The sequence below is a fragment of the Robbsia andropogonis genome (assembly GCF_034047095.1).
GTDB lineage: Bacteria > Pseudomonadota > Gammaproteobacteria > Burkholderiales > Burkholderiaceae > Robbsia > Robbsia andropogonis.
In genome coordinates this window covers 1-55,535 of the sequence record NZ_CP139165.1, presented here as the reverse complement: position 1 = coordinate 55,535, position 55,535 = coordinate 1, and the positions used below count along the sequence as shown (strand labels likewise).

Sequence of the window (55,535 nt, the reverse complement as noted above, 5' to 3'; positions counted from 1 at the left end):
CGTCGCACGCGACCGGTGTGCCCATGTTGCAGACCATGCTCCATAGCATTGTGGATACGCTCAAAGACGAGGCAGCTAGAATAAAGTTGTACGAATACCTGCCGCCCGCTAGTCCTGTATTCGACGCAAGCGTGTCGAAGCTCGGCTTGCTTGGTCCTGCGCTTGCCCACGAAGTGGCGTTCGTCTACGAACACATTCGCGCGTTCCGGACACTCTTTCGGGACATGACGATTCACTATGAGGACATGTCGCACGCCAGTATGTCCGGGTTATGCGTTCATAGCTTGACCCTAATCGACACGGTGAACTCCCGAGGTGCAAAGCTGATTGCTGACTTGAACAGCTTTGCCAAGGACGGTTACTGGCGCACGCGTCCTTGGCTATCGTCGTTGCGGAAGTTGGGTTGACTCGGGGCACAGATCGGTCGAACGCCAGCGGCGATTAGCTTGATAGGAAAAATGCGGATGAAACTCGTTGCCATGCTCGCGGTTCCCGTGCTGGTCTTTTATGGCGCGGCGGTCGGCCTTTCCTAAGTGGCGCGGGTAAGCCTGATTGGTCGATCGGCAACGCCGCCCACACGACATATATGAATTTTTGCACTCTGGGCCATGTCGACCGTGAAGCAAAATGCTTGCACGGCGACACCTCCGAATGAGTAAGCGCCCCGGCTAAATAGACGAGGTTCTCATGTGTGAAGCTTACCCGAACTCCGTGACGACGTGACAATGCCGACGTACCTGCTGAAGCACGCCGACCCCGATGAGGCCCACAAAGACCCCACGGCGAGCGGGCTGGCGATGGCCGAGGTTTTCCACAAGCGGCATGTGCCGGAGTAGACGAATATGCGCGTAACAAAGATTGATCGGGCGCTGCTGCCGCTACTTTGTCGGCTCAAACTGCTTCGTTGCCTGCGCTGCCGCATTGGCTACGTCGCACAACTGGTGTCGGTATTCCGCCGCGAACTTTTCCATATCGGGGGGGTAATGGGCGCCGGGATCCTTTCCTGACCACTCCGGATAGAGAAATTTCGCGTAGTAGTAGTACGATGCGGCCAGTGCGGGGGTTAAGTCGGGGAAGCTTGCCGCCGTGCCACTGAAGTCGATGTGCGCCGCGTACCTGTCACGGTATTCCTTCATCTCCGTGTGGTATGCATCCCAATCATCTTGAGTCTTCTCCACGGCCGCATACAAACCCGTGCGAAAGGCTTGGTGTTGATTGTCAGGCACAACGTTGGTCCAATGCGTGTCGTCGGTTCGATTTCCGAAAATCTTGCACCACTCGATCACGCCATAGTCAAGCGACGTACCCATCATGATGCGCCAGAGGTCCAGCTGGGTATCCGGCACTACCTCGTGCAGTACCCGCTTGAGCATCGCGAGCCGAACGAAGGACCAGATGGTCTGGATATGTGTTTCAATAGGGTCCATCTGGTGCATGGTTGTCTCCGTTTTCAAAAAAAGATTGGCACCAACATGGTAATTACGACGCCATGTTCCATGTGTTCTATCCCGTTTTGCCACCAATCGATGCCTGAGATGACAAACGCTATCGTATTAGCCTCCGGCATCACTCCACCTGCTCCTGTTGCAGTCGCGGGGGATCAAGCCAGCATACGCTTTAGATGGGCAGCTGTTTGATATCACGCCGCTGGGAGACGAGCGCGTTCGGCCATTCATGCGCTTGGTCCGGCATATGGGCGACGACGGGTCGTTACTCAACGACTCCAGAACCTTTTCATCACCTGTTCCTGATCCGGAGAAGCCGAAAAATGACACGCGACATGGACCTGATCCGCGAGCTTATGCTGAAGCTCGAGGCACTGCCATCTGGCGGCATCGTTCGTATTACCGCGGACGATGCCGCAATACAGATCGAGGGGCATAGTCCAGAGGAGGCCTTCTATCACTTGGGCTTGATCAAGAACGCCTCTTTCATTCACTCGGCAGGTAGTGGCCGGATGGGGTCGATCGAATTCGCTGGCCTGACTTGGGCCGGTCATGACTTCCTGGATTCTGTCCGCAGCCCGGATGTATGGGACAAAACCAAAGCAGTGGTGGATGCTGCCGGTGGGTTCACCGTCGACCTGCTTGTGGCCACCGCAAAAACCTACCTGGAAGCCAAATTCAGGGCGCTGATCGGTGGCTAGCACCGACCTCGCCCTTCCGGTCGGCGCGACGGTGCCCGCGCTGGTCGCATCGGCCGGCGACCGCGCGGGTATCCGCTTCCTCGATCCAACCGCTTCGCTGAAGTCAAAACTGCACCCCTGCTGCCTTTATCATATGCGACTGAAATACGATGGGCATTCTGTTTAATATGAACGATTAATTATTGTTAATGGGTGTGCAGTAGCGTTTTGTGGACGACGATAAAGCGTTTGTTTGCGCTGCTATAATCTATCGCATTAAAAATTCAGCGGCATCTCCTCAGCGCTCAACGTGATGCATGCATGGTGCGCCGCTTGAGCCCGGCGCACCATGAATCTCTCCAACCTCATTTCTGTCCTTCAATCGTCGACCTTTGGCGCATTGAACAGTCCGATCAAGCTTGCCTGGGGCAGGCAGAATGCATTGCTGGCCAATGTCCTGCTGCCCCAGCGTATTGATATCCGGGAAGGGATGTTCGACGGGATCGAAGGCAAAATCACCTGTCTTTCGACCCGGATCGATTTACCGCTGACTGGTTTTCTGGGGGCACCGCTGGGCGTTCAGCTTGTCACGGACAAAGGCGAGCTTCACCAGATCTGCGGCATCGTCACCGACGCGCAGTCGGGTGAGTCCGATGGCTCGCTTGCAACGTATCAGTTGACCTTGCGCGATGCCTTGTCCGTCATGGACCTGCGAACGAATACGCGGGTATTCCGTTCCAATAGCGTGCCTGATATTGTTGAGACGCTATGTAACGAGTGGCGCCGACGCAGCACGACACTGGCTGCGGCGTTCGACGCCGATCTATCGAAGATCGACCGCAGCCGTTATCCGAGCCGCGAATTCACGCAGCAGATCAATGAGTCCGATGCAGCCTTTATCCGGCGTTTATGTCGTCGGGAGGGAATAAGTTGGTTTATCGCCGCCGGCGCGAAGGCGAGTAGCGCATCGTCCGGAACGGGGCCGGTTCATACCCTCGTGCTGTTTGATTTCAACGGCACATTGCCTGACAGTCAAGCGGGTCAGGTGCGTTTTCACCGCGATTCGAGTATCGAAAAAGGCGACGCGGTGACGCGGTGGTCCGCATCACGGCATCTGATACCGGGCACCGTTCGACGCGCGACATGGGACTATAAAGCCGCTCGAATGAGCAGCATCGAGCAACCCACCTCGATCGACCAGGGGCCGGCTGGTAACGACCTGGCGCAGTTGCTCGTCGACAACTTCATCGACGTGCCGCATGTCGCCGACTCGTATGCCGATTTAAAGCAGCAGAGCGACCGCCGCATGGGCGCATTCGAATATGAAGGGCTGAGCTATGCAGGCCATAGCACGGTACGGGATTTTGCCGTCGGCTCTTCGTTCACACTCGTGGGGCATCCGGAGTTCTCGAGCGCCTCTCTTGCCCAGCGGCAGTTCATCACGACGTCGCTCCATCATCGCGGTGAAAACAATCTGCCCAAGGAACTCAATGAGATTGCGCAGACTTTGTTCAGTTCGTCCGGTTGGGCCCTGGCGAGCGTGAGTAACGACGCCTCCAGCACGAAAACGCTGACGGGAGACAATGGCAGCACGGTACAGACGCGCTATGAAAACACGTTCACTTGCGTGCAGCGCGATCAACCGATCAGGCCGTGGTATGACCCTCGTGTGCATTTGCCGAAGGTGTATCCGATGACCGGAATCGTTGTCGGACCCGAGGGTGAGGAAGTGCACTGCGATGCCATGGGCCGTATCAAGGTGCAGTTTCAGGGGATGCGCGGTGAAGACCATGATCACGCGCAAGGCGCGGGCACGAGCGGTACCGACGCCGACAGCGCCTATGTGCGCGTGGCCGGTGCGCTTGCTGGACGGCGATTTGGTTCGAATCTGCTACCGCGCGTGGGTAGCGAGGTCGTCATCGATTGCTTGAATGGCGACCCGGACAAGATGTATATCGCGGGGATTCTCCACAATGGTGTGAATCCACCCGCGGCATTCACGCATACCGGAAGCCTGCCTGGGAATCGCTATGTGTCGGGCACGAAGACCAAAGAGATCAAGGGGCAACGCTACAACCAACTGCGCTTTGATGACACGCCCTCGCAGATCAGTACCCAACTCGCAAGCGAGCATGCGCACTCGCAGTTGAACATGGGGTATCTGACACACCCACGGGACAATGGACAGGGTGATGCGCGCGGTGAGGGCGCGGAGCTACGCAGCGACGCCAGCGTGGCGATACGCAGCGGCCAGGCGATGCTGATATCGGCCTGGCAACGCATTCAGGCGAAAGACGCGCACTTGGCGCGAGACGAATATGTGCAACTGATGCAGGAATGCGTCGACCTGTTCAAAAGCCTGGGGGACTTGGCGGCGCAAAACCAGGGCGTTGCAATGGACACGCAGCCACAGAGCGACTTGGCGGCCACGATCAAATCCTGGCCCACCGGGGCGTCGGCCACGACATCGTCGAGCGATGCCGCCACGATGGCGGCCATTGGGGTGACCGCGCCCGCCGGGATCAGTCTGGCGACACCGAAAACGGTGGCCACCTATGCCGGCGGCAATATCGATACGGTTGCGGCAAACCATCTTCAATATACCAGTGGTCAGCGGATCAATATGCAGGCCGGCCATGGCGTCGCGATGTTTGCGCACCAAGATGGCATCTCGGGGATCGCGAACCAGGGCAAGGTCCTGCTCCAAAGCCAGGCGGACGACACGCGGGTGGAGTCGGCAAAGAACATTTTCCTGACCGCTGCCGACGGCAAGGTGTCCGCCATGGCGCGCGATCAGGTGGTCTTTGTCACCTCGGGCGGCGCGTATCTGAAGTTGCACGGTGGCGATATCGAACTGGGGTGTCCGGGAAGCTTTACCGTCAAGTCGGCGTCGCACACGTGGGGCGATGCCGCCAGTATGAGTACGGACATGCCACATTTCGGCTCGGCTATGTTGGGCCGTGTTCCGACGCTCGTTCGCGCAACGGATGGGCAAGCGGCGACAGGCTTCACCGCGGAAGTCACCAAAGCCAGCGGTGACGTTGTCCAAAACCAGACCAGTGAGACCGGTCAGTTAAGCCCGATCAGTAACAATCAGTTTGAACAGCTTGCGGTGAAGTATTTCAAAAAAAGCACTTGATCACGTAAAAGCACGATGACGTCCGATTCCTTGATGAATGCATCCGATACGAGCGCAGCGTCGTCGCGGCGCCTGGTGGCCAGTGATCATGGGGTCACGCTATTCAATCACGCGCCCCTTGTTAGCGTGGTACAGATGCCGCTGCCGGGTGTAGTGATCTTTGTGCACGGGGTGAACTCGGAGGGCGAATGGTTCGCCGCTGCCGAGGAGGGGCTGTGCAAGGGATTGAATCGACGACTCGGGCGTCTGGATGCACAACTCGCCCATACCGGCATCAAAGCGGGGCAGATGTCGCCGGTGTCCTATATGGAGGCGCTGACCCCGGATGGGTATATCAATCCCAAGCTCGGTTCGACCACCTACGTCAAGCCTGACCCATCGTATTCACCGGTGATTCACTTTCGTTGGGGGTATAAGGCGAATGCTGGGGACTTGAAGCAGTACGGGGCCAATACCTACCTCAATGAGCAGAATTACTGGGGCGGTGGTCCTTTTGCGAACGGTTCGACGAGTTTGCCGGATTTGTGGAATTCGGGCATAGATGATCGGATCTTTGGGTGGCTGACGGTACAAGCGCTGAATCCGACGGACCGTCTGATTTACCGGACGCCACCGCGTCAATACATGGTGGTGGCGGCGCTGCGGCTGGCGAAGCTGATCCGCTCTATCCGGGCCAAGCAGGCCGATGTCGCGATCACGGTGGTGTGCCATAGCCAGGGCAATATGGTGGGTCTGGCGGCGGCCTTCCTCGGTGACCGAATGTCCGATGTCACCGACCCGCTTGGCAAAACCGGAAGCTGCGTGGCCGATACCTATGTGCTCGCCAGTGCGCCTTACAGTTTGGTTGACAAGCTGCTCATGGAGAATTGGTCTGAGCGCAAGATCAAGGACGCGCACGGTAACCGTGGCCGGGAAACGTTCAGCGCACGTGTGGAGACACTCAAGCATTTCTTCGAGATTTTACGCAAACGCGCCGCACTGGAACCGGATGCGTTCAAGATAGATGAGGAGATGGCCAACAAGAACGCCCCGCCGACGGGCGGCAAAGCCTTCACCGCCGCGTCGGACCGAGCGAGCCATGGCTTGAACGGGCATACGTACGGGAGGGTGACGCTGTACTGCTGTCCGCATGATCAGGTGATATCGGCCACGACGGTGCAGGGGTTTGGCTGGCGCGGCCTGAGCGCGGAGGAAATTGCGCTGACGAACGGCGCGGGGGTGTTCACGCAGCGCGTGTTTGCCTCGGGGTACAAGATTGGACAGGCACCCGGGAGCAGTTATCGGTATTGGGAGGACGATTGGCGCGCGAGCGTGAACAAGACCGAGGGGTTTTACTTTCCGTCATCGCCAACGGCAAAGTTTGGTTTTGGTAGGCAAATTCGCGCGAATCCATCGAAGTGGTCGATATTGGCAACGCTCAACTACCTTCCTACGCTATACATTGCGCCCTTGGCGTTCAAGTCGCCGCTCAATGCGCCGCCACCGGATAAGTGGGCGGTGCCGATTAATGCACCGCAACTGGATGAGCCTTTTGCGCCTATCGCGTTGCGCTACGGCAAACCTATCGTCAGTACCGCCGTCGGAAAGGATGCAAACGGCAAGCCGGTGACATTGCATAGCGACTTCAACGAGCCCTATGACCCGCCGGCGGCGGCGCGAAATGTCGAGAAGGGAGGGAATGTGCAGGACGCTAATGATCCCTACAATGCATTCAAAGGTGCCTCGACATCACAGAGTGCGCAGGGCACGGAGGAGAGTGAGGCGTCACAACGCTACCAGGATCACGCGCAGTTACGCCAGGAAGCGCGGCGTGACGAGAATGAAGCCCAGCTTGCAGGCAAGTCGACGGGGTGGGTGGACGCGAAAGGTAACGTAACAGGCGAAGACAAGCCGAGCGCGGCATCGGCGAGTTATGCGAAGTGGCGTGACGGCCAGATCACGGCAATCCTGGACAGCACGAAAGTGAATCCGACGAATCACTCGACGCTGATGATCAATCCCATGCACGCGGAAAAGGCGTTGGCATACGATATCGCGATTGGCGTGTGCGAGCTGTCCGAAAAAGACTGGAACGCGTTCCGGATTGAGGCGGATTGGCGCATGGGTAAAGGGATGAGCGATAACAACCCAAATAAAAAGTATTCAAGCTATTTCTTTACGGGTCTCATGAGTAGCGATGCGCACGTCGCTATAAAAACATCTGGCGTCACGGTGCATGATTGGGTTGAATCAGATCCGGAGGCGCATATGCCGAGCAAGATAAAGGACGAGCGCGAAGGCGGTTTGTTCTTGTCGGTCGTGGGCAATGCATTATGAGCGTGCTCATCGGAACGTGGCCGCGTAGGCTGTTGCTTGCTATTGGTGTTACGGTGGTGACAGCGCTTGTGTTGGTATTTTTAGCAAGCGGCGAGAATACGAACGTGATCGGTGGCGGAGATGTTATGAAGCGAATGTTTATTTTAGCGGGTCTGCTTGGTGCGGCGGTTTTTTTGCTGAGCACGGCATTCGTGGGGCACGCCGCCAAGACGGCTCATCCTACCGAAGAGTCGTCGCAGCATGCCCCAGCGCCCGACCCGACAAAGCCGTTTGTCGCTCAGGTGGTGGGACTAGAGTGGTTGAACCCGCTTCAGCGGCGAGATTATCCAACAGAATGGCAGATTCTGTGGACCATGGGTTTGGTGGGTCCGAATAAGAATGACGATATGGTGAGGACAGACCCTGCATCGTTCACGTCACTTCAATCGGTTCTGGCTATCGCGGATGGCGTTAGAGGCGAGGAAACCTTTTTTGGGTTTTACAAAAAATATATTGACCAGTTATTGTTGTTGTACGCGAATGATTACGTTCTGAACCAGAAGTACTTCTACACGGTAGCAGCGAAAGACCCGACGAAATGGCGCGAGCTCGCGGGAATTCATATCGAATTCGCGGGTCCCGAACGGCTAGATCCGGCCGATGCTAAAAGTTGGTTAAGCAGTGACGTGGCATCCACTTTCAATATCGGGAATCCGGCTTTCAAAGACCTATGGACTAAAGCGACGCCGCCGGACGTCCACATCACAAGCGGTGGTCCGAACGCGGGCTTCACGTCCTTGAACGCTGCGATGACTTATCTGCAAGCAAATCCCGATAAGAGCGTGTGGGTGATGAATTGGGATGCGCCGAGTTTCCCGCCCAAGGACGCGCAACTCAACGAGAACTTGGTCTTGCTGATTCTCGCGGGACCCGAGATGAAAACAGAAAGAGCGCCATTGGCATGGATCGGAAAAGCCGCTACGGCAAACGTAGCCGACTTCGAACCAAAGGCGGGCACCACACGCCTCAACGATGCATGGAAGGCCGCGATCGCCTCCGCAGCGGAAAACGCAAACGTTCCGCTCAGCAAGGTGAATTACGTCATCCATGATGCAGGCAAGGGCAGCGATGCGTCATCGTCTCGCATCGGTGCGCTTGGGCGCACGTTGACCGAAACCTTGCCGGAATTCGATTTCCACAAGCAGACGTTCAACATGCCGGCCCTGCTGGGTGACACCGGTGCAGGTACGGCATTGACGGACGTGGTACTGTCGATTGGCCGAGCGAACCATCTTGGTGAAACTGTGCTGGTAGCCGGTACCACGGATGCAGCACATCCGGTAGCGGTGGTCGTCACACCGCCGGAGAAGGTCGTGCCGATCGATCCCAACGCGGATTGGTTCAGGGCGCGGGGCGAAAACAACGCCTACCTGCCATGGTGGGGTCGTCGCTATGATGAAAAGTACGACGGCGAGCAGGGCTATTCCTGGTAACGTATAGGGCGAAGACAATGCGAGGCGTGATACGGGTAGGAGACGCGACCAGCCATGGCGGCAAGGTGTTGACAGGTGCGGCCGACAGCAAGGTAATGGAGCGTCCGGTTGCCAGGGTCGGCGACGAATGCGAATGTCCGATAGACGGTCACAATCATTGCGTCATCATCGAAGGCGATCCGAATTTCATTGTTGATGGCAAGGCAGTCGCTTTCGACGGTCATAAAACGTCGTGCGGGGCCGTGTTGATATCGAGCCTGTCCACATCGAATAGGGAGTAGAGGCCTGGGGAACAACGGACAAGTCAACTCACCAACTTGTCGCTGCGCCCCACCTTCGCGGGACACAGCGGCGGACACTCCCTACGCTAGATGCTTGAATAAAACGTTACGCCGTGTCTCTTATTCAGGTGGGCGACGCGGCCTAAAATGCGGGTCGTCAGGGTCCTCGTAAAGTATAGGAAAAATAGCGATGTTGATGACTACATCCCGCCATCGTGATTTTCGGGTCGGCGGCACTGTACGGGCTCTGAGATGGCCGATGCTTATGCTTCGAAGAGCGCTATCGAAACGGCTAGTGCTATAACCCGTGCTCACGGATTCGAGTTGCCCAACGATTCAGTAGAGGCCGTTAAAAGCCTGCTTGAACTGTCCAGTATGTTGTTTGTTCCGTCGTACTCTCTGCCAGTAACGGGTTTGCAGATTCGCTACCCTGTTGCTGTACCGGCTTACTAAACCCGCTTACTTTGCGGCATTCCGATTCAATATCGCATTTCCGAGGGCCGTTACAGCCCAATCCGGACAGGCGCGTGAGCTGGCCTTGTCTGGATCATTCAGCCACGAGCGCACCGCTCTAACGGAACATGGTCGCTGAGTCTGTTCGCAGATGAGTGCAGCACTCTCCGCTTGCGTCAGGCCGTGCTCCATCAGTAGTTGCTGATATCGCTCTCTATTGCTCATTGCTTTCATCGCCTGACACGACTACCTTCATCGTTCCCTCGGCAGGAACCTCCAACAATGATCGAATCTGGCGGTTGATTTTCCGTAAGCGGCCGGTCATCCCATCTAGCGTCCGACATTAGCGTGTAAGAGCATACGTTTCCACGATCATGGAAGCGGGCACGTGTACCCTATAGAAGAGCAGTCCCATAAAGGCAGAACCCGTCGTACCTATTCGCGTGAATTTCGCTCCGATCTGGTCGCACAAAGTCAGCAACTCGGCATGTCGTGCTCCGCACTCGCGATCTCGCATGGCATGAATCCCAATGTGCTGCGTCGTTGGATCAAAGAATCTGGGCAGACACCCGCACCGAAGAAGGCAACGCAGCATATTGATACGGTGCCGGCCTTCATCCCGTTGCCAATGGCAGTAACGTCACCTGCGCCCGAGAGCCCCTCGGTGCCGGTGCGCATCGAAGTTCAGCGCAACGGCATCACGATTGCCATTGATTGGCCTGCTGAGCGCCTGAACGACAGTGCCGCCTGGGTGCGGGAGATTTTACGGTGATCCGTATCGACGCCATCTGGCTCGCCATCGAGCCCATGGACATGCGTGCCGGCACCGAGACCGCACTGGCACGTGTGGTCAAGGTCTTCGGCGCCGCACACCCGCACCATGCCTATGTGTTTGCCAATGGCCGAGCCAATCGGATCAAGGTGCTTGTGCATGATGGATTTGGCGTGTGGCTGGCAGCCAGGCGTTTGAACACGGGCCGCTTCGTCTGGCCGCAACGTGGCGTCGGGCAACCATTGCCACTGTCCTCGGAACAACTCGCAGCACTGGTGCTCGGCCTACCTTGGCAACGCCTGGGAGAAGACGCGGTCGTGCGTGTCACCTGAAGGACAATCGGCACGTGCGCCAATAGGCGAGGTCCTCTTGCCCTGGCACAATAGCGCCTATGATCGATCCGACACAACTCCAGTCCATGAGCGCAGAAGAACTGCGTGCACTGGCCGTGCAGTTGATATCGGATGTGCGTCACAAAGAGGCCGTCAACGCGAAGCTCACTCACGAGATCGCGGTACTGCGGCGTTTGCAGTTCGCTGCCAAGAGCGAGAAGTTGCCGCCCGAGCAGCGTAGCTTGCTCGATGAGGCGATCGATGCCGACCTGATCGCCGTCGAACACGAACTCGCGCACATGTCCGGGCAGCCGCCGCGCGAGACCGAGGCGAACAAGCCGCGTCGCGCGGCGCTCCCAGCAGCATTGCCGCGCGTCGTTTTACACCACGAACCCGAGTCAACGCTGTGCCAGTGCGGCTGCCAACTCAAACGCATTGGCGAGGATGTCAGCGAGAAGCTGGACTATACGCCGGGTGTCAAACGAACTAAACATGGAACCTTGATCTGGACTGAAACCCGCGCCAGACAGGCAACTCTCCGGTCTGAGTTCCAATTTTGTGTCAATTTTGATTGACTTAAAGTTGGAACTTCGCATGAAATTGAACTAAAGTTGAAGCATTCTGGACGTTCCAACTTTATGTCATGACCAGCCCGATTCCCTTGCCCATTCGGCGCCTTCCCAGACAGACCCTCCATCATGCCTGGGCACCAAAACTGCGACGTCCGATTCTTTTCTCCTCGGTAATGCAGCTTCGCCTGTGGATCATTCTTGAGGCAAATCCCGGGGTATCGAGCTACTGTGAGCGGCCTGCACTATCCGTCGAGGCCGTGACGGAGCCGTTAGCTGACTTCTGGATCATGCGTGACGGCAGGGAGCGGTGGCTGAGCGTTGATGATAGTGCCGACGCACAGGACGAAGCACACAAACCGCAACCCGCCGCGCTAACCGGCCGGTCCGCGCCAGATGTCGAAATCATTTCCACGAAGGAAATCGAACGTCATCGCATCTGGATCCAAAACTGGATGCTATTGCTTCCCTATCTGGCGACAGGTGCACATTTGATCGAACCTACATTGCTCGCGAACGTCGTCGAGTTTTTTGAACGTTCCGCGACAGTGGATGAAGCGGAACAGGGCTTTCCCCGTATCGACCCGGTGCTTGTCCGAACGGCGGTCATCGCCGGACTGCATGGCGGTCAGCTCATCAGTCCAGATCTGGTCACGCTTGCGTTCAGCCGGCACACACGGGTGAACCGATATCATCGTGAGCAAACGCATGATGCGCAGTGACATTCCCGAACAACTGGCAGATTGCAGCGCGTGGCCCGGGGTCGATCCATCGGCAATTGATCCTGCTCGCCTACTGGTCTACCAGAAACGCGAAGGTGCCATCCAGGCGTACCTGCGTGGCACGCCGCCTGCCGAGCTGAAGCGGCAGTTCGACATCAACCGGAGCACACTGACGCGGCTTCTGAAGCGGTGTCTTGCGCCCCATCCCGATGGCAGGATCCAGGGCTTTCGCGCGCTCATTCCGCATTCCCGAACGAAAAGCTACCGCCGTATTGCGCCAGCGATTCGGCGCTCACAGCGCGGGGGTCTTACTGGCGCCTTGGGGCAGTTGTTCGAACGGCTGCCTCAACTGGCCCAGATTCTGGAGCGCGAAGTCGGTGCTGGTACGCTAGGTATTGCAAAGAACGGAAGGCTCTATGGGCTACGAAATATTCAGTCAAAGCTGATCGCCGCCTGCCGGGAAGCCGGTCTGGGCACACAGGCCTATCCCTTCAGCCAGGATGAGATGGGATACCGGTCATTGGCGCGCTGGGTGAAACGCCGCCTCGAAGCGAGGGTACCGGTACGACGCATGGACAGTCGCGAGTGCGCCTGGGAAACCACCATCCGTCCGTTTTCCGTGGTTGAACTGGATGGCCACAAGCTGGACCTGCGGCTGAGGGTTCGTTTTACTGAACCCTCCGGCATCAGCGTCGATCTTGAAACGGAGCGTTTGTTTGTAGTTACGCTGATCGATGTCTGCACCCGCATCGTGCTAGGCTGGCAGGTCGTGCCCGCGCCCGAATACAACCACCACGATGTACTTGCGGCGATGCAGGACGCACTGCGTCCACGCCGCAAACGTGACCAGCTACTCATTACCGGGCTGACCTATCGTCCGGGGGCCGGTTTCGCGTCGGAAGCCTGCCCGGAAGTCGCCGGCGCATGCTGGGATGTCCTGAAAGTCGATAACGCGGCGGCACACTTGAGCGAGGAAACTTTCCTTCCGGCCTGCAGGTTCATCGGTTGCCGGCTGGAAGCCGGGCCTGTCGGGCAACCAACGACACGACCCTTCATCGAGCGTTTTTTCCTGACGCTGACGGACCGCATGTCCAGACAGGTGGTTGGCACCACCGGTCGCAACTCGGAGGATCCGGCGGGCAAGCGCGGCAGACGCGTAACCGTGGAACAGCTGATCACCCTGCCCGAGCTCGAGGAGTTGCTGGATGTGACCATCGCGAACTATCACGCAACGCCACACGACGGCCTGAACGGACGCACGCCGCTGGAAGCGCTGCAACTGGCCATCGACTATCAGCAGACTGCCGTGCGTACGTTGCCCCAGTTGCTGCGCGCCCGGCTGCACCAATTGCAACCGGTTCATCTGTGCGCGGTACGAGGCAGCGTGGCACGTGGCGTCGCGCCCTATATCAGCCTTTACGGCGCGAGGTACAGCAACGAGGTCCTGCAGCGCACGGCCGGGCTCAGCGGTGAAAAAATTCGCGTCTATCCGAATCCTGCCGACATGCGCGAGGCGTGGGCCTATTTGCCCAACGGTGCCGAGCTCGGCCATCTCAGCGTTCTTGAGGGCTGGCGCTACAGCCGGCATACCATGCGGGTGCGCAAGCATATCCTGCGACAGCGGCGGCTGGGCAAGCTCAAGTTTGCCGGCGAGCAGAATCCGGTACAGGTGTTCTCCGAAGCCCAGCGTAACATCAGAAAACGCGGCCGCAAACAGGCCACTGCCATCATGCAACTTTCGCAGCAGCCCGCAGATGACGGGCCGGATAGCGCGTCGGCGGTTGCGTCCCAGACGCCCACGCGTTGTCGCCAGGCAGATGTCGTGGTAATGCCCGTTGATCTGGGGGATCTGAAGGTACAAAACCGCTGACAGGGAGAACCTGCATGTCCGACGACATTCGCCGTCCCATCGCCTACGACGAACATCCGCTTTTCCGGCGCAAGTATCGGGTTCCCACGCCCTCCATCGCTGCCTTTCGCAAGCTCATCGATGAATGTCTGTTTCTCTACATCACCGGGGCTCTGATTCACGGTCGCCCCCGTATCGGGAAGACTTACGCCATCGAATTCCTGCGCCAGGATCTTGAACGGCGATATCCGAAAACCTCCGTGTATGTGTTGCGCTGCCCGCGCTCACAAACGGCCTCCGAGAACAACTTCTTTTCGGCACTGTTGCATGCCGTCAAGCATCCCGCGCAAAGCGGTGCGTCCCGGGCGGCACTGCGTGGGCGTCTGCTGCACAAGCTGCGACAGGTGGCCGAGAACAAGGGGGACGATCGTGTCATCCTGTTCGCAGACGAAGCGCAGAACCTGCGTGAAATCGAATACGAATGGCTGCGTGACCTGCACGATGAGATGGAGAGCAACGCGTTGCGGCTGTTCACTTTTCTAGTGGGGCAACCGCAGTTGCTCGCACAGAAGTCTGTCTTCCAGGCGCAGGACAAGCAGCAGATTGTAGCGCGATTCATGGTCGAGGAGCTCGCGTTTCGGGGTATTGTCAGTGCAGCCGAATGTGCGGCCGTTCTCGCGACCTATGACAGCGGCGAATGTCCCGCGAACTCGGGCTGGAGCTATGCGCGATTCTTCGTTCCCAGGGCGTACGCAGCGGGGCTGCGTCTGGCAGAATCTGCAACCCGTTTGTGGGATGCATTCGAGGACGCACACATCAAGGCGAATCTGGAAGGCCCGGTGGATGTGCCCATGAAATACTTCACCGCCTCGGTCGAAGCCGCGCTCCTGCTCGGTTCATCCCGCGACAGCGAAACCCTGAAGTTCGACACGCTCTTCTGGAACGAGATGGTCGAACAAAGTCGTTATGTGCTGGGGCAAAAGGCAGGTCGGCCGATACTGTCCGCCATCACACCGCGCTGAGCCTCGCGTCATGACTACCACGGTCGCTATACCGCCCGACTGGAGCGATCACGCCTGGCAACCGCTGGTGTTGCCTACGCATATTGACCAGGCGCGCTATACGACCCGTCCCGACTGGAGCAGCGATGGCGAATCCATGTGGATGCGGGTGTCGAAATTCTCGCTGTTCAACCGGCTGCCGCTGCACGCGCTGGCAAGCCTCGTTGCCGTACGCGCCAGTGAAGCCAGTAGTGGGGGCGTGGATTTTCGGCGTGCCGACCGGTTTGTTCCCTCCCGACTTTGTAGCCTGCTTGAGATTGCGGAGGCGGCCGTGCCGAACGGATTCTGTCTGCCCTCGGCCCACCCGGCACTGACATGGGCGGCCACCGAATTGCGCTATTGTCCCGGGTGTCTTGAACAGGGGTTTCACGCGGCGTGGTTTCAGTGGCGATTCGTCGAACGATGCCCGACACATGGGTCCCGCTTGCGCAGTGGCTGCCACAAATGCGCGGCGGTCATACCGTATGCGCTCGACAGCAGTCTGACAAGGCACCCTTTATCGTGCTCCCACTGCGGCACGTTCTGGGTGCGGCAACTCAATCGTCCCGCCGGCCGCTGCGTACCCGTCAAAGGCCGACTGGCCCGAATCTTCAAACGTTGGCAGATCCATCTCGCCGATGCGATGATGCCGGTCATCGCCACGCCGTTTCCGTCATGTGCTCCCGCCACCGGAAAAGTCGCGCGTCAACGGGCTGCAGGCATCGAGATCCGGATGACAGGACTAGCCCGCTGCATCCAGATGCTGAACCGGCTTTACGATGTACCGCCCCCCTCACTTGTGGAGCTATCCGGGCGGTATCGCGTCGAGCTCGACATGGTTGAAAAAATCCGACCTGCTCCGTCACCAGGCGAAGGCAGCGGAGCGGAAGTGATTGCCTGGGCCAGCGCCGACTGGCCGCATTTTGATAACGATTTTCGGGAATACGAGCGGGTTCTGAAGCATGTCGGTCGCGACCTCTTTGGGGATACCTGCCGGATTGCCCTGACGCGTCTACCCCTGCCAGACCGCTACGGCGCGATGGTCATCCACACCCAGGACGTGAATGCCGATCTGGCCACGGCGCTGGGCTGGTCAATCAGTTGGTACGGCTTCTCGCGCACATTCGCACCAGAACGCGAGCCCCACATGCCGGCCATGGGCCTGACCGGGTGGCTGGCCCATGCACCACACCGTCCCGCTGAATGTCCTCCTGAGCAGTGGAGGGAGCAGATGTCCGCGTGGCTGGCGCACGATCTGGCCAGATCCGCCCGCGCGTGGACGCGCATCGTGCGGTTCATGCGTGCCCGAGAAAAATATCTGTTTCACGCGCTACTCATGCGACCGGCAGAACTGGCGCGCCTGCACTCGCCTTTTCAGGACGGTACACCATCCTGTTACACTCGAAAAAATTTCGAAGAAATCGATGTAGTGAGATAATTCACGTTATCGCGTTATTCATTTTTTGGATGAAAAGTTAACACCATCGAAACGCGTCACCCCCAGGAGCCCGCAGGGCAGGGTTTCCCCGATGTCGACGAGCTCGCCATGCTTCGCGCCTGGTACGCAGGCCTGTCCTCGCGCGCAGCCATGGCCCGCTACCTGGGCGGGCGCAGGGCGGCAGGGGAATCGTCGAGGGGTCTCATAGGCGACATCCGCCGGCAACTGATTGCCTTTGCGCATAGCCGGCATCGCCCCGATCTGGCAGCCGTCTTCGAGCATACGACCACACAACGACACGCTCGGGCGGACACGGTCGAGCGCACGATCAGGATGCTTGGCTCGTTGCCTTTGCCGCAACCGCAAGTGACTGACGACGTCGCGCTGTGGTTTGCGCCGCGCACAGTGCGGGCGCTGCATGCTCACGGCATCCGCACACTCACGGATCTGACGGTACGCATTCCCCGCCGGCGCCAGTGGTGGACCAGGATCAGGGGGCTCGGAGCGAGCAGCGCTCGGGCCATCGAAGCGTTTTTCGCGGCGCGCCCAGCCTTGACTGAGCGTGCCCGCGCATTGATCACGCTTACGCACCCAGCCGGTATCGCGCCGTGGGAGCAGCTACGGCTGCCGCATGAAGTCGACGGTTCGCAGGGCACGTTGCGCGGCGCCCCGCGCGAGACCTGCACGCTCAATGCCACGAACGACTACGAAGCCGTGCAGGCGTGGCTCGCGCTGCACGAGACCGTCACGACGCAGCGCGCCTACCGCAAGGAAGCCGAGCGCCTGATTCTCTGGGCCCTCGTTGAGCGGGGCCGCGCGTTCTCGTCGCTAACAACTGATGACGCGATTGCATACCGGACGTTTGTACGGCGCCCCTCGCCACGTGAGCGGTGGGTTGGTCCGCCGCGCCCGCGCGATTCTGTCGAATGGCGCCCCTTCACGGGCGGCCTGTCGGCGCGCTCGACCGCCTACGCACTCACGGTCCTCTCGGCGCTGTATCGATGGCTCATCGAGCAGCGCTACGTACTGGCCAACCCCTTTGCCGGCATCAAGGTGCGCGGTACAGCCCTGCGCCCCGAGCTCGACACTGCGCGCGGCTTCACCGAAGGCGAGTGGCTGCTGCTGCGGGCCATTGCAGACGGTCTCGAATGGTCGTATGGCTGGTCCGCGCCTGCTGCACGGAGGCTGCGCTTCCTGCTCGACTTCGGCTACGCGACGGGCCTGCGAGCAAGCGAACTCGTCGGTGCCGTGCTGCGCGACATCCGTCCTGACGGGCACGGCGACCCCTGGCTTCACCTCATTGGCAAAGGCAGCAAACCCGGCAGGGTGACGTTACCGCCGCTGGCCACCGATGCGCTTGATCAATATCTGCTTGAACGAAGCCTGCCGGTCTCACGGGAGCGCTGGAACCCGGCCACTCCAATCCTCGCCGGCCTTGGCGAGCATGAGGACGCAGGTATTACGGGCGCGCATCTGTGGCGCGTCATGCGCCGGTTTTTTAGGGAAGCCGCTGGCGTACTTGAGGGAGAGCATCCGCTCCTGGCAGAAAAACTGCGCCGCGCGAGTCCGCACTGGATGCGCCACACGCATGCGACTCACGCACTCGGTCGCGGCGCGGAGCTGACGAGCGTACGTGAGAACCTGCGCCATTCGTCCATCTCAACGACCTCGATGTACCTGCGCGCAGACGACCTCAGGCGCTCCCGGCAGTTCGCTGAGGCCTTCGGGCGTTGCATCGGGAAACCGCGGACACAGTCTGATTTGCAGTGAAACCTGCCCCTTCGATCATCATGTCTTCGATCAATACGGATCATCTTGCTCCCACCGTTACGCCCGCAGGTCATCTTCTTGCTATGCCGCAAACCGATGCGCCCCCCGTGCCGGAAGACATCGCGCTCGACCGCGCTTTCCAGGCCGGAGCAGGCCACGGCCTGCTCCATCTCGGCAGCACAGTAATCGGGCGGGCATTGCCCCCGCCTGGGGCTGGTGGCGGGACTTTGCCATGCGTTACGTCACCGTGTTATGCACGACGCTCACCGACGGGAACATCGCAGTCATCGAACCGAACGCCAAGGACATCGGAAAGATGATCGAGGATGCGCCGCCCATGACGGGCGCCGAATATCTCACGCCGGAAGTGCTCGCGGCACTGTGGCGCGAGATCGGCAACGCCCTGCGCCAGGAGCTGGCCAGCGCGGGTGGCTCGCTTCAGGCATTTCTCAAATCGCGTCACCCCACCTGGAATCTGGTGGGCCGGGTTCACTTCAATCTTGCCGAGAACCGGAAAGACCCGGACGCCCCCTTCGCCTTTCTGGCCACCTATACGACGCGCGTCTCGGCGCATGGCAAGACCCAGCATCAGCCCCTGTCGCGCTCGCTCGAGGAATTCTCCGGCGCGCGCAACAAGGCACAGCTTCTTTCGCTGCTGGGTCCTGTTCAGCAGGCGGCCGAACGCTGCGACTGGGTGCGCGCGTTGCTTGAGTCGCGCGAGATCTATCATCCGTTGCGCTGGACGCCCACCGAGGCCTGGCACCTGCTCCAGGATTTGCCGGCACTCGAGGCCGCCGGCATCATTGTCCGGCTACCCGGTACGTGGACGACGGGTCGTCCCGCGAGGCCGGGCGTCACGGCCAGCGTGGGCACGAAACCGCCGTCGCTCGTCGGCAAGGATGCCTTGCTTGATTTCAACGTCGCGGTCTCGCTCGAGGGCGAACTATTAAGCCCCGCCGAAGTACGGACACTGCTGAAGGGTGCCGACGGTCTACAGTGGATCCGAGGACGCTGGATCGAGGTGGATACCCATAGGCTCGGCCGTCTTCTGCAACGCTTCGAAGATCTCGGGCGGGCCGCACAATCGGGGCTGCCATTCAACGACGCGCTACGCCTGCTGGCCGGCGTATCGGGCGATGAGGCCGATGTGCAGGAAGAGCACGACTGGGCACAAGTCGTCGCCGGATCCTGGCTGGCCGAAACCCTTCAGAACCTGCGTCAGCCGCAAGGCCTGGCGCACGTCGAACCCGGCCCCGGGCTGCGCACGCAGCTTCGGCCTTACCAGCAGGCGGGCGTGCAGTGGCTCTACCTGCTCAGCCGCCTCGAACTGGGCGCGTGTCTGGCAGACGACATGGGGCTCGGCAAAACGATCCAGGTCCTCGCGCTGCTCCTGATCCTGAAGCGCGAACAGCCCGCTCCGCAGCCAAGCCTGCTCGTCGCGCCGGCCTCCCTGCTGGCCAACTGGGCCTGGGAAGCCGAACGGTTTGCGCCCGGTCTGCGTGTCTTAGTCGCCCACCCCTCCGTCACGCCCACCGAGGTCCTGCGCGACCTCGATGAGGCGAAGCTCGCCCAAACCGACCTCGTCATCACCAGTTTCGGCGCGCTGCTTCGCCAGCCTGCGCTCGAGAGGATCCGTTGGCGTCTTGCGATCATCGACGAAGCACAGGCCATCAAGAACCCCGCGGCTAGGCAAACCCGGCAGGTCAAGAAGCTTCAGGCTCAGGCGCGCATCGCCCTGACCGGCACCCCTGTCGAAAACCGCCTCTCGGACTTGTGGTCCATCTTCGATTTCACGCATCCGGGCCTGCTGGGCTCGGCGAAGGATTTTGCCGGATTCAGCAAGCGTCTCGCGAAAGCCGGACACTTCGGTCCGCTTCGCTCGCTTGTGCGACCATACATCCTGCGCCGCCTGAAGACGGACAGGAACGTCATTGCCGATCTCCCTGAAAAAACCGAGCTTAAGGCCTGGTGCCACCTGAGCCCGTTTCAGGCCGCGCTGTACGAGCGCGCGGTCAATGACCTGGCCGCTGCGCTCGACGGGGCAGAAGGCATTGAGCGCAAAGGGCTCGTATTGAGCTACCTGATGCGTTTCAAGCAGATATGCAACCATCCGTCCCAGTGGCTCGGCGATGCGGCATGGAAGCCTGAGGCCAGTGGTAAATTTGCGCGTCTGCGGGAACTGGTCGAGGTGATTGCCGCGAAGCAGGAGAAGGTACTGGTATTCACTCAGTTTCGCGAAACCACCGAGCCCCTGGCCGCATTTTTGGGATCACTGTTTGGCCGCGAAGGTTTGATCCTGCATGGCGGCACCCCTGTCGGCAAGCGGCGCGAACTGGTCAGGCAATTTCAGGAAGACGAATTGACGCCCTTCTTTGTGCTGTCGCTCAAGGCAGGGGGAGCGGGGCTGAATCTGACTGCGGCTTCCCACGTGATTCATTTCGATCGCTGGTGGAATCCGGCCGTAGAAAATCAGGCGACAGACCGGGCCTTTCGCATCGGCCAGCGCCGCAACGTGCTGGTGCACAAGTTCGTCTGCCGGGGCACCGTTGAGGATCGGATCGACCAGTTGATCGAAACGAAACAACAGTTGGTGACGGATGTGCTCGAAGGCGGAGCGGAGCTGCTGCTCACTGAAATGAGCGATCGGGAGTTGCTGGATCTCGTCAGGCTCGATATACATTCCGCTCAGGAAAACTGATCACAAAGAGTGAGTCCAATGGGTTATTACGGTGGGTGGAAACCTTACGTTCCGGTGGCTGAGCGCCGACGAAAAGCTGCAAAGCTGGTCGCGAAAACCGTCAAGGCCGGCAAGACACTGTCGCCGATCCCGCCGTATCGCGGCGCCATCGCGAAAACCTTCTGGGGCAAGACGTGGTGCGATAATCTGGAGGGCTACAGCGACTACGGTAACCGCTTGCCGCGCGGGCGCACCTACGTGCGCAACGGATCGGTGGTCGATTTGCAGATCACTTCAGGAAAAGTCCATGCGCAGGTCATGGGCTCGAGCCTCTACACGGTCAATGTCGACGTCGCCGCGTGCACCCCTCAACACTGGCGTACGCTGGTCGACGGCTGTACGTCATCGATCGATTCCATGGTCGAGCTGCTGCAGGGCAAGCTCTCGGGTGCGGTAATGGAACGGATTTGCAAGCTAGGCACGGGACTGTTTCCGACACCGAAAGAAATCCGGTTCGATTGCGGCTGCCCGGACTGGGCGTCGATGTGCAAGCATGTTGCCGCAGTGCTGTATGGCGTAGGCGCACGGCTCGACCAGCAGCCCGAACTGCTCTTCACGCTGCGGGGTGTGGATGCCACCGATCTCATCAGCAGCACGGGGGCCGGATTGTCCGCAGCGGGAACCGCGCCCGCGTCGGGCAAGGTCCTCAAGGACGCGGCCCTGGGCGACGTCTTCGGTATCGAGATTGACACCGGGCCGCTCGCCGCACCACCTGTCACCCGCAAACGGACAGGCAGGCAGTCCGCCCCGCGAACGGACCGGGTTGCCAAACCATCGCCGCCAGAGAAACCGGCATCGAGCGCAAAATCGACCTCGAAAGGCAAAGAGGCGACGCCCAGGGCGGTAGTCAAATCCATCGCTGCCACAAAACCGGCTGGCAAAGCGCGTGGAGATACGCCGAAAGCGATCCGCTCAACCGCCTCGCAAAAATCGCCCACACGCTCGCCTGCGACGCAGCGGTCCCCGCAAAAAGCAAAAGCATCCAGATGAAGACAAAGTCATGGTCACCGTCAAATATGATGATCTTTCCTCGGCCTTCGAACTTCGTCCGCTATGCATCTCGCCCAACTCTGGGCCGCATTCTGTCAGCAGCATCCGCGATGTTTCGAGTGTTTCGCGCATCGCGACACGTTCATGAAGACGGCGGGCGAGCACATCCTTGTGCCCGTGAAGAACGAACCGAAGATGGGCAGAAACGATCCATGCCCATGTGGATCGGGGAGGAAGTACAAGAAGTGCTGTGGCTCGTGACCAACTGAACCCAGTGAATCCCAGTGGCTCGTGGAGTGAAGTCATACGAGCTCCGTGCGATCATCGATTGTTCCGAAGAGTTTCATCTTTACGTCAATTGACCGAAAACCGTTGTGACATAAGGCTCACTCCCTCCGATTGCGTTGCCGAATCGAAAAAGTCTCGACTTTAGTACAATTTCGTACCAACTTTAGTTCGTTTGACAATTATGTTCGAGATGAAGAACGAGAGCGACCGAACCGCGACGAAGAACAGGAACGAAGATTTCCTGAAAGAGCTGGACAAGGACCGCACCGAGAAAGGCTGCGAGTACGCCGTGCTGGTCTCTCTGCTCGAACCAGACAGCGAGCTCTACAACACCGGGATTGTCGACATGTTTCACCGCTATCCGAAGATGTATGTAGTCCGGCCGCAGTTCTTTATACCCATCATCACGCTCTTGAGGAACGCGGCGATGAACTCGCTCAAGTACAAGTCGGAACTGGCCCTTGTGAAGGCACAGAACATCGACATCACGAACTTCGAGACGGAACTCGAGTCGTTTAAAACTGCTTTCGGGAAAAATTATGAGCTTGCGTCCCGGCGGTTCCAGACGGCGATCGACGAGATCGACAAGTCAATTGACCATCTGCAGAAAACGAAGGAAGCCCTACTCGGTACCGACCGGAACCTGCGCCTGGCTAACGACAAGGCGCAGGACGTGACGATCAAGAGATTGACGCGGGGCAATCCGACGATGGCGGCCAAGTTTGCCGATCTCAAGGATCAAAATCCCGCGAAGCCGAACGGTTCGAGTAATCGACCTGAGGCGGACAATCAAGGAGGCGAGTTGCTGTGAAAATCCGTAAAGCAAATGTAGACTCACCTGCTGCGGTACAGGCGCGCGCAGGGATGTATCGTCGCGCGTGGTAAATTCATACTAAAGAACATCCTAGAGAGGGCCAATTGGTAAAACGCGCCATCATTTGCGAAGGCGATACCACGTCGCATGGCGGCACGGTAATCGAAGGAAGTCCCGCAAGCAAGATTGACGGCAGATGCATCGCGGGCGTCGGACATCAGGTTTCCTGCCCGCGCTGCAAAGGCGTCTTTGCGATTTTGCCGGACCTGCTGGGCAGACGTTACCCACATCGCATAAACGGCCGAGATACGGCCGTTGAAGGCATGCGCACGGCATGTGGCGCTGTTCTGATCGCATCGCAGTCATCGTCGACAATCACGGATGATGGCGAGGCTGACTCATACACCGGTGCCGCCGCAGTGGCGTCAGCCGCATCGACGGGCCAAGCGCTTTCACCCAGCCCAACGCTTTGCCTGGAATGCCTCAAAGCGGCAGCCGAGAGCGGCGCAACGACTGTGATGCGGGAGTAGCCGGTGGAGCCGTCGAAGATCGACCTGTATTTTGCGCAACGCCAGCTTGAAATTTCACTGCCTGTTCGGCTCTACGCCCTCGTCGATGCATTGCTCTATGCGCGAGCGCCTGGTGCAACCGCGCTCGAGCGATCAACGGGCATTGTCGCCTTGTTTGATGGAACCGCCGACGCCTCGCTGGCCGATGCTGGCCCGTGGCTGATCGATGTCGCTGACGCGTCGGTTGATATCAAGCGCACGCTGCTCGCGCTAGCCGCCGGCGCAGAGGGAGTGTCGTGGCTCATTAGCGCGTACCCATTTCGGGGTCTCGCCCACGAGCTGCGCGAGGGGCTGGATGTCCGGATGCCGGATGGGCGTACGGCGCTGCTGCGTTTTTACGATGCACGGGTCATTCGCCAAATCGCCGGGTTGCTGTCGTTTTCCCAGCGGGCAGAATTTTTTGTGCCGACGTTCGACTGGCTGGTCCAGATCAACGGCGATTTGTTCAGGGTGCATCCACATGCTTGAGTTGACTGCCGAACAGGTAGTCGCCCTCGCCGAGGTCGACGCCAAGGGTTTTGTGGAACGGGTGCGAGAAGATCTCGTGAAGGCAGACCCACGGCTCGCCGAGGATTCAGCGTTGTCGCCGAGGCTCTGGCGCGCGTTCAAGGCCGCACGGGCGTTTGGTATTCGGGATGATGACAACCTCGTCGCGTTCCTGCGTTTGGAAGCTTACGCGCCGGGTTTTTACGACAAGCCGGCCACACGCACCCGGCTGACACGCCCTGGCCGCTCGGCAGACGAAAGGTTCCATGACTATCTGCGCGTCATGCGCTGGAAGATCCAACATCCTGAGTTTGTAGGGGGAGCGATAAATGGCGGGAATATTGTTGACCGGATTGGAGGCCGCAGTAGCCGAGCTTGGGCCAGTCTTGGCGCGCGCTGGCGCAGCCTTATTGGGCGGAGCGGCAACGGCGGGAACAGCTAGCCTGTCGGGCGACACGGCAAAGGAGGACAGCAAGGCTGCACCCGTTGCGCGCACGCTGCCGCGCACCGGCGAGAGTTGCAAGAAGTGCCCGCCTGAGGCCGGCATCAAGATCAGGCGTAAGCATGGCGTGAACTGGAACTCCTACCGTTACCAAGCCCGAATAACTGGTTTCGCATTCGATGCTGAGGAATGCCGCTGGAGCGACGAATGGGAATGGCTCGACATTGACTTCGATGGCTTTCAGCCTGACGACTGCCTTCTTCAGGAAGCCAAAGGCAATTACGATCAGTTTCTTGACGGGTCGATTCCAAAGGCCGACAAATGGTTCGATGGTTTCAGGTCTATGGAAGATCAGATGGTCGATCAGGGTAGCGTTGTGCGTCTGAATCCTCCGGCACGCCTGACGTGGTACTTCCAGACGCCGCTCGCCTACAAAAAGATGATGCCGCTGGCTACCCGCCTTGGCATCCAGGCTGTCTACCAACCGTGATTCGAACATGGAAATAAACGCGATGTTCAGGGACGCCTCGCTGTCGTCCCGCGATTTTCAGGAAATGCTTGCCCGGGAATCGCGGCTCGTTGCCGCCTTGTCGGCTAGCGAACCGTTGATGGCACATCCCAACTGGCGGCTCACAGGAGACTCGCTTGAAGAGGCAAGCCTCTATCCCGCCTTTGACGAAAGCGGCTCACCATCGACTCCCGCGCTTGCAGTCCTGACGACACGAGCGAGCGGCAAAAGGCGAGCAGTTTCCCATGCAGCGATCTGGAACGTTGCGACCGGAGATAACGAGGGAGCGTCCATTTCGTGTCAAGTGTCAGACGCAAAGGTCCTGCCCGATCGTGTAAGCCTCGATATCGACATGAAGGGCTGCTATCAATCGTTCGATGATATGGCTCGCATCGTTCAGGCGATTGTTGCCACGTTCCAGTCGGCGGTTGTGGAGGTCTCGCCGAAAGGCTATTTCGAGAAGCAGGTGTTCGACGACAAACCTGGCGTCGGGTGGATGCTCTATGTGCCCAGGATTATCACCACGCAGCAGGTGCCGGAAGCGCGCGCACTGATTCCTGTTCCCGAAGCCGGCAGCAAACAAACCGGCACTATCATCGTGAGCGTGACCGACGCTGTGTTTTCTGCGGACAACCCTGAGCACGTCGAGATTGCCAACCGTATCGAGATCCGCCTGGTCGATCAGGACCTGCTGCCTTGCTACTCGGATATCTGAATGAGCGACAAACTCGTTTGATTCGCGGACGTCAATGCCACCCGGGCTGAGCCCGGCCTTGTCTGACTCTTCCAGGAATTCATAGGCCAAACCGAGCCTGGTCAGATGAAGACGACGCGCGCTGAAAAGCCATGGAGGCGGTAATGCCTATCGATGCAAGACACGGAGGACCTTAGGGCAATCTGATGCTTCGTCAGGCTAAGCGAAAGCGCTCAGGCTCGCCCGTTACGATGTGCGTTGGATCAAGAATTGATCGTAATCCCTTCCGGCAATCCACTTCGGCGGCTTGCCGCGACCGGACCACGTCCAGCCAGTCTCTGGATCTCGGTAGATCGGCTGGATCTTCACATTTTTGAGTTTGGACTTTTGCGGTTTCGGGACGTCTAGTTCAGCGATAGTGAAGCCGAACAGTGCTATCGTTTTACGTACCTCCGCGAGGGCGTCATTACGCTGTGCCGCGATCTGCTGCGCGATTTCCTTGTTCAGTGCCTCGCGCCGTGAGAGTAATGCTTCGAGATCCATGGCGTTTTCGGGATTAGGAGAGATTCCTTGTTCGTAAGCGGCTGGTGATCCCATCTTGAGGGATGTGGATGCGTGGTCAGGCTGGCGTCGGCTGCCAGTTGTGTGGCAACAGGCCATCGATCTGCCGTGCCGGATGGGTCGGCAATCGATTCAGTACGTCTTTGAGATAGGCATACGGATCATGGCCATTGAGCTTGGCCGACTGAACGAGGCTCATGATCGCCGCCGCGCGTTTGCCCGCCCGCAATGAACCTGCGAACAGCCAATTCTTCCGACCCAGCGCAATTTCCCGTTCATTCTGCCCATATCGGGCAGGAAGTCGAGATTCATTATCGTTGGCATCCGCTGTATGGGCGTCGCGTCAAGGTTAAAGACATCGAGCGTCGCGGCGGAGGTCAGGTCGTCCATGTGGAGGCGGACCCCGGTGTAATCAGGATGATCGCGGGATGGATGCTCGATGCCGCGATTTGTTCAGCGATGGTTCTCGGCGAACCGAGAGTTACCGTAGCGACACTGCATAATCTGCATCAATTGCTGGTCGATCTGCATTTGCGGGGAAACTCTCCGGACGGTTCCACCAACGTCCGGGAGAAACGCAATGGGCAATCTGCCAAACGTCGTTCCAGCAGGTCAACAGTTATCGCGGTCGATGCCGCCCCAGATGAACCTGATGTTCGACGCGGTCGAGCTTCAGGGGATGAACGCGGTGCAACGGGCAAACACGCTCAGGCATCTCGCATGCCTGTTGATGCAGGCGGCGGGCATCCCGACTGCGAAGGGGCGTAACGATGACGAATGATGATCGTTTGCCCGCAGATCTTCTTAAACGCAAGGCGGTAGTTTATGTCCGACAGTCCAGCCGAACGCAGGTCCAACTGAACCTCGAGAGCCGGCGCCGGCAGTATGACCTCGTGCAGGAAGCAAAGCGACATGGATTTCGCGACGTCGAAGTCATCGACGACGACCAGGGACGCTCGGCGAGCGGCACAGTTGCGAGACCGGGCTTTGATCGTCTGGTCGCGTTATTGTGTGCAGGCGATGTCGGCGCAGTGCTTTGCCTGGACGCCTCACGCCTTGCCCGCAATGGACGCGACTGGCATCATCTGCTCGAGCTCTGTGGTCTCGTTCAAGCGCGGGTAATCGACCTTGACGGTGTGTACGATCCTTGCCGGGCAAATGACCGGCTATTACTTGGCATGAAGGGCAGCATCAGCGAATTCGAACTCAACGTGCTTCGAACGCGCATGCACGACGCCAAACGAGAGAAGGCACACCGTGGTGAATTACGTATCAGCGTGCCGGTCGGCTATATCTGGCATCGTGATGTTGGTCTGGGTTTCGATCCAGACGCACGGTTGCAGGAAGTCATACGCCTGATTTTTACTCGTTTCCGGCAACTGGGCAGCGCGCGGCAGGTTCTGCTGTCGATGAACGCTGAACAGGTCCACTTCCCGCGCCCCTCTGACGGCCGGACGCTGACGCGGGTCGACTGGACTCCAATACGCTACCGTAACGTGATTTCGGTGCTCAAGAATCCGTTCTATGCTGGTGTCTACGCGTATGGCAAGAGCGGCAAGCAGATGACGATCGTCGAAGGCCGGGCACGCAAGAGCTACAAGCACCGCAAGCCGTTTGAGAACTGGGACGTCATGCTCCGGGAACACCACGAAGGCTACATCGACTGGGCGGAGTTTGAACGCAACCAGAAGAAGCTCGCGACAAATGCTTACGGCAAGGCGGGCGACGTAAAATCCGGTCGTGGTGGCCGCGCGCTGCTCGCTGGCCTGCTTGCCTGCGCACGCTGTGGACGTCGCCTGTCGGTGGCCTACGCTGGACGTATCCCGCAGGCCGTGTACCGGTGTGACCGCTTCGACACGTCAGCGCGATGTATGAGGTTCGGTGGTTCCCGTATCGATGCGACTGTCAGCAAGGAGCTTCTGCGCGTCGTGGAGCCATTGGCGATCGAAGCGGCACAACAGGCTGAGCAAATGCACATGGATACCCTGAACGAGCAGCAACAGATCGTGGAACTCGAACTGCAGCAGGCCCAGTACGAGGCCACGCTGGCTGAGCGGCGCTACGCCGCCTGTGATCCCGAGAACCGCCTGATTGCCGCGCAGCTGGAGAAGAACTGGGAAGCGGCATTACGTCGTGTACAGGCCTGCCAGACGCGCGTGGAGACGGTGACTGCACCAAAGGCGCAGGCTCCCCTGCCTGACTTTACGAAGCTCGCCGAAGATCTTCATGCTGCGTGGAATGCACCGAGCGTCGCCATGCGCACACGTCAACAGCTTGTTCGCGCGCTCATCGTCGATATCGTTGCCGACGTCGACGAGGCTACACGCGAAATCATTCTGACGATCCACTGGCAAGGCGGTCAACATTCCCGGCTACGGATTCGCAGGCCGCGAACTGGCGAGCATGGCTGCAGTACGTCAGACGAAGCGCTCGCGGTTATTCGCAGCATGGTAACCCGATGGTCCGACGAGGACATTGCTGCATCACTGAACCGCATGGGAATACGCACAGGACAGGGCAAGACCTGGACCGCACATCGTGTCAGCTCTGTACGGCATGTCCGCGATATCCACGCCTACAAGTCGGCAGATAAGGATGGCGACTGGCTGACGATGTCTGAGGCAGCGAAGGAGCTTGGTGTCACTCACTACATGATCCGGCGTTTGATCAACGATCGGATTCTGCCTGCCGAGCAGGTCGTGCCTGATGCCCCATGGCAGATTCGGACGATCGATCTGCACAGCGAAGCGGTTACCGCAGCACTGGCGCGCAAGTATCGCCCGTGTCGCAACGATGTCGAAGGCCAGATCCCAATGTTTATCCAGGTTTCAGAAGGAGGTGCACAATGAACGCCCCGTTGCGATCGGGCGAATTTGATTTTCTGCCCAGTTGTTATCAATGGGCAATTGGCTATCGTCCAAGAATCGCGTGAGCGCTTCCCAGCGACGTAGGCTGTAGTCGAGCGCCTTGGCAATCGCCGAGCCTTCGCTCACTTGCTGACGGTGCAGCAGCATCCAAGTATGAAGCGCATCGGCAATGGGCCGACTTCGTTTCTGTCGTCGTTCGTGACGCTCATCGGGTTCTAGATTTTGTACTTCGCGCTCGATGTCGTAGAGCTGCCCAATGTGTTGCAGTGCCTTTTCGGCAATCTGGCTTTTATTGCTCGCGTGCAACTCGTAGAACTTGCGCCGTGCATGCGCCATGCAGCCGATTTCCGTCACGCCCTGGGCGAATGAGGCTTTGTATCCGCTGAAGTCGTCGCAAACGAGCTTGCCCTGCCAGTTGCCGAGGAAGGCACGAGCATGTTCTCCCGCACGGCTCTCAGCGAAGTCGTAGACCACGCCCTTCATTGACTCGAACGCGCCAGGACAGTAAGTCCAGAGATAGGATCGGTGCGTCTTCTGTTTGCCTGGCACCAGCATCGAGACCGGTGTTTCGTCCGCTTGCAGCACGCGGTGCTGAACAATTTGCGCACGCAGGGCGTCAACTAACGGCTGCAACTGCACCCCGCATGCGCCAATCCACGCGCCCATGGTGGAGCGAGGGATGGCGAAGCCCGCGCGCTCGAAGATGCGCTCTTGGCGGTAAAGCGGGAGATGATCGCTGTATTTCGCGACCAATACGTGGGCCAACAGCCCAGCCGTAGGAATGCCTTTATCGATGACGTGCGCGTCGACGGGGGCTTGGATCAGCGTCTCGCACTTCGCACACGCCCACTTGCCCCGGATGTGTCGCTCGACCGTGAACACGCCCGGCGTATAGTCCAGCTTCTCGCTGACATCCTCGCCAATGCGTTTGAGTTGGCAGCCGCACTGGCACAGCGTTGACTCGGGTTCGTGGTGTAAAACGACGCGCGGCAATGCTGCTGGGAGCGCCGCGCGACGCGGCTTGTTCGCCTCGGTCTCGCGCGGCGGCTGCCCGGACATGTGCGCGAGTTCGTGTTCGACGGCGATCAGGTCGGCATCGATCGCCTCATCGAGCAAGCTACGCTGCTCGGGCGGCAACTTCTCGCTCTTGGCAGCGAACTGCAAACGCCGCAGTACCGCGATCTCGTGAGTGAGCTTCGCGTTGACGGCCTCTTTGTGACGCACATCCGATATCAACTGCACGGCCAGTGCACGCAGTTCTTCTGCGCTCATGGACTGGAGTTGTGTCGGATCGATCATAGGCGCTATTGTGCCAGGGCAAGAGGACCTCGCCTATTGGCGCACGTGCCGATTGTCCTTCAGGTGACACGCACGACCGCGTCTTCTCCCAGGCGTTGCCAAGGTAGGCCGAGCACCAGTGCTGCGAGTTGTTCCGAGGACAGTGGCAATGGTTGCCCGACGCCACGTTGCGGCCAGACGAAGCGGCCCGTGTTCAAACGCCTGGCTGCCAGCCACACGCCAAATCCATCATGCACAAGCACCTTGATCCGATTGGCTCGGCCATTGGCAAACACATAGGCATGGTGCGGGTGTGCGGCGCCGAAGACCTTGACCACACGTGCCAGTGCGGTCTCGGTGCCGGCACGCATGTCCATGGGCTCGATGGCGAGCCAGATGGCGTCGATACGGATCACCGTAAAATCTCCCGCACCCAGGCGGCACTGTCGTTCAGGCGCTCAGCAGGCCAATCAATGGCAATCGTGATGCCGTTGCGCTGAACTTCGATGCGCACCGGCACCGAGGGGCTCTCGGGCGCAGGTGACGTTACTGCCATTGGCAACGGGATGAAGGCCGGCACCGTATCAATATGCTGCGTTGCCTTCTTCGGTGCGGGTGTCTGCCCAGATTCTTTGATCCAACGACGCAGCACATTGGGATTCATGCCATGCGAGATCGCGAGTGCGGAGCACGACATGCCGAGTTGCTGACTTTGTGCGACCAGATCGGAGCGAAATTCACGCGAATAGGTACGACGGGTTCTGCCTTTATGGGACTGCTCTTCTATAGGGTACACGTGCCCGCTTCCATGATCGTGGAAACGTATGCTCTTACACGCTAATGTCGGACGCTAGATGGGATGACCGGCCGCTTACGATCAGCTTCCTTGATCCAACGACGCAGTACATTGGGATTCATGCCATGCGAGATCGCGAGTGCGGAGCACGACATGCCGAGTTGCTGACTTTGAGCGACCAAGTCGGCGCGAAATTCAGGGGAATAGGTACGATGGGTTCGTCCTTTACGGGACGGCTCTTTATTAGGGTGCACGTGCCCGCTTCCATGATCGTGGACACGTATGCTCTTACACGCTAATGTCGGACGCTAGATGGGATGACCGGCCGCTTACCTCGGACGTGCCATTTCGCTATTGCACCACGAGCTTACAGACTCGCTAGATTCGAAGGAGCGAGAAAAATACTACGGGGTTTAGAACCCAAGTGCCCTTATTGCCTCAAAAATCCGCAGACGCCGGTGAGCGCTCACATTCGCGAGCAGTACCAACACACTCGCCATGACAACCGCGGCACCAACCGCGGTGAAGGGACGAAATACCCGGCAAACCGTCAAAGCGGGAGGGAGGACATTTCACGCCCAACTCTCGCCCGTTTTCTCTCGCGTAGAACGTGGGTTCTCCCCCTACCCCAGATCGGATCGCCTGATCGATCGTATCCGCACCAAATGCCGCGCGCATCTCGTCGATCCAGCGGGTGACAACGGGCATCTCTTCACGTAAAGATCCGCGCTTTTTATGGCTTTGTCAAGTTGACGGCTAGAGGCCAGCTGCTTATCACAAACGTAGTTATCCTTATTAGATAGCTTTATGAGATGCGGCAGTCACAGTCCAACCATGCCATGTGGCGAAACGTTCCTGGAGTACGGCACGATGACATGCCGGCACTGTCAGGTTGATGGGAAGGCGGCGGTAGAATGAAGTGATGAAGAAAACGAAATCGCTTTATCACGGTCACCGCTTCCCTGCTATCGTCATCAGCTGCGCGGTTCGGTGGTATTTCAGGTTCAGCCTGAGCCTGCGCGACGTCGAGGAGTTGTTGCTCGAGCGTGGTGTCGTAGTCACGTACGAAACGATCCGTTGCTGGTGCGACAAATTTGGCGCCAAATTCGCCCGGAGCGCCAAAGCAGCGAGGCCAAGGCCGGGCAGCATATGGCATCTGGACGAGATGTTCGTGACGCTGCGCGGCGAGCCGTATCTGTTGTGGCGAGCAGTCGACGAGCACGGCACCGAGCTTGATGTGCTGTTGCAAAAGCGGCGCGATAAGGCTGCGGCAAAGCGCTTCTTCCGAAGGGTGCTGCGCTCAAACCCGGTGCCGAGCAAGATCGTGACCGACCAGTTGCGCAGCTATCCGGCGGCGAAGGCTGACATTCCCGAACTCGCTCATGTGAAGCACGTGTTCGTCAAGGCGGCTGCACGTGTGAACAACCGCGCCGAGAACAGCCACCAGCCGACCCGCAGGCGCGAACGCCAGATGTGTGGCTTTCGCGATGCACGTCGCGCGCAAGCATTTCTCTCATGTTTTGGCCCGATCCGGCAGCACTTCGCGCTGCCCAGACATCAAATGAACGCGGCATGTCATCGTGCCGTACTCCAGGAACGTTTCGCCACATGGCATGGTTGGACTGTGACTGCCGCATCTCATAAAGCTATCTAATAAGGATAACTACGTTTGTGATAAGCAGCTGGCCTCTAGCCGTCAACTTGACAAAGCCCTCGGCCATAACGGTCTTTCGGCTTCCACGCCGTCGATAAACAAAATGAGGCCCTAAGCAGCCGTTGCCGAAAGCAAGCCGAGACAATGAGCGAGCGGCAAGTATTTACTGCGCACTCACCCATGTATTGCATATTGCGTTATTTCACCGGCTATACGCGGTGTCGATTGTTAGACTGCCCCAAACTCCCAAGGATTCAAAAGAGGGACGCCTGTCAAAATGAAATCGTCTGTGTTACGTGTAACGACCGTCATGCCATGCACGAGCGCGGTTGCTGCGATCACCGCGTCATGGTCTGAGCGAGGGTCCGGTACATGCAGCTTTGCACTCTGCAGCGCTACCGTTTGGTCAAAAGCAAGCACGCGGCCCGCGAACTGCGGCAAAACCTGATCGTCAAGCCAGGTACGTAGAACAGCCCCTTGGGCCGCATCCTTTCGCTCTTTTTGCAAAACACCAAGTTCGAGTTCGAATACCGTGACAGTCGAAATGAATTGTGCCGCGACGGGTTGAGACGCCGCCCAGGCGAGCACATTGGCATTGGCGCGCTTCGGTACGCGCAGTTCAGAGATAACGTTCGTGTCGAGCAAAAACATCAGGAAAGGTCCACTTCACGAAAAAGCTTGCCCACGCGCGGCACTTCGAACTCGACATTTGACTCGCTCCGTTGAGCTAGTGCATCGGCCAACGTGATCGCTCCACCTGAAAGCTTGCGGTATTCGTCGATGCTTAAAAGGACATGCGAGGGTTTGCCGCGATCAGTGATAAAAACGGGGCCATTTAGAGACGCCTTTTTAGCTTCACTGGCCGATTGGTTGAATTCCCGACTGGTAAAGGTCGAAATGCTCATATCATACCTCCTACAAAACCAATGTAGCAATGTTACTACATTGGTTCATAACATGCAAGTAGCGGTGTTTGTCTAGCTAGTTGTCGCATGCCGTTCCCGGCTTTGTCAAGTTGACGGCTAGAGGCCAGCTGCTTATCACAAACGTAGTTATCCTTATTAGATAGCTTTATGAGATGCGGCAGTCACAGTCCAACCATGCCATGTGGCGAAACGTTCCTGGAGTACGGCACGATGACATGCCGCGTTCATTTGATGTCTGGGCAGCGCGAAGTGCTGCCGGATCGGGCCAAAACATGAGAGAAATGCTTGCGCGCGACGTGCATCGCGAAAGCCACACATCTGGCGTTCGCGCCTGCGGGTCGGCTGGTGGCTGTTCTCGGCGCGGTTGTTCACACGTGCAGCCGCCTTGACGAACACGTGCTTCACATGAGCGAGTTCGGGAATGTCAGCCTTCGCCGCCGGATAGCTGCGCAACTGGTCGGTCACGATCTTGCTCGGCACCGGGTTTGAGCGCAGCACCCTTCGGAAGAAGCGCTTTGCCGCAGCCTTATCGCGCCGCTTTTGCAACAGCACATCAAGCTCGGTGCCGTGCTCGTCGACTGCTCGCCACAACAGATACGGCTCGCCGCGCAGCGTCACGAACATCTCGTCCAGATGCCATATGCTGCCCGGCCTTGGCCTCGCTGCTTTGGCGCTCCGGGCGAATTTGGCGCCAAATTTGTCGCACCAGCAACGGATCGTTTCGTACGTGACTACGACACCACGCTCGAGCAACAACTCCTCGACGTCGCGCAGGCTCAGGCTGAACCTGAAATACCACCGAACCGCGCAGCTGATGACGATAGCAGGGAAGCGGTGACCGTGATAAAGCGATTTCGTTTTCTTCATCACTTCATTCTACCGCCGCCTTCCCATCAACCTGACAGTGCCCTTTTTATGGGTCCGCCCGCTCTCGCCGCTCATCAGTTGTTTGATATTGCTTTTAGTGTATTGCGTTTTTGGGACGCGCATTTGCGCAACTACCGCATCGCGAGCAATCCATTCCGGCGAATGACACGGTACCGCATCCGTAAAAATTACGGCATCGCGCCATCCAGTTTCATCACATTGACGAAGCTTCCCGCGTGGCGTTTGCCAAAATTCCAAACGTGAATGATACTGTACATCCATACAGCCTTATTGCCTAGCGCTCCGATCGGCAATGTCAAATTGACGGGTGAGGCGGGCACTGTCAGGTTGATGGGAAGGCGGCGGTAGAATGAAGTGATGAAGAAAACGAAATCGCTTTATCACGGTCACCGCTTCCCTGCTATCGTCATCAGCTGCGCGGTTCGGTGGTATTTCAGGTTCAGCCTGAGCCTGCGCGACGTCGAGGAGTTGTTGCTCGAGCGTGGTGTCGTAGTCACGTACGAAACGATCCGTTGCTGGTGCGACAAATTTGGCGCCAAATTCGCCCGGAGCGCCAAAGCAGCGAGGCCAAGGCCGGGCAGCATATGGCATCTGGACGAGATGTTCGTGACGCTGCGCGGCGAGCCGTATCTGTTGTGGCGAGCAGTCGACGAGCACGGCACCGAGCTTGATGTGCTGTTGCAAAAGCGGCGCGATAAGGCTGCGGCAAAGCGCTTCTTCCGAAGGGTGCTGCGCTCAAACCCGGTGCCGAGCAAGATCGTGACCGACCAGTTGCGCAGCTATCCGGCGGCGAAGGCTGACATTCCCGAACTCGCTCATGTGAAGCACGTGTTCGTCAAGGCGGCTGCACGTGTGAACAACCGCGCCGAGAACAGCCACCAGCCGACCCGCAGGCGCGAACGCCAGATGTGTGGCTTTCGCGATGCACGTCGCGCGCAAGCATTTCTCTCATGTTTTGGCCCGATCCGGCAGCACTTCGCGCTGCCCAGACATCAAATGAACGCGGCATGTCATCGTGCCGTACTCCAGGAACGTTTCGCCACATGGCATGGTTGGACTGTGACTGCCGCATCTCATAAAGCTATCTAATAAGGATAACTACGTTTGTGATAAGCAGCTGGCCTCTAGCCGTCAACTTGACAAAGCCCTTTTGGCTGCTATGTGGTCACTACCCCCCTTTCTGATACGTCATCTATCGGCATACCAGCTGTCTAAAAATGGTAAAAATGAAACCTGCCGAACAAAAACTTTCTTACATTTAAAGAATGTGTTGCAAAATAACATCATTTATTTGGAATTTATTTAGCAAATAGTTTGCAGATACGATACGTACCTAAGAAAATGATAAATATGGCACATTCGCTGCTAGTCGCGGTGGCTTGTGCCGTTAGGCAATTTGGCGCATCGCCTCGTGGAACCCTTATTCGGTCTGGCTTGATTAACACCCCAACCGTAAATATCGCTTTCGCCGACGCGTTGTTGTTATCTCACTAACTTTTCTATAAAAATGCGATGAACAACTCAAAAGTATCGACCCGCCTGGCAATTGGTTTTGGAAGCGTTCTGTTTCTGTTGCTCATGATCGCCTTGGTAGGCTTCTACGGCATGTCCATGCTTCACACTAGGCTTGATGGTATAGCGCGTGTCAACAACTTGGAATCGAAGTATGCCAAGGATATGAAAGCCTCCGTTGCGGATCGCGCAATCGCGATTCGCAACATTGCACTGCTGACCGACACGGCCGCACTGGCGCAAGAGTCAAGGCGCGTAGAGAAGCAAAAGAAAATTTATGCGGACGCCGACGACGCTCTGGGCAAGATGTTCTCAACAGAAGCGGGCACGACAGAGCGCGAACGAGCGCTTTATGCCCAACTTAAGTTAGACAACGCCGCTACCGTACCCTTGATGGATAAGGCCATTGCCTTAGGCATGGCAAATAAGCCCGAAGAAGCAATAAAGGTATTGCTTCAAGAAGCACGGCCAAAACAGGCTGCCTGGTTGTTACGCCTAAATGAGCTCGCTGATTTCGAAGATCAGTTAAACGCACAAGCCACCGAAGAAGCAAATAGTACCTACCACGCTATCCAAGTCGCTGCGTGGTCGATCGTCGGGCTTTCACTTTTATTGGGTGCATTCCTAGCCGTTTTCATTACTCGCAGTATTCTGAAGCAGTTGGGTGGTGAGCCGACTGTGGCGCAGAATATGGCACGGCAGATCGCGGAGGGCAATTTGACCCAAAAAGTTCACGTTGCCGCCGATGACAACACAAGCCTAATGGCATCACTTGAAACGATGCGGACCAATTTGAGCGAGATTGTCTCTGGCATCAAGACCTCTGCGGAGTCTATTTCAGTTGCTGCGGGAGAAATTTCACAAGGCAACGTAGACCTGTCGCAACGCACCGAGGAACAGGCCGCCTCGTTAGAAGAGACCGCGGCCAGCATGGAACAAATTACAGCGACGGTTCGTCAGAATACAGAGAATGCACGCCAAGGCAGCACGCTGGCTAATACTGCTTCTGAGACAGCTGCGACAGGGGGAGAGGTCGTGGGGAGCGTCGTTACCACGATGCAGGACATCGCCACGAGCTCCTCAAAAGTCGCCGAAATCATCACCGTGATAGAGGGCATTGCATTTCAGACCAATATCCTCGCACTGAATGCAGCGGTAGAGGCCGCACGAGCTGGAGAGCAAGGTCGTGGATTCGCCGTGGTAGCGGGCGAAGTGCGCACGCTAGCGCAACGTAGTGCGGCTGCGGCAAAAGAAATCACTGAACTGATAGGCACATCGGTAAAGCATGTGACTGCCGGCGAGGCACTGGTAAAAAATGCAGGACAGACAATGAGTGAAGTCGTGCGCTCGGTCAAACGGGTAACCGACATAATGGGAGAGATCGCCTCGGCTTCCAACGAGCAAACTATCGGGATCGAACAGGTGAACGTTGCAGTAAGTCAGATGGACGAAGTGACACAGCAAAATGCCGCCCTGGTCGAGCAGGCGACGGCTGCGGCTCGCGCCATGGCAGATCAAGCTCAAGCGTTGCGTAATTCGGTGGCGATCTTCCGTGTCAATTCCGATTCCAAGGTCTCTTCAGCGCGATATCAGTCACCAGGAATGCAAGGATTTATGCCGTTGGCGGCCCACTGACCTTGCCTCGAAACGACTTGTAGTAGACTTTGTTGCAAATAGGCAAGATCGTTGAGAGTCTCGTAGTGAGCGCTTCAGCAAAGGGGAAAAAACCGGTTAAAAGGTTCGCCTAGTCGGTTTCGTGGTGTGCCTTCGCAATCAAAACGCCTCCTCAAGCGCCCGAATGCGGCGATCTAATTCCGTTGTGACATAGATGGCGGTCGTCGCCGGCGAGACATGGCCAAGGTTCTCCTGCACGATGTCTAGTGGCGTGCCCGCTTCGATGGCCCGCGTGCCAAATGTGTGCCGCAGCCAATGCGTCGACGCTTTTGCCAAGCGTGCGGCCGCGTGCGGATCTTCAAGAAGCAACGCGCCGGCGGCACGGGTAAATATCAGCTTGAACGCCAGCGCCAATGAGCGCGGTTCCAGCGGCCGCAAATCCTCGCCCGAGACACGGCCGATCAGCGGCGTGGTTGGATCACTGCGCGTCGGATCCTCCGGTGGCGTAGAACGCATTAAATTTGTCACTTTTGCGTCTATAAAGTTGTCAATTGGCGCTCCGTAGCGTCCCGGGTGCGCTGTGTGCCATACTGCATGGGGCTTACAGGCTCGCGAAATAAAGATGTCAACTCAACCCGTCGAACTGCTATCGGCGTGGGCCACAAACTCGTCGTCTATGACACAATCAATCAGTCACTTTGTTTATCAGCCAAGCTTTTAAGCCGTATCAGGGCTTTGTCAAGTTACTGGCGGGAAGACAAGCGGATCGGTAGCGTGCAGGAGTCCTGTGGATTATAAGGCGCGGCCGGACAGAGCGGCCGCGCTCCATCGATACCAGCTGTCGATCCGCTCCTTCAGCTGGGTGCGGTGGCCGGCCGAACTCATGCGATGACGCGGCAACGCGAAGTGTTGCCGGATCGTACCGAAGCGGGAAAGGAAAGCCTGGGTGCGCTGCGGATCGCGAAAACCCTGCATCTGGCGCTCACGCCGGCGCGTCGGTTGGTGACTGTTTTCTGCCCGGTTATTGACCCGCGCACAAGCCTTCACGAACACATGCTTCACTCCGGCCAGTTCCGGCAGCTCCGCTTTCGCGGCCGGATAGCTGCTTAGCTGGTCGGTGACGATCTTCCGGGGTGCCGGATTTGAGCGCAGGATCTGCCGGAAGAAACGTTTCGCGGTGGCCTTGTCGCGCTTCTTCTGCAACAGCACGTCGAGTTCCATGCCGTGCTCATCCACGGCGCGCCACAACACATAAGGCTCACCGCGCAGCTTCACGAACAGCTCATCGAGGTGCCACGTTGAGCCCGGCCTGCGGCGCACGGCTTTCGCGCAATGCGCAAACTGCGCGCCGAACCGGTCGCACCAGTTACGCACCGATTCATATGTCACGCTCACGCCACGCTCGAGTAGCAACTCCTCGATGTCGCGCAGGCTCAGGGTGAAGCGGTGATACCAGCGTACCGCGCAGCTGATGATGGCCGCCGGAAAGCGGTAGCCGTGGTACGGGGATCGGGTCGTTGTCATCTCCACATTCTATCCGCCTCACGGCTTTGTCAAGTTGACGGCTAGAGGCCAGCTGCTTATCACAAACGTAGTTATCCTTATTAGATAGCTTTATGAGATGCGGCAGTCACAGTCCAACCATGCCATGTGGCGAAACGTTCCTGGAGTACGGCACGATGACATGCCGCGTTCATTTGATGTCTGGGCAGCGCGAAGTGCTGCCGGATCGGGCCAAAACATGAGAGAAATGCTTGCGCGCGACGTGCATCGCGAAAGCCACACATCTGGCGTTCGCGCCTGCGGGTCGGCTGGTGGCTGTTCTCGGCGCGGTTGTTCACACGTGCAGCCGCCTTGACGAACACGTGCTTCACATGAGCGAGTTCGGGAATGTCAGCCTTCGCCGCCGGATAGCTGCGCAACTGGTCGGTCACGATCTTGCTCGGCACCGGGTTTGAGCGCAGCACCCTTCGGAAGAAGCGCTTTGCCGCAGCCTTATCGCGCCGCTTTTGCAACAGCACATCAAGCTCGGTGCCGTGCTCGTCGACTGCTCGCCACAACAGATACGGCTCGCCGCGCAGCGTCACGAACATCTCGTCCAGATGCCATATGCTGCCCGGCCTTGGCCTCGCTGCTTTGGCGCTCCGGGCGAATTTGGCGCCAAATTTGTCGCACCAGCAACGGATCGTTTCGTACGTGACTACGACACCACGCTCGAGCAACAACTCCTCGACGTCGCGCAGGCTCAGGCTGAACCTGAAATACCACCGAACCGCGCAGCTGATGACGATAGCAGGGAAGCGGTGACCGTGATAAAGCGATTTCGTTTTCTTCATCACTTCATTCTACCGCCGCCTTCCCATCAACCTGACAGTGCCCTACCGAGACGAATTCGGCTACAAGCTGGCGAAAAAGCGGGAACGAAAAACCACGGCCATGTTCAAAGATGTGGAAGTCCAGTAGGATGGAATCTGGAGGAAAGCAAATGGCACTCGTCCCTGAAAAAAAGCGTCGCGTGAAGCGACCTATATTGGGCACACCTGCAACGAAGGTATCGGCGCGCCGCAAACGCGGTGTCGGCGTTGTGTTGTCCATCATCAAGTCGTCTGCTTCTGCGGAATCCTTGACGGCGCAGCAGCGGGGTGAGTTGCAGGCAGCGAAACGGCGAGTCGAGGCTGCGCTGGCCAAGCCTGGTCTGAGCGCCGACGCGCTGCGCGCGCGCGCGCAGTCGGCCGCGAAATGGGAGTCCAAGCACGGTCTACCGACGGTATTTGCCGGCCCGACCCGGTAAGCGTGCTGGTGCTACCCGAAACCCCCGTTTCGCCACGGGGGTTTTTTTATGGGTAAGAGGCGTAATATCCCGGGGGTCCACACAACGGGAGGAACGGTCGGTCGCAAACTCGTCCGTCTCTCGAATCTGTCGTCGCACGCATCGTCAATATAAAGTGCACCCGCTCACTTGGTTATCTGAGTCCTATTGAGTATCGTGAAAGCCTTGGGTTGACGGCGTAAATCAGTCCAAGAAAATGTCCGCATCCCCTCTAGACTTATTTGACTCACAAACCCGTTGCCTCTGCCAGTGTCGCGAATGCCGAAACCGATTTCCGTCGCCATCGTTCTGCAGTCCATGCAGTAGATAGAGCCCGACGTCGACCGCTTCCGGGCTGTTCACGTTCGCGCTGGGAATCAAAATCCAAATAGCTCTTTTCGTACCTGATCAACCGTGTCCCCACGCGAGATCTGGATGCGCACCGGGATGACCAGTTCAACCCGCTCGGGGAGGTTTGATGCGTGTGCCAGGCACCGTATTGCGCCGGTCACGTTGCCTACCGCCTCGGTGGTCGGTAGAAAACTTATATCTGTGGCATAAGGTTCGTGCTGGTGGCGAAATTCGTCGCATTCCAGCACCCACTCCGTCGTTCTCTGTTTCGGACGATGCGGCTTCCAGTAAAAAGCATTGGGATCATGGCGCTGTTCCTTCCATAGGCCCGTCAGATCGACCGCATTGCTTTCAAAGTTTCGCGCGAAGTGGTCTTTTGCAGCGTTGATGGCTAGAAAGGGATCTGCAATATTTACGTACGCGCCGGCCGGCGGGGTTGGCGGCGGGGTGAATGCGGGCTTTTCTTGAACGGTGTCTTCTTCATCGCCGCGCCGCAACGGCACACCGAAAATGATTTCACCCTTGGCCTGGAAAGTGACAAGCAGATTGTTCGCCGACTGCTGGCCGGTATTCGCAAGTTCAAGCCCGAACTTTGAAAGTAGATTACCGTTCAATCGATGGTGGATCGTTGCCAGATCAGACCGTATCTGTTGCAACCACGCCGGATACGCCTTCTCCTGATAATGCTTGACCTCACGGGCATCCGCAGGTTGCCACCGCTCCAGCGAGTTCAGGCTTCTACTCACCAGATCGTATATGCTCCCGTTTTTCCGCAAAGGGGCTTCCTGCGGGAAATCTGTGGTCATCGGAAACTGAGCACTAAATTCGTGCGCCAGCGAGTCAATCTCTGTTGCTGTCAGTGCGGGAAAAAGCGTTACCTGCGCCGAGACCTGTTTTTCGGGTTGATGGTGCAAATTAAAAGCAAGTTCGGGATGCTGGGACGATAGGCGTGCGACGCTTTTACGAAGCTCTTCGATCGTCTTGTCGCGGTTGTCCGTTTCGGGCGGCAGCATCCATTGCTCTGGCAGACGCTGGAAGGGAATTTTCTGTGACTTTGCGGTTGCGAGCGCAGCCGTGTCGTTTGAAATGAACGTTACCCCGTCCTCGCTGCGTTGCTGTCGCAACCAGAGTACTTCTGACACGATTTGGTCATCTGGGTTTTGCAGATCGAGGTCGGGGAAATCCTCGGCCTTGATTTTGGGCATCAGCAGTTCAAGGCTGATAGTACGCTTTCCAGCTGTGACGGTAATCTGGTTATCGTTGGAATCGATCACCTGCGCGAAAATGCTCCAGGCCTTGCGCGCTCTAGTTGCACGACGCGCGTTACCGCCGTCCTTGTGGCGATCGATTTCGCGCTGTACCGTGCGCGGAACCGCGATTGTGATAACAAGTTCTTCCGTTGCGAGCGACCAGTCGAGCGTCTGATAATCAAGACATTGCAGGAAGAAGTTGGTGTCGGGCACAAAAATATGCATGGCGCGTGCGATTGTTGGGTGGATTTTTTGAGCAACAGGATAACGCGTTCTGACGATTCGCACGACGGCAGGACTCTCGGCGCGGCCGGCCGCGAGCGTGACACCTCGGGAACCCGCGCGCCCGCCGATTTGCAGCTGGATTGACAGGCGCGCTAGCCGTGCGCTGGTAGTTCCACTTCTCGCTGAGTTTTCGCGATATCGAAGAGCTGCTGCTTGAGCGTGGCATCGTAGCGAGCTACGAATCGATACGGCGGTGGTGCGATAAATTCGGGGCCCGGTTTGCCGAACACGAACGGCACGTGCCGCCTCCTACTTCATCGCCATCCTCTCTAATCAGCCTCGCCTATGCGCCTTAGTACCGCGCCAGGTTCCAGATCACGCTTCGCGATGGCTCACGCTTCCGCTATCGGTGATTCTAAGGGAACCAGATCTGATTGATGGAGATGAATCGCCGCGGGGCGATTCATAGCGGCCGGAAGTCACGCTTCTAGACACGCTTGAGGGAGCCGTACGACAAAGTACACCGGTCGGCAGCACTGCTGCTGCCGACAAAGGTGAGACAAGCATCATGCCGTTTTGCGGCCTGCACCTACGACTTTTTCCAAGGCACCAAACCACCAGCGGGTGTGGATGGAGCGTGAACGCGCTGGCCGGCCGCGTCGATGCGACGGGGACATCCGGATTATGTCGATGTTCTCCTGTGGTTCGATGGCAGGCGTGCCTTCCTGGTCCGTTGGGGGTCCGACGGAGACGGCGCCACCGACAGTCTTTGTACGAGCTCTCTGGCGTGTATGCCGAAGCACAGGATGACGCCTATCCTGATGCCAGCTAAAAGGAGGAAAATAGAAATAGCGCAGAGACTCCACCGCTGATACCGCAATCCTTGGTTCACGGTCGTCAGGAGGTCTCCGCTGGGAATGCCGTGGCAGAGGGCGGTTGTTTCGGCGGCGGTCATGCCGGTGAGCGAGGTGGCTGGAAGCGTATGCCGGTTGCAGGACTGAGCATCGATCCGCCATGTCTGGCCCCGGATGCCTTCGACGCTTTTGCCGTCGCTCCACATCCATGTTTTGGACACACGCATGTGAATCGCGGTGGTGCTGGAATCGGTTGCCTTGCCGAGAATCAGCACGAAGGCCACCGCGATCAGGATCGCGACCAGGGCGAGGCGTCCGAGACAGAGCCAGCTCGGGGCGTTGAGCGGACGGCTCCTGGACGGGTCGATCCATCGGCGCGCGCGTTTGATATCAGTGGAGGTGAACTGGTGGCGCCGCATCCAGGACAGCAGGCGGTGGAGGTCCGGGACAGATCGGGCGGGTATGCCATACACGACACGGAAGCGGGCGAGATCGAGTTGATGATCGGAGAAGGATTTCAGCCTTTCGTCATTGAAATCCTTGTCGCCGACGAAAGCGCTCCATATTTTCTCTCGGACGATCTGCGGGGAGTTCAGGCGGAAAACAGCATAGGCGATGAATCCGGCCAGTCCAGCAATAGAGAGAAAAAACGTGACTAGCGGAGTGACGGCCGCAACCCAGATTGCATCCATGGCGTCCTTTCGGTGGAACCGATACGAATGAAGAAGAACGCCGATTGTGAACGGAATGTCGGATGGGAGTTGGATTGTTCGTGTGCCGCTTTGCGCGGCGGGTCAGCGCGTCTGCTGCGCATTAACGATCAGCAGGGCACGCAGCTTGTCAACGTTCCCGCAGGTCGGCACCCCGATTTTTCGGGGTGCCGGCATCCTGCCTGGCCGGGAATGTCGCCACACGGTCGGGAAGGAAATCCCGAACAGGCCGACTATGGTACGCATGTCCGAGTGGGCGGCGTCGGGCAACTGGTCGAACTGCTGAAGCGCGCGAGGAAGGATGGTGAGATGAGCTGAGGGGGGAATGGACCTCTCCTAGTAGTCAGGTCGCGTCAGACGGCGGAATGCCGTTGCATGGCGATGCAACCAGATTCGCCGGAAACGGACGGGCTGTGGTGCTGTAGCAGGTTGAATTAGAAAGATCTTGCTATTTCATCGGGCTCCAGGCGCGCCAGGCTGGCTGGGAAAGTACTGCATCATGTTGAATGGGTTATTTCATGACTTGGGGTGCAGCATCTGTCGCTCCTTCCCCGTTTAAGACGCGATTAAAGTGTGCCGAGCAACTTGCTGGCGACGCCGCGGAATACACCGAAGGCCTCGGTGAAGGTCGGTTTGTCCTGACCATACACCAACGGAATGAGTCTGTCGGCATACTCGCGGCTCGTCTGGATATCGGACTCGATCTCGTTGAGCGCGGTCTTCATGCACGCCGCGGGATCGTCCGCAAAGGCTCTGTGCCTCGGGAACTCGGTTCGGTCAAATTCAACGAGATTCCTGAAATGTGCGGCGGCCCGATCAGTTGCGCCCGGATCGACATTCACGACACGCGAAGTGTCGTAGATATGCCGTACCAGTGTTTCGTCCCATTCTTTACGGACCTTTGCCCGGTGTTCGGCAAAGCGGCGAAGAAAAGAGAGGACTTTTTCCGCGAGGGTTTCTTCCACGGCAACGCATTGCATGGCGAAGGGCTCGCCAGCCCGCTCAGCCAGTCGATCGACCAGATAGCCGAGCTGATGCCTGGACGTATCGAAGGCGGGCGTCCGGACGGTGAACTCGATGCTCAGATGCGTACGCAGGCTCTGATGTGGCCCATAAACCGATGAGTACGTCCAACTGCTCGCGAAATATCGATTGGCGTTTCTGGCACGGGCCGCGTCCGTAATTTCTTGGAAATCCAGCGCTGTGAGCGCCGCGGCAATCTTTTCCTTCAATGTGGAAAGATGCTTCCTCAATGCGTTGTCGCTGAGACCATGGGAAGGAGACAGCACAATCTTGAGGTCGATATCCTCCGACATCCGCTCGATGACGCCATAGGCCTTCGAGAGACTCGTGCCGCCACAGAAGACCAGCTGCACATGGTCGTGCGCGATGGCTGACATGGCGCGCAGGGCGTCGGTAACGTGGATGTCCTTTTCGAGAATGGCAGCGGAAAGCCCGCCGACATCTTTTTCAGCGAGCAGCGCGTCGATCAACTCCCGTTGGTCGATCGTAATTGTTTTCATATGCGATGGTCTTGGGGCCGAAGCCGAGCTTGCGGGAGATGCGCCGGTTCCCAGTATTTATCACCACGCCGGCAGGTATCTGCGTCGTCGTACCGGCGTTATATGCCGCCGCCTGGCGACTCGGATACACCTTAACCCCCAGCTTCTTTAGTGCTTTCGGAGCCAGAAACTCGACCGGTTCGACCGGAATCGGCTTTCCGCTAATGGCGCTTCGCTTGGCCTTGGCATAGATTCCTACCCCGATTTTCACTACCGCACCTTCGTCGACCAAATCGCGCAGCGCACGACTTAGCTGGGCATTGCTTCCCAGGTCCTCGAAGTCAGCCCGCAGGAAAACATTGGACTTTTTCCGGTCGAGCGTCTTTCTCAGTTTGTCTCGCAGGGTCATGATGACCTCCGTCAAACATCTATGCTGATTATAACATTATGATTATACGATAAAAATATCATCTCGTGATGCTCATCAAACCGTTTGGACTTAATATAGCATTCCAAGGCATCGGAGGCACTGTCAGGTTGATGGGAAGGCGGCGGTAGAATGAAGTGATGAAGAAAACGAAATCGCTTTATCACGGTCACCGCTTCCCTGCTATCGTCATCAGCTGCGCGGTTCGGTGGTATTTCAGGTTCAGCCTGAGCCTGCGCGACGTCGAGGAGTTGTTGCTCGAGCGTGGTGTCGTAGTCACGTACGAAACGATCCGTTGCTGGTGCGACAAATTTGGCGCCAAATTCGCCCGGAGCGCCAAAGCAGCGAGGCCAAGGCCGGGCAGCATATGGCATCTGGACGAGATGTTCGTGACGCTGCGCGGCGAGCCGTATCTGTTGTGGCGAGCAGTCGACGAGCACGGCACCGAGCTTGATGTGCTGTTGCAAAAGCGGCGCGATAAGGCTGCGGCAAAGCGCTTCTTCCGAAGGGTGCTGCGCTCAAACCCGGTGCCGAGCAAGATCGTGACCGACCAGTTGCGCAGCTATCCGGCGGCGAAGGCTGACATTCCCGAACTCGCTCATGTGAAGCACGTGTTCGTCAAGGCGGCTGCACGTGTGAACAACCGCGCCGAGAACAGCCACCAGCCGACCCGCAGGCGCGAACGCCAGATGTGTGGCTTTCGCGATGCACGTCGCGCGCAAGCATTTCTCTCATGTTTTGGCCCGATCCGGCAGCACTTCGCGCTGCCCAGACATCAAATGAACGCGGCATGTCGGCTTTGTCAAGTTGACGGCTAGAGGCCAGCTGCTTATCACAAACGTAGTTATCCTTATTAGATAGCTTTATGAGATGCGGCAGTCACAGTCCAACCATGCCATGTGGCGAAACGTTCCTGGAGTACGGCACGATGACATGCCGCGTTCATTTGATGTCTGGGCAGCGCGAAGTGCTGCCGGATCGGGCCAAAACATGAGAGAAATGCTTGCGCGCGACGTGCATCGCGAAAGCCACACATCTGGCGTTCGCGCCTGCGGGTCGGCTGGTGGCTGTTCTCGGCGCGGTTGTTCACACGTGCAGCCGCCTTGACGAACACGTGCTTCACATGAGCGAGTTCGGGAATGTCAGCCTTCGCCGCCGGATAGCTGCGCAACTGGTCGGTCACGATCTTGCTCGGCACCGGGTTTGAGCGCAGCACCCTTCGGAAGAAGCGCTTTGCCGCAGCCTTATCGCGCCGCTTTTGCAACAGCACATCAAGCTCGGTGCCGTGCTCGTCGACTGCTCGCCACAACAGATACGGCTCGCCGCGCAGCGTCACGAACATCTCGTCCAGATGCCATATGCTGCCCGGCCTTGGCCTCGCTGCTTTGGCGCTCCGGGCGAATTTGGCGCCAAATTTGTCGCACCAGCAACGGATCGTTTCGTACGTGACTACGACACCACGCTCGAGCAACAACTCCTCGACGTCGCGCAGGCTCAGGCTGAACCTGAAATACCACCGAACCGCGCAGCTGATGACGATAGCAGGGAAGCGGTGACCGTGATAAAGCGATTTCGTTTTCTTCATCACTTCATTCTACCGCCGCCTTCCCATCAACCTGACAGTGCCATACACCGGTGCCGCCGCAGTGGCGTCAGCCGCATCGACGGGCCAAGCGCTTTCACCCAGCCCAACGCTTTGCCTGGAATGCCTCAAAGCGGCAGCCGAGAGCGGCGCAACGACTGTGATGCGGGAGTAGCCGGTGGAGCCGTCGAAGATCGACCTGTATTTTGCGCAACGCCAGCTTGAAATTTCACTGCCTGTTCGGCTCTACGCCCTCGTCGATGCATTGCTCTATGCGCGAGCGCCTGGTGCAACCGCGCTCGAGCGATCAACGGGCATTGTCGCCTTGTTTGATGGAACCGCCGACGCCTCGCTGGCCGATGCTGGCCCGTGGCTGATCGATGTCGCTGACGCGTCGGTTGATATCAAGCGCACGCTGCTCGCGCTAGCCGCCGGCGCAGAGGGAGTGTCGTGGCTCATTAGCGCGTACCCATTTCGGGGTCTCGCCCACGAGCTGCGCGAGGGGCTGGATGTCCGGATGCCGGATGGGCGTACGGCGCTGCTGCGTTTTTACGATGCACGGGTCATTCGCCAAATCGCCGGGTTGCTGTCGTTTTCCCAGCGGGCAGAATTTTTTGTGCCGACGTTCGACTGGCTGGTCCAGATCAACGGCGATTTGTTCAGGGTGCATCCACATGCTTGAGTTGACTGCCGAACAGGTAGTCGCCCTCGCCGAGGTCGACGCCAAGGGTTTTGTGGAACGGGTGCGAGAAGATCTCGTGAAGGCAGACCCACGGCTCGCCGAGGATTCAGCGTTGTCGCCGAGGCTCTGGCGCGCGTTCAAGGCCGCACGGGCGTTTGGTATTCGGGATGATGACAACCTCGTCGCGTTCCTGCGTTTGGAAGCTTACGCGCCGGGTTTTTACGACAAGCCGGCCACACGCACCCGGCTGACACGCCCTGGCCGCTCGGCAGACGAAAGGTTCCATGACTATCTGCGCGTCATGCGCTGGAAGATCCAACATCCTGAGTTTGTAGGGGGAGCGATAAATGGCGGGAATATTGTTGACCGGATTGGAGGCCGCAGTAGCCGAGCTTGGGCCAGTCTTGGCGCGCGCTGGCGCAGCCTTATTGGGCGGAGCGGCAACGGCGGGAACAGCTAGCCTGTCGGGCGACACGGCAAAGGAGGACAGCAAGGCTGCACCCGTTGCGCGCACGCTGCCGCGCACCGGCGAGAGTTGCAAGAAGTGCCCGCCTGAGGCCGGCATCAAGATCAGGCGTAAGCATGGCGTGAACTGGAACTCCTACCGTTACCAAGCCCGAATAACTGGTTTCGCATTCGATGCTGAGGAATGCCGCTGGAGCGACGAATGGGAATGGCTCGACATTGACTTCGATGGCTTTCAGCCTGACGACTGCCTTCTTCAGGAAGCCAAAGGCAATTACGATCAGTTTCTTGACGGGTCGATTCCAAAGGCCGACAAATGGTTCGATGGTTTCAGGTCTATGGAAGATCAGATGGTCGATCAGGGTAGCGTTGTGCGTCTGAATCCTCCGGCACGCCTGACGTGGTACTTCCAGACGCCGCTCGCCTACAAAAAGATGATGCCGCTGGCTACCCGCCTTGGCATCCAGGCTGTCTACCAACCGTGATTCGAACATGGAAATAAACGCGATGTTCAGGGACGCCTCGCTGTCGTCCCGCGATTTTCAGGAAATGCTTGCCCGGGAATCGCGGCTCGTTGCCGCCTTGTCGGCTAGCGAACCGTTGATGGCACATCCCAACTGGCGGCTCACAGGAGACTCGCTTGAAGAGGCAAGCCTCTATCCCGCCTTTGACGAAAGCGGCTCACCATCGACTCCCGCGCTTGCAGTCCTGACGACACGAGCGAGCGGCAAAAGGCGAGCAGTTTCCCATGCAGCGATCTGGAACGTTGCGACCGGAGATAACGAGGGAGCGTCCATTTCGTGTCAAGTGTCAGACGCAAAGGTCCTGCCCGATCGTGTAAGCCTCGATATCGACATGAAGGGCTGCTATCAATCGTTCGATGATATGGCTCGCATCGTTCAGGCGATTGTTGCCACGTTCCAGTCGGCGGTTGTGGAGGTCTCGCCGAAAGGCTATTTCGAGAAGCAGGTGTTCGACGACAAACCTGGCGTCGGGTGGATGCTCTATGTGCCCAGGATTATCACCACGCAGCAGGTGCCGGAAGCGCGCGCACTGATTCCTGTTCCCGAAGCCGGCAGCAAACAAACCGGCACTATCATCGTGAGCGTGACCGACGCTGTGTTTTCTGCGGACAACCCTGAGCACGTCGAGATTGCCAACCGTATCGAGATCCGCCTGGTCGATCAGGACCTGCTGCCTTGCTACTCGGATATCTGAATGAGCGACAAACTCGTTTGATTCGCGGACGTCAATGCCACCCGGGCTGAGCCCGGCCTTGTCTGACTCTTCCAGGAATTCATAGGCCAAACCGAGCCTGGTCAGATGAAGACGACGCGCGCTGAAAAGCCATGGAGGCGGTAATGCCTATCGATGCAAGACACGGAGGACCTTAGGGCAATCTGATGCTTCGTCAGGCTAAGCGAAAGCGCTCAGGCTCGCCCGTTACGATGTGCGTTGGATCAAGAATTGATCGTAATCCCTTCCGGCAATCCACTTCGGCGGCTTGCCGCGACCGGACCACGTCCAGCCAGTCTCTGGATCTCGGTAGATCGGCTGGATCTTCACATTTTTGAGTTTGGACTTTTGCGGTTTCGGGACGTCTAGTTCAGCGATAGTGAAGCCGAACAGTGCTATCGTTTTACGTACCTCCGCGAGGGCGTCATTACGCTGTGCCGCGATCTGCTGCGCGATTTCCTTGTTCAGTGCCTCGCGCCGTGAGAGTAATGCTTCGAGATCCATGGCGTTTTCGGGATTAGGAGAGATTCCTTGTTCGTAAGCGGCTGGTGATCCCATCTTGAGGGATGTGGATGCGTGGTCAGGCTGGCGTCGGCTGCCAGTTGTGTGGCAACAGGCCATCGATCTGCCGTGCCGGATGGGTCGGCAATCGATTCAGTACGTCTTTGAGATAGGCATACGGATCATGGCCATTGAGCTTGGCCGACTGAACGAGGCTCATGATCGCCGCCGCGCGTTTGCCCGCCCGCAATGAACCTGCGAACAGCCAATTCTTCCGACCCAGCGCAATTTCCCGTTCATTCTGCCCATATCGGGCAGGAAGTCGAGATTCATTATCGTTGGCATCCGCTGTATGGGCGTCGCGTCAAGGTTAAAGACATCGAGCGTCGCGGCGGAGGTCAGGTCGTCCATGTGGAGGCGGACCCCGGTGTAATCAGGATGATCGCGGGATGGATGCTCGATGCCGCGATTTGTTCAGCGATGGTTCTCGGCGAACCGAGAGTTACCGTAGCGACACTGCATAATCTGCATCAATTGCTGGTCGATCTGCATTTGCGGGGAAACTCTCCGGACGGTTCCACCAACGTCCGGGAGAAACGCAATGGGCAATCTGCCAAACGTCGTTCCAGCAGGTCAACAGTTATCGCGGTCGATGCCGCCCCAGATGAACCTGATGTTCGACGCGGTCGAGCTTCAGGGGATGAACGCGGTGCAACGGGCAAACACGCTCAGGCATCTCGCATGCCTGTTGATGCAGGCGGCGGGCATCCCGACTGCGAAGGGGCGTAACGATGACGAATGATGATCGTTTGCCCGCAGATCTTCTTAAACGCAAGGCGGTAGTTTATGTCCGACAGTCCAGCCGAACGCAGGTCCAACTGAACCTCGAGAGCCGGCGCCGGCAGTATGACCTCGTGCAGGAAGCAAAGCGACATGGATTTCGCGACGTCGAAGTCATCGACGACGACCAGGGACGCTCGGCGAGCGGCACAGTTGCGAGACCGGGCTTTGATCGTCTGGTCGCGTTATTGTGTGCAGGCGATGTCGGCGCAGTGCTTTGCCTGGACGCCTCACGCCTTGCCCGCAATGGACGCGACTGGCATCATCTGCTCGAGCTCTGTGGTCTCGTTCAAGCGCGGGTAATCGACCTTGACGGTGTGTACGATCCTTGCCGGGCAAATGACCGGCTATTACTTGGCATGAAGGGCAGCATCAGCGAATTCGAACTCAACGTGCTTCGAACGCGCATGCACGACGCCAAACGAGAGAAGGCACACCGTGGTGAATTACGTATCAGCGTGCCGGTCGGCTATATCTGGCATCGTGATGTTGGTCTGGGTTTCGATCCAGACGCACGGTTGCAGGAAGTCATACGCCTGATTTTTACTCGTTTCCGGCAACTGGGCAGCGCGCGGCAGGTTCTGCTGTCGATGAACGCTGAACAGGTCCACTTCCCGCGCCCCTCTGACGGCCGGACGCTGACGCGGGTCGACTGGACTCCAATACGCTACCGTAACGTGATTTCGGTGCTCAAGAATCCGTTCTATGCTGGTGTCTACGCGTATGGCAAGAGCGGCAAGCAGATGACGATCGTCGAAGGCCGGGCACGCAAGAGCTACAAGCACCGCAAGCCGTTTGAGAACTGGGACGTCATGCTCCGGGAACACCACGAAGGCTACATCGACTGGGCGGAGTTTGAACGCAACCAGAAGAAGCTCGCGACAAATGCTTACGGCAAGGCGGGCGACGTAAAATCCGGTCGTGGTGGCCGCGCGCTGCTCGCTGGCCTGCTTGCCTGCGCACGCTGTGGACGTCGCCTGTCGGTGGCCTACGCTGGACGTATCCCGCAGGCCGTGTACCGGTGTGACCGCTTCGACACGTCAGCGCGATGTATGAGGTTCGGTGGTTCCCGTATCGATGCGACTGTCAGCAAGGAGCTTCTGCGCGTCGTGGAGCCATTGGCGATCGAAGCGGCACAACAGGCTGAGCAAATGCACATGGATACCCTGAACGAGCAGCAACAGATCGTGGAACTCGAACTGCAGCAGGCCCAGTACGAGGCCACGCTGGCTGAGCGGCGCTACGCCGCCTGTGATCCCGAGAACCGCCTGATTGCCGCGCAGCTGGAGAAGAACTGGGAAGCGGCATTACGTCGTGTACAGGCCTGCCAGACGCGCGTGGAGACGGTGACTGCACCAAAGGCGCAGGCTCCCCTGCCTGACTTTACGAAGCTCGCCGAAGATCTTCATGCTGCGTGGAATGCACCGAGCGTCGCCATGCGCACACGTCAACAGCTTGTTCGCGCGCTCATCGTCGATATCGTTGCCGACGTCGACGAGGCTACACGCGAAATCATTCTGACGATCCACTGGCAAGGCGGTCAACATTCCCGGCTACGGATTCGCAGGCCGCGAACTGGCGAGCATGGCTGCAGTACGTCAGACGAAGCGCTCGCGGTTATTCGCAGCATGGTAACCCGATGGTCCGACGAGGACATTGCTGCATCACTGAACCGCATGGGAATACGCACAGGACAGGGCAAGACCTGGACCGCACATCGTGTCAGCTCTGTACGGCATGTCCGCGATATCCACGCCTACAAGTCGGCAGATAAGGATGGCGACTGGCTGACGATGTCTGAGGCAGCGAAGGAGCTTGGTGTCACTCACTACATGATCCGGCGTTTGATCAACGATCGGATTCTGCCTGCCGAGCAGGTCGTGCCTGATGCCCCATGGCAGATTCGGACGATCGATCTGCACAGCGAAGCGGTTACCGCAGCACTGGCGCGCAAGTATCGCCCGTGTCGCAACGATGTCGAAGGCCAGATCCCAATGTTTATCCAGGTTTCAGAAGGAGGTGCACAATGAACGCCCCGTTGCGATCGGGCGAATTTGATTTTCTGCCCAGTTGTTATCAATGGGCAATTGGCTATCGTCCAGGAAGCGCGTGAGTGCTTCCCAGCGACGTAGGCTGTAGTCGAGGGCCTTAGCGATTGCGGCCCCTTCGCTTACCTGCTGACGTTGCAGTAGCATCCATGTATGGAGCGCATCGGCAATCGGTCGACTTCGTCGCTGCCGTCGTTCGTGACGCTCATCGGGTTCTAGATCTTGTACTTCGCGCTCGATGTCGTAGAGCTGCCCAATGTGGGTCAACGCCTCTTCGGCAATCTGGCTTTTATTGCTCGCGTGCAGTTCGTAAAACTTGCGCCGTGCATGCGCCATGCAGCCTATTTCCGTCACGCCCTGGGCGAATGAGGCTTTGTATCCGCTGAAGTCGTCGCAAACGAGCTTGCCCTGCCAGTTGCCGAGGAAGGCACGAGCATGTTCTCCCGCACGGCTCTCAGCGAAGTCGTAGACCACGCCCTTCATTGACTCGAACGCCCCAGGACAGTAAGTCCAGAGATAGGATCGGTGCGTCTTCTGTTTGCCGGGCACCAACATCGAGACCGGTGTCTCGTCGGCTTGAAGCACGCGGTGCTGAACAATTTGTGCGCGTAGCCCATCGACCAAGGGCTGCAACTGCACGCCGCATGCGCCAATCCACGCACCCATGGTGGAGCGAGGGATGGCGAAGCCGGCGCGCTCGAAGATGTGCTCTTGGCGGTAAAGTGGGAGATGATCGCCGTATTTGGCGACCAATACGTGAGCCAACAGCCCAGCCGTAGGAATGCCCTTATCGATGACGTGCGCGTCGACGGGGGCTTGTATCAGCGTCTCGCACTTCGCACACGCCCACTTGCCCCGGATGTGACGCTCGACCGTGAACACGCCCGGCGTATAGTCCAGCTTCTCGCTGACATCCTCGCCAATGCGTTTGAGTTGGCAGCCGCACTGGCACAGCATTGACTCGGGTTCGTGGTGTAAAACGACGCGCGGCAATGCTGCTGGGAGCGCCGCGCGACGCGGTTTGTTCGGCTCGGTCTCGCGCGGCGGCTGCCCGGACATGTGCGCGAGTTCGTGTTCGACGGCAATCAGGTCGGCATCGATTGCCTCGTCCAGCAAGCTACGCTGCTCGGGTGGCAACTTCTCGCTCTTGGCAGCGAACTGCAAACGCCGCAGTACCGCGATCTCGTGAGTGAGCTTCGCGTTGACGGCCTCTTTGTGACGCACATCCGATATCAACTGCACGGCCAGTGCACGCAGTTCTTCTGCGCTCATGGACTGGAGTTGTGTCGGATCGATCATAGGCGCTATTGTGCCAGGGCAAGAGGACCTCGCCTATTGGCGCACGTGCCGATTGTCCTTCAGGTGACACGCACGACCGCGTCTTCTCCCAGGCGTTGCCAAGGTAGGCCGAGCACCAGTGCTGCGAGTTGTTCCGAGGACAGTGGCACCTGCTGCCCGACGCCACGTTGCGGCCAGACGAAGCGGCCCGTGTTCAAACGCCTGGCTGCCAGCCACACGCCAAATCCATCATGCACAAGCACCTTGATCCGATTGGCTCGGCCATTGGCAAACACATAGGCATGGTGCGGGTGTGCGGCGCCGAAGATCTTGACCACACGTGCCAGTGCGGTCTCGGTGCCGGCACGCATGTCCATGGGCTCGATGGCGAGCCAGATGGCGTCGATACGGATCACCGTAAAATCTCCCGCACCCAGGCGGCGCTGTCGTCCAGGCGGCCAGCAGGCCAATCAATGGCAATCGTGATGCCGTTGCGCTGAACTTCGATGCGCACCGGCACCGAGGGGCTCTCGGGCGCAGGTGACGTTACTGCCATTGGCAACGGGATGAAAGCGGGCACCGTATCAATGTGCTGCGTTGCCATCTTCGGTGCTCGTGTCTGATCAGCTTCCTTGATCCAACGACGCAGTACATTGGGATTCATGCCGTGCGAGATCGCGAGTGCGGAACACGACATACCGAGTTGCTGGCACTGCCGAACTAAATCGGCGCGAAATTCCGGAGAATAGCTACGCTTGGTTCGGCCTTTACGGGGCTGTTCTGCGATAGGGTACATGTGTCCGCTTCCATGTGATCGTGGACACGTATGCTCTTACGCGCTAATGCCGAATGCCAGATGGGATGACCGGCCGC

At 58.3% G+C, this 55,535-nt stretch carries 54 protein-coding genes and 8 pseudogenes (1 of these 62 running past the window's edge); 39 read left to right on the top strand and 23 right to left on the bottom strand.

The window, feature by feature from the left end:
* Positions 1–407 carry the 3' portion of a hypothetical protein gene (locus SJQ66_RS04935; protein ID WP_320533919.1) on the top strand. Its footprint begins 136 nt before the window's first position, so 407 of the gene's 543 nt are visible here — the last part of the coding sequence; the start codon falls outside the window, past its left edge; it ends in the stop codon at positions 405–407.
* Between the two features lie 471 nt (positions 408–878).
* Here SJQ66_RS04935 and SJQ66_RS04930 read toward each other — a convergent pair whose 3' ends face one another.
* Positions 879–1,436 (bottom strand): hypothetical protein, encoded by a 558-nt coding sequence (locus SJQ66_RS04930; RefSeq protein WP_320533918.1) that lies wholly within the window; start codon positions 1,434–1,436, stop codon positions 879–881.
* 332 nt (positions 1,437–1,768) lie between these two features.
* Between SJQ66_RS04930 and SJQ66_RS04925 the strand changes: the two genes are divergently transcribed.
* The 22 genes and pseudogenes from SJQ66_RS04925 (at position 1,769) to SJQ66_RS04820 (ending at position 25,827) form a co-directional block, all read left to right on the top strand.
* Positions 1,769–2,146, top strand: coding sequence for a DUF2513 domain-containing protein (locus SJQ66_RS04925; RefSeq protein WP_320533917.1), 378 nt, complete (start codon positions 1,769–1,771; stop codon positions 2,144–2,146).
* 328 nt (positions 2,147–2,474) lie between these two features.
* Positions 2,475–5,264, top strand: a complete 2,790-nt coding sequence (locus SJQ66_RS04920; protein ID WP_320533916.1) for a type VI secretion system Vgr family protein — start codon at positions 2,475–2,477, stop codon at positions 5,262–5,264.
* A 33-nt stretch (positions 5,265–5,297) separates the two neighbouring features.
* Complete coding sequence (locus tag SJQ66_RS04915) at positions 5,298–7,580, top strand: T6SS effector phospholipase Tle3 domain-containing protein (RefSeq protein ID WP_320533915.1); 2,283 nt, start codon at positions 5,298–5,300, stop codon at positions 7,578–7,580.
* Entirely contained in the window at positions 7,577–9,052 is a 1,476-nt protein-coding gene (locus SJQ66_RS04910) for a virulence factor (RefSeq protein ID WP_320533914.1), read from the top strand. Before SJQ66_RS04915 ends, SJQ66_RS04910 begins: the two co-directional genes overlap by 4 nt.
* 17 nt (positions 9,053–9,069) lie before the next feature.
* Positions 9,070–9,333 (top strand): PAAR domain-containing protein, encoded by a 264-nt coding sequence (locus tag SJQ66_RS04905; protein WP_320533913.1) that lies wholly within the window; start codon positions 9,070–9,072, stop codon positions 9,331–9,333.
* Positions 9,334–10,174: 841 nt separating this feature from the next.
* Positions 10,175–10,558 (top strand): transposase, encoded by a 384-nt coding sequence (locus SJQ66_RS04900; protein ID WP_320533903.1) that lies wholly within the window; start codon positions 10,175–10,177, stop codon positions 10,556–10,558.
* Positions 10,555–10,890 carry an IS66 family insertion sequence element accessory protein TnpB gene (gene tnpB / locus SJQ66_RS04895; protein ID WP_176026082.1) on the top strand — a complete coding sequence of 112 codons (336 nt, stop codon included), beginning with the start codon at positions 10,555–10,557 and terminating at the stop codon, positions 10,888–10,890. The genes SJQ66_RS04900 and tnpB (SJQ66_RS04895) overlap by 4 nt, the downstream gene beginning before the upstream one ends.
* Before the next feature lie 59 nt (positions 10,891–10,949).
* Entirely contained in the window at positions 10,950–11,465 is a 516-nt protein-coding gene (locus SJQ66_RS04890; protein ID WP_320533912.1) for an IS66 family transposase, read from the top strand.
* A gap of 68 nt (positions 11,466–11,533) precedes the next feature.
* A complete protein-coding gene (locus SJQ66_RS04885) occupies positions 11,534–12,181 on the top strand; it encodes a hypothetical protein (protein ID WP_320533911.1) in 648 nt (215 codons plus the stop codon).
* Positions 12,156–14,051: an integrase gene (locus SJQ66_RS04880; RefSeq protein WP_320533910.1), complete on the top strand. Its 1,896-nt coding sequence runs from the start codon at positions 12,156–12,158 to the stop codon at positions 14,049–14,051. Before SJQ66_RS04885 ends, SJQ66_RS04880 begins: the two co-directional genes overlap by 26 nt.
* A gap of 14 nt (positions 14,052–14,065) precedes the next feature.
* Positions 14,066–15,052, top strand: a complete 987-nt coding sequence (locus SJQ66_RS04875) for an ATP-binding protein (RefSeq protein WP_320533909.1) — start codon at positions 14,066–14,068, stop codon at positions 15,050–15,052.
* A gap of 10 nt (positions 15,053–15,062) precedes the next feature.
* Complete coding sequence (locus tag SJQ66_RS04870) at positions 15,063–16,508, top strand: hypothetical protein (protein WP_320533908.1); 1,446 nt, start codon at positions 15,063–15,065, stop codon at positions 16,506–16,508.
* A 108-nt stretch (positions 16,509–16,616) separates the two neighbouring features.
* Positions 16,617–18,278 carry a site-specific integrase gene (locus tag SJQ66_RS04865; RefSeq protein WP_320533907.1) on the top strand — a complete coding sequence of 554 codons (1,662 nt, stop codon included), beginning with the start codon at positions 16,617–16,619 and terminating at the stop codon, positions 18,276–18,278.
* A gap of 20 nt (positions 18,279–18,298) precedes the next feature.
* Positions 18,299–20,976: pseudogene (locus SJQ66_RS04860) on the top strand (DEAD/DEAH box helicase).
* 18 nt (positions 20,977–20,994) lie between these two features.
* Positions 20,995–22,005 (top strand): hypothetical protein, encoded by a 1,011-nt coding sequence (locus tag SJQ66_RS04855; protein WP_320533906.1) that lies wholly within the window; start codon positions 20,995–20,997, stop codon positions 22,003–22,005.
* A gap of 63 nt (positions 22,006–22,068) precedes the next feature.
* Positions 22,069–22,266, top strand: coding sequence for an SEC-C metal-binding domain-containing protein (locus SJQ66_RS04850; RefSeq protein ID WP_320533905.1), 198 nt, complete (start codon positions 22,069–22,071; stop codon positions 22,264–22,266).
* A gap of 199 nt (positions 22,267–22,465) precedes the next feature.
* Positions 22,466–23,104 (top strand): annotated as a pseudogene (locus SJQ66_RS04845) (DUF2130 domain-containing protein); the annotation flags it as partial.
* Between the two features lie 107 nt (positions 23,105–23,211).
* On the top strand, positions 23,212–23,637 hold the full coding sequence (locus SJQ66_RS04840; RefSeq protein WP_320533904.1) for a PAAR domain-containing protein: 426 nt from the start codon (positions 23,212–23,214) through the stop codon (positions 23,635–23,637).
* Between the two features lie 3 nt (positions 23,638–23,640).
* Positions 23,641–24,144, top strand: a complete 504-nt coding sequence (locus tag SJQ66_RS04835; RefSeq protein WP_320533889.1) for a DUF4123 domain-containing protein — start codon at positions 23,641–23,643, stop codon at positions 24,142–24,144.
* Positions 24,137–24,604 (top strand): hypothetical protein, encoded by a 468-nt coding sequence (locus SJQ66_RS04830; protein ID WP_320533888.1) that lies wholly within the window; start codon positions 24,137–24,139, stop codon positions 24,602–24,604. The genes SJQ66_RS04835 and SJQ66_RS04830 overlap by 8 nt, the downstream gene beginning before the upstream one ends.
* Positions 24,492–25,094, top strand: coding sequence for a restriction endonuclease fold toxin 5 domain-containing protein (locus SJQ66_RS04825; protein ID WP_320533887.1), 603 nt, complete (start codon positions 24,492–24,494; stop codon positions 25,092–25,094). The genes SJQ66_RS04830 and SJQ66_RS04825 overlap by 113 nt, the downstream gene beginning before the upstream one ends.
* Before the next feature lie 7 nt (positions 25,095–25,101).
* Positions 25,102–25,827: an immunity 52 family protein gene (locus SJQ66_RS04820; RefSeq protein WP_253466599.1), complete on the top strand. Its 726-nt coding sequence runs from the start codon at positions 25,102–25,104 to the stop codon at positions 25,825–25,827.
* A gap of 225 nt (positions 25,828–26,052) precedes the next feature.
* Here the strand turns inward: SJQ66_RS04820 and SJQ66_RS04815 are convergent, their stop codons facing one another.
* Positions 26,053–26,349 carry an H-NS histone family protein gene (locus tag SJQ66_RS04815; protein WP_176026115.1) on the bottom strand — a complete coding sequence of 99 codons (297 nt, stop codon included), beginning with the start codon at positions 26,347–26,349 and terminating at the stop codon, positions 26,053–26,055.
* Positions 26,350–26,425: 76 nt separating this feature from the next.
* Positions 26,426–26,641 (bottom strand): annotated as a pseudogene (locus tag SJQ66_RS04810) (transposase domain-containing protein); the annotation flags it as partial.
* A 306-nt stretch (positions 26,642–26,947) separates the two neighbouring features.
* Between SJQ66_RS04810 and SJQ66_RS04805 the strand changes: the two are divergent.
* Both SJQ66_RS04805 and SJQ66_RS04800 read left to right on the top strand, forming a co-directional pair.
* The gene (locus tag SJQ66_RS04805) at positions 26,948–27,148 is read left to right on the top strand and encodes a hypothetical protein (protein ID WP_320533730.1); all 201 of its coding nucleotides are present in this window, start codon (positions 26,948–26,950) and stop codon (positions 27,146–27,148) included.
* Entirely contained in the window at positions 27,138–29,216 is a 2,079-nt protein-coding gene (locus tag SJQ66_RS04800) for a recombinase family protein (RefSeq protein ID WP_320533729.1), read from the top strand. The genes SJQ66_RS04805 and SJQ66_RS04800 overlap by 11 nt, the downstream gene beginning before the upstream one ends.
* Here SJQ66_RS04800 and tnpC (SJQ66_RS04795) read toward each other — a convergent pair.
* The 4 genes and pseudogenes from tnpC (SJQ66_RS04795) to SJQ66_RS04780 all read right to left on the bottom strand — a co-directional run.
* Positions 29,214–30,533 (bottom strand): annotated as a pseudogene (gene tnpC / locus SJQ66_RS04795) (IS66 family transposase); the annotation flags it as partial. The gene SJQ66_RS04800 and the pseudogene tnpC (SJQ66_RS04795) sit on opposite strands and share 3 nt — an antisense overlap.
* A 59-nt stretch (positions 30,534–30,592) precedes the next feature.
* The gene (gene tnpB, locus SJQ66_RS04790; RefSeq protein ID WP_176026082.1) at positions 30,593–30,928 is read right to left on the bottom strand and encodes an IS66 family insertion sequence element accessory protein TnpB; all 336 of its coding nucleotides are present in this window, start codon (positions 30,926–30,928) and stop codon (positions 30,593–30,595) included.
* A complete protein-coding gene (locus tag SJQ66_RS04785) occupies positions 30,925–31,308 on the bottom strand; it encodes a transposase (protein WP_320533903.1) in 384 nt (127 codons plus the stop codon). The genes tnpB (SJQ66_RS04790) and SJQ66_RS04785 overlap by 4 nt, the downstream gene beginning before the upstream one ends.
* Before the next feature lie 41 nt (positions 31,309–31,349).
* Positions 31,350–31,562, bottom strand: a complete 213-nt coding sequence (locus SJQ66_RS04780) for a transposase (RefSeq protein ID WP_320533902.1) — start codon at positions 31,560–31,562, stop codon at positions 31,350–31,352.
* Between the two features lie 668 nt (positions 31,563–32,230).
* Between SJQ66_RS04780 and SJQ66_RS04775 the strand changes: the two genes are divergently transcribed.
* Positions 32,231–32,962, top strand: coding sequence for an IS6 family transposase (locus tag SJQ66_RS04775; protein WP_320533890.1), 732 nt, complete (start codon positions 32,231–32,233; stop codon positions 32,960–32,962).
* 228 nt (positions 32,963–33,190) lie between these two features.
* On the opposite strand, the gene SJQ66_RS04770 is transcribed toward SJQ66_RS04775, so the two are convergent.
* From SJQ66_RS04770 to SJQ66_RS04760, 3 genes are all read right to left on the bottom strand, one after another.
* Positions 33,191–33,613, bottom strand: coding sequence for a type II toxin-antitoxin system VapC family toxin (locus SJQ66_RS04770; protein WP_320533901.1), 423 nt, complete (start codon positions 33,611–33,613; stop codon positions 33,191–33,193).
* A complete protein-coding gene (locus SJQ66_RS04765) occupies positions 33,613–33,867 on the bottom strand; it encodes a type II toxin-antitoxin system Phd/YefM family antitoxin (protein ID WP_024906277.1) in 255 nt (84 codons plus the stop codon). Before SJQ66_RS04765 ends, SJQ66_RS04770 begins: the two co-directional genes overlap by 1 nt.
* A 156-nt stretch (positions 33,868–34,023) precedes the next feature.
* On the bottom strand, positions 34,024–34,755 hold the full coding sequence (locus SJQ66_RS04760; RefSeq protein WP_320533890.1) for an IS6 family transposase: 732 nt from the start codon (positions 34,753–34,755) through the stop codon (positions 34,024–34,026).
* 378 nt (positions 34,756–35,133) lie between these two features.
* Here SJQ66_RS04760 and SJQ66_RS04755 point away from each other — a divergent pair, with 378 nt between their 5' ends.
* Positions 35,134–35,865, top strand: coding sequence for an IS6 family transposase (locus SJQ66_RS04755; protein ID WP_320533890.1), 732 nt, complete (start codon positions 35,134–35,136; stop codon positions 35,863–35,865).
* A gap of 423 nt (positions 35,866–36,288) precedes the next feature.
* Positions 36,289–37,923, top strand: a complete 1,635-nt coding sequence (locus tag SJQ66_RS04750; RefSeq protein ID WP_320533900.1) for a methyl-accepting chemotaxis protein — start codon at positions 36,289–36,291, stop codon at positions 37,921–37,923.
* Between the two features lie 138 nt (positions 37,924–38,061).
* Here the strand turns inward: SJQ66_RS04750 and SJQ66_RS04745 are convergent, their stop codons facing one another.
* The 3 genes from SJQ66_RS04745 to SJQ66_RS04735 form a co-directional block, all read right to left on the bottom strand.
* Positions 38,062–38,418, bottom strand: a complete 357-nt coding sequence (locus SJQ66_RS04745; protein ID WP_320533899.1) for a tyrosine-type recombinase/integrase — start codon at positions 38,416–38,418, stop codon at positions 38,062–38,064.
* Positions 38,419–38,694: 276 nt separating this feature from the next.
* A complete protein-coding gene (locus tag SJQ66_RS04740) occupies positions 38,695–39,426 on the bottom strand; it encodes an IS6 family transposase (RefSeq protein ID WP_320533898.1) in 732 nt (243 codons plus the stop codon).
* Positions 39,427–39,506: 80 nt separating this feature from the next.
* Complete coding sequence (locus SJQ66_RS04735; protein WP_320533890.1) at positions 39,507–40,238, bottom strand: IS6 family transposase; 732 nt, start codon at positions 40,236–40,238, stop codon at positions 39,507–39,509.
* 149 nt (positions 40,239–40,387) lie between these two features.
* Here SJQ66_RS04735 and SJQ66_RS04730 point away from each other — a divergent pair, with 149 nt between their 5' ends.
* Positions 40,388–40,693 carry a hypothetical protein gene (locus SJQ66_RS04730; protein ID WP_320533897.1) on the top strand — a complete coding sequence of 102 codons (306 nt, stop codon included), beginning with the start codon at positions 40,388–40,390 and terminating at the stop codon, positions 40,691–40,693.
* A 395-nt stretch (positions 40,694–41,088) separates the two neighbouring features.
* Here SJQ66_RS04730 and SJQ66_RS04725 read toward each other — a convergent pair whose 3' ends face one another.
* Positions 41,089–42,600 carry a PIN domain-containing protein gene (locus SJQ66_RS04725; RefSeq protein WP_320533896.1) on the bottom strand — a complete coding sequence of 504 codons (1,512 nt, stop codon included), beginning with the start codon at positions 42,598–42,600 and terminating at the stop codon, positions 41,089–41,091.
* 77 nt (positions 42,601–42,677) lie between these two features.
* Between SJQ66_RS04725 and SJQ66_RS04720 the strand changes: the two are divergent.
* A pseudogene (locus SJQ66_RS04720) lies at positions 42,678–42,821 on the top strand (IS6 family transposase); the annotation flags it as partial.
* Positions 42,822–43,219: 398 nt separating this feature from the next.
* Here SJQ66_RS04720 and SJQ66_RS04715 read toward each other — a convergent pair.
* Positions 43,220–44,083, bottom strand: coding sequence for a DUF6216 family protein (locus SJQ66_RS04715; protein ID WP_320533895.1), 864 nt, complete (start codon positions 44,081–44,083; stop codon positions 43,220–43,222).
* Positions 44,084–44,110: 27 nt separating this feature from the next.
* Here SJQ66_RS04715 and SJQ66_RS04710 point away from each other — a divergent pair, with 27 nt between their 5' ends.
* A complete protein-coding gene (locus SJQ66_RS04710) occupies positions 44,111–44,419 on the top strand; it encodes a hypothetical protein (RefSeq protein ID WP_320533894.1) in 309 nt (102 codons plus the stop codon).
* Positions 44,420–44,667: 248 nt separating this feature from the next.
* Here the strand turns inward: SJQ66_RS04710 and SJQ66_RS04705 are convergent, their stop codons facing one another.
* Complete coding sequence (locus SJQ66_RS04705) at positions 44,668–45,624, bottom strand: nucleotidyl transferase AbiEii/AbiGii toxin family protein (protein ID WP_320533893.1); 957 nt, start codon at positions 45,622–45,624, stop codon at positions 44,668–44,670.
* Positions 45,572–46,012, bottom strand: coding sequence for a DUF6088 family protein (locus SJQ66_RS04700; protein WP_320533892.1), 441 nt, complete (start codon positions 46,010–46,012; stop codon positions 45,572–45,574). The genes SJQ66_RS04705 and SJQ66_RS04700 overlap by 53 nt, the downstream gene beginning before the upstream one ends.
* Before the next feature lie 158 nt (positions 46,013–46,170).
* On the opposite strand from SJQ66_RS04700, the gene SJQ66_RS04695 reads away from it, so the two are divergent.
* On the top strand, positions 46,171–46,848 hold the full coding sequence (locus tag SJQ66_RS04695) for an IS6 family transposase (protein WP_320533891.1): 678 nt from the start codon (positions 46,171–46,173) through the stop codon (positions 46,846–46,848).
* Between the two features lie 35 nt (positions 46,849–46,883).
* Here the strand turns inward: SJQ66_RS04695 and SJQ66_RS04690 are convergent, their stop codons facing one another.
* Positions 46,884–47,615: an IS6 family transposase gene (locus SJQ66_RS04690; RefSeq protein ID WP_320533890.1), complete on the bottom strand. Its 732-nt coding sequence runs from the start codon at positions 47,613–47,615 to the stop codon at positions 46,884–46,886.
* Positions 47,616–47,661: 46 nt separating this feature from the next.
* Between SJQ66_RS04690 and SJQ66_RS04685 the strand changes: the two are divergent.
* From SJQ66_RS04685 to SJQ66_RS04665, 5 genes and pseudogenes are all read left to right on the top strand, one after another.
* A pseudogene (locus SJQ66_RS04685) lies at positions 47,662–47,787 on the top strand (PAAR domain-containing protein); the annotation flags it as partial.
* A gap of 3 nt (positions 47,788–47,790) precedes the next feature.
* A complete protein-coding gene (locus SJQ66_RS04680; protein WP_320533889.1) occupies positions 47,791–48,294 on the top strand; it encodes a DUF4123 domain-containing protein in 504 nt (167 codons plus the stop codon).
* Positions 48,287–48,754 (top strand): hypothetical protein, encoded by a 468-nt coding sequence (locus SJQ66_RS04675; RefSeq protein ID WP_320533888.1) that lies wholly within the window; start codon positions 48,287–48,289, stop codon positions 48,752–48,754. The genes SJQ66_RS04680 and SJQ66_RS04675 overlap by 8 nt, the downstream gene beginning before the upstream one ends.
* Entirely contained in the window at positions 48,642–49,244 is a 603-nt protein-coding gene (locus tag SJQ66_RS04670; protein ID WP_320533887.1) for a restriction endonuclease fold toxin 5 domain-containing protein, read from the top strand. Before SJQ66_RS04675 ends, SJQ66_RS04670 begins: the two co-directional genes overlap by 113 nt.
* Positions 49,245–49,251: 7 nt before the next feature.
* Complete coding sequence (locus tag SJQ66_RS04665; protein ID WP_253466599.1) at positions 49,252–49,977, top strand: immunity 52 family protein; 726 nt, start codon at positions 49,252–49,254, stop codon at positions 49,975–49,977.
* Between the two features lie 225 nt (positions 49,978–50,202).
* On the opposite strand, the gene SJQ66_RS04660 is transcribed toward SJQ66_RS04665, so the two are convergent.
* Positions 50,203–50,499: an H-NS histone family protein gene (locus SJQ66_RS04660; protein ID WP_176026115.1), complete on the bottom strand. Its 297-nt coding sequence runs from the start codon at positions 50,497–50,499 to the stop codon at positions 50,203–50,205.
* A gap of 76 nt (positions 50,500–50,575) precedes the next feature.
* Positions 50,576–50,791 (bottom strand): annotated as a pseudogene (locus SJQ66_RS04655) (transposase domain-containing protein); the annotation flags it as partial.
* 306 nt (positions 50,792–51,097) lie between these two features.
* On the opposite strand from SJQ66_RS04655, the gene SJQ66_RS04650 reads away from it, so the two are divergent.
* Entirely contained in the window at positions 51,098–51,298 is a 201-nt protein-coding gene (locus SJQ66_RS04650; protein ID WP_320533730.1) for a hypothetical protein, read from the top strand.
* Positions 51,288–53,366 carry a recombinase family protein gene (locus SJQ66_RS04645; RefSeq protein WP_320533729.1) on the top strand — a complete coding sequence of 693 codons (2,079 nt, stop codon included), beginning with the start codon at positions 51,288–51,290 and terminating at the stop codon, positions 53,364–53,366. The genes SJQ66_RS04650 and SJQ66_RS04645 overlap by 11 nt, the downstream gene beginning before the upstream one ends.
* Here the strand turns inward: SJQ66_RS04645 and tnpC (SJQ66_RS04640) are convergent.
* The 3 genes and pseudogenes from tnpC (SJQ66_RS04640) to SJQ66_RS04630 form a co-directional block, all read right to left on the bottom strand.
* Positions 53,364–54,683 (bottom strand): annotated as a pseudogene (tnpC, locus tag SJQ66_RS04640) (IS66 family transposase); the annotation flags it as partial. The gene SJQ66_RS04645 and the pseudogene tnpC (SJQ66_RS04640) overlap by 3 nt on opposite strands.
* Positions 54,684–54,742: 59 nt before the next feature.
* Positions 54,743–55,078, bottom strand: a complete 336-nt coding sequence (gene tnpB, locus SJQ66_RS04635; RefSeq protein WP_320533886.1) for an IS66 family insertion sequence element accessory protein TnpB — start codon at positions 55,076–55,078, stop codon at positions 54,743–54,745.
* Positions 55,075–55,458 carry a transposase gene (locus SJQ66_RS04630; protein ID WP_320533885.1) on the bottom strand — a complete coding sequence of 128 codons (384 nt, stop codon included), beginning with the start codon at positions 55,456–55,458 and terminating at the stop codon, positions 55,075–55,077. The genes tnpB (SJQ66_RS04635) and SJQ66_RS04630 overlap by 4 nt, the downstream gene beginning before the upstream one ends.
* Positions 55,459–55,535 lie beyond the last annotated feature (77 nt).

Excerpts from the sequence above, each read along its gene's own strand:
- SJQ66_RS04815 (WP_176026115.1), bottom strand. The coding sequence starts at position 26,349 with ATGGATCTCGAAGCATTACTCTCACGGCGCGAGGCACTGAACAAGGAA.
- SJQ66_RS04700 (WP_320533892.1), bottom strand. The coding sequence starts at position 46,012 with ATGACCCTGCGAGACAAACTGAGAAAGACGCTCGACCGGAAAAAGTCC.
- SJQ66_RS04755 (WP_320533890.1), top strand. The coding sequence starts at position 35,134 with ATGAAGAAAACGAAATCGCTTTATCACGGTCACCGCTTCCCTGCTATC.
- SJQ66_RS04665 (WP_253466599.1), top strand. The coding sequence starts at position 49,252 with ATGGAAATAAACGCGATGTTCAGGGACGCCTCGCTGTCGTCCCGCGAT.
- SJQ66_RS04915 (WP_320533915.1), top strand. The coding sequence starts at position 5,298 with ATGAATGCATCCGATACGAGCGCAGCGTCGTCGCGGCGCCTGGTGGCC.
- SJQ66_RS04645 (WP_320533729.1), top strand. The coding sequence starts at position 51,288 with ATGACGAATGATGATCGTTTGCCCGCAGATCTTCTTAAACGCAAGGCG.
- SJQ66_RS04715 (WP_320533895.1), bottom strand. The coding sequence starts at position 44,083 with ATGGATGCAATCTGGGTTGCGGCCGTCACTCCGCTAGTCACGTTTTTT.
- SJQ66_RS04820 (WP_253466599.1), top strand. The coding sequence starts at position 25,102 with ATGGAAATAAACGCGATGTTCAGGGACGCCTCGCTGTCGTCCCGCGAT.
- SJQ66_RS04740 (WP_320533898.1), bottom strand. The coding sequence starts at position 39,426 with ATGACAACGACCCGATCCCCGTACCACGGCTACCGCTTTCCGGCGGCC.
- SJQ66_RS04735 (WP_320533890.1), bottom strand. The coding sequence starts at position 40,238 with ATGAAGAAAACGAAATCGCTTTATCACGGTCACCGCTTCCCTGCTATC.
- SJQ66_RS04730 (WP_320533897.1), top strand. The coding sequence starts at position 40,388 with ATGGCACTCGTCCCTGAAAAAAAGCGTCGCGTGAAGCGACCTATATTG.
- SJQ66_RS04885 (WP_320533911.1), top strand. The coding sequence starts at position 11,534 with ATGACCAGCCCGATTCCCTTGCCCATTCGGCGCCTTCCCAGACAGACC.
- SJQ66_RS04920 (WP_320533916.1), top strand. The coding sequence starts at position 2,475 with ATGAATCTCTCCAACCTCATTTCTGTCCTTCAATCGTCGACCTTTGGC.
- SJQ66_RS04710 (WP_320533894.1), top strand. The coding sequence starts at position 44,111 with ATGAAGAAGAACGCCGATTGTGAACGGAATGTCGGATGGGAGTTGGAT.
- SJQ66_RS04905 (WP_320533913.1), top strand. The coding sequence starts at position 9,070 with ATGCGAGGCGTGATACGGGTAGGAGACGCGACCAGCCATGGCGGCAAG.
- SJQ66_RS04855 (WP_320533906.1), top strand. The coding sequence starts at position 20,995 with ATGGGTTATTACGGTGGGTGGAAACCTTACGTTCCGGTGGCTGAGCGC.
- SJQ66_RS04770 (WP_320533901.1), bottom strand. The coding sequence starts at position 33,613 with ATGTTTTTGCTCGACACGAACGTTATCTCTGAACTGCGCGTACCGAAG.
- SJQ66_RS04750 (WP_320533900.1), top strand. The coding sequence starts at position 36,289 with ATGAACAACTCAAAAGTATCGACCCGCCTGGCAATTGGTTTTGGAAGC.
- SJQ66_RS04930 (WP_320533918.1), bottom strand. The coding sequence starts at position 1,436 with ATGCACCAGATGGACCCTATTGAAACACATATCCAGACCATCTGGTCC.
- SJQ66_RS04870 (WP_320533908.1), top strand. The coding sequence starts at position 15,063 with ATGACTACCACGGTCGCTATACCGCCCGACTGGAGCGATCACGCCTGG.
- SJQ66_RS04690 (WP_320533890.1), bottom strand. The coding sequence starts at position 47,615 with ATGAAGAAAACGAAATCGCTTTATCACGGTCACCGCTTCCCTGCTATC.
- SJQ66_RS04910 (WP_320533914.1), top strand. The coding sequence starts at position 7,577 with ATGAGCGTGCTCATCGGAACGTGGCCGCGTAGGCTGTTGCTTGCTATT.
- SJQ66_RS04830 (WP_320533888.1), top strand. The coding sequence starts at position 24,137 with ATGCTTGAGTTGACTGCCGAACAGGTAGTCGCCCTCGCCGAGGTCGAC.
- SJQ66_RS04765 (WP_024906277.1), bottom strand. The coding sequence starts at position 33,867 with ATGAGCATTTCGACCTTTACCAGTCGGGAATTCAACCAATCGGCCAGT.
- SJQ66_RS04875 (WP_320533909.1), top strand. The coding sequence starts at position 14,066 with ATGTCCGACGACATTCGCCGTCCCATCGCCTACGACGAACATCCGCTT.
- SJQ66_RS04890 (WP_320533912.1), top strand. The coding sequence starts at position 10,950 with ATGATCGATCCGACACAACTCCAGTCCATGAGCGCAGAAGAACTGCGT.
- SJQ66_RS04670 (WP_320533887.1), top strand. The coding sequence starts at position 48,642 with ATGGCGGGAATATTGTTGACCGGATTGGAGGCCGCAGTAGCCGAGCTT.
- SJQ66_RS04660 (WP_176026115.1), bottom strand. The coding sequence starts at position 50,499 with ATGGATCTCGAAGCATTACTCTCACGGCGCGAGGCACTGAACAAGGAA.
- SJQ66_RS04675 (WP_320533888.1), top strand. The coding sequence starts at position 48,287 with ATGCTTGAGTTGACTGCCGAACAGGTAGTCGCCCTCGCCGAGGTCGAC.
- SJQ66_RS04925 (WP_320533917.1), top strand. The coding sequence starts at position 1,769 with ATGACACGCGACATGGACCTGATCCGCGAGCTTATGCTGAAGCTCGAG.
- SJQ66_RS04760 (WP_320533890.1), bottom strand. The coding sequence starts at position 34,755 with ATGAAGAAAACGAAATCGCTTTATCACGGTCACCGCTTCCCTGCTATC.
- SJQ66_RS04850 (WP_320533905.1), top strand. The coding sequence starts at position 22,069 with ATGCATCTCGCCCAACTCTGGGCCGCATTCTGTCAGCAGCATCCGCGA.
- SJQ66_RS04630 (WP_320533885.1), bottom strand. The coding sequence starts at position 55,458 with ATGTACCCTATCGCAGAACAGCCCCGTAAAGGCCGAACCAAGCGTAGC.
- SJQ66_RS04825 (WP_320533887.1), top strand. The coding sequence starts at position 24,492 with ATGGCGGGAATATTGTTGACCGGATTGGAGGCCGCAGTAGCCGAGCTT.
- SJQ66_RS04650 (WP_320533730.1), top strand. The coding sequence starts at position 51,098 with ATGGGCAATCTGCCAAACGTCGTTCCAGCAGGTCAACAGTTATCGCGG.
- SJQ66_RS04695 (WP_320533891.1), top strand. The coding sequence starts at position 46,171 with ATGAAGAAAACGAAATCGCTTTATCACGGTCACCGCTTCCCTGCTATC.
- SJQ66_RS04775 (WP_320533890.1), top strand. The coding sequence starts at position 32,231 with ATGAAGAAAACGAAATCGCTTTATCACGGTCACCGCTTCCCTGCTATC.
- SJQ66_RS04705 (WP_320533893.1), bottom strand. The coding sequence starts at position 45,624 with ATGAAAACAATTACGATCGACCAACGGGAGTTGATCGACGCGCTGCTC.
- SJQ66_RS04800 (WP_320533729.1), top strand. The coding sequence starts at position 27,138 with ATGACGAATGATGATCGTTTGCCCGCAGATCTTCTTAAACGCAAGGCG.
- SJQ66_RS04805 (WP_320533730.1), top strand. The coding sequence starts at position 26,948 with ATGGGCAATCTGCCAAACGTCGTTCCAGCAGGTCAACAGTTATCGCGG.
- SJQ66_RS04745 (WP_320533899.1), bottom strand. The coding sequence starts at position 38,418 with ATGCGTTCTACGCCACCGGAGGATCCGACGCGCAGTGATCCAACCACG.
- SJQ66_RS04865 (WP_320533907.1), top strand. The coding sequence starts at position 16,617 with ATGCTTCGCGCCTGGTACGCAGGCCTGTCCTCGCGCGCAGCCATGGCC.